We start from the raw sequence: 52,379 nt of genomic DNA, 5'->3' as shown, positions 1-52,379 counted from the left end.
CATCTGCTGCGCTAAGTGATACTAGCGTGCCAGGATCAACCGCACCACTTGCTACACTCGCAGTAGGAATTTCCGCTTGTGGTTTAATGGTATAGCTTAGGGTAAGTACGCTACTGTTAATCCAGCCCGGTCTTACTGCAATTGCTTTGATCGTTACTGCTTCTGTAATAGAGATCGGAGCAGTATAAAGCGTGCTGCTTGCACTTGGCGTACTACCGTCAATTGTATAGTAGATACTTGCGCCATCTGCTGCGCTAAGTGATACTAGCGTGCCAGGATCAACCGCACCACTTGCTACACTCGCAGTAGGAATTTCCGCTTGTGGTTTAATGGTATAGCTTAGGGTAAGTACGCTACTGTTAATCCAGCCGGGCCTTACAGCGATAGCTTTGATCGTTACTGCTTCTGTAATGGAGATCGGAGCAGTATAAAGCGTGCTGCTTGCACTAGGCGTACTACCGTCAGTCGTATAGTAGATACTTGTGCCAGCTGCCGCGCTAAGTGATACAAGCGTACCAGCATCAACCGCACCACTTACAATATCAGCAGCAGGAATCGCTGCGCTCGGCGTACTTACTACTGGTGGTACAATCTGAGGCTCTTCTTCCTCAGGAACCTCGACCATAAGATCTTTTCGAGCAGAAATTCCGCTATTATGCTCGGACACTACAATGTAAATAAGTTGATTGTTTTTTATTGATGAGGTATCGGCTATGACAGCCATGCTATTCGTGTCGATATAAGCGGGAACTGAAGCGTTGACACCTATTTGTAATGAAGATAGGATTTTACTTGTTACAACCTGACCGTATTGATTAAATAATTTAAATGGGAGCTTGATTGATCTTGAATGAGGAATTCTGTCTGAATTATAGTCAAATTCAATTTTTACCACTTTCTCAGGAGTTACCGTTACTTTAGCAGTTTTCTCACCTTCTTGACTATTCTCAAGGCCAGATAACTGAACAATGTAATCTCCTTCTGCCATGCTTTCATTAAAGGTAAACGTAGCCTGCTTATCATCATTCCAGACAAGAGACCAGTTAGTTGATGATTCTTTGGGTACTGTAAGTGATAAAATAGCCTTGCTTGTATCAACGCTATTATTTAGTTTCACTACCAATGTTTTTGGATCAATGGCTTGGAATGAACTAATAGATATTAAAACTGATAATTTATATTGCTTGTCCGCTTCATATGTAGCTAAAACGAGCTCAGATCTTGTTGCGTTTGATGTGCCGCCAAATTCACCGTTTTCGCCACTCGTTAGTATCTTCTTTTCCACGGCTAAGGCTACATAGCCTTTAGCCCAATCATCAACAGATGGGTCATTCATGCCAGGTGTGGCTTGAGCGTCCTTTTCCCACCCCAAACCACGAACTAAAAAGGTTGCGAGTTCTTGCTTTGTCACTTCACCCGTGGGATTGTATCTCCCGTCTCCAACACCATCTGTAATTCCCGCTGATTTCAATGCATGGATGTAAGGAGCAGCCCAGTAATTTTCTGGTACATCGTCAAAACTGGATGTATCAGGAGATGTGTCCATATCCAAACCGAAAATCACTGCTGCAACCTTAGCGAATTGAGCCCGGTTCATTTTGTCATTAGGACCAAAGACCCCTTCACTAAGACCATTAAATACACCAGCTTCTATTAGCTCGTCAAACTTAGCTTTCGTCGCTGCATCTAGATCTTTTAAGTCTTCAAAGTCAGCTGAGGTCTTTGCAGATGCGGTTTTGCTATCTGTAAAGAAGACGGTGCTATTAATGCATAATAACATTATTAAAAATATACTGATAAATTTACGACGCATGATGCTTCCCCCTTAAATAAATAGTAAATTCCAGAAAATAGTATAACAAATAAATAGAATATGTTGTTTAAAGAAATCTTTAACTACAGAAGTACTAACTAATAAATTTATTAATATTAGGCTTCAGTTCTTAACTCACTGTAATATTCTTTTCTAATACTTAATCATCACTATCCTTTATGGTAGTACCTATCATTAAAGTGCGTACTACTTTTTTATTTGCCGCCCATTTATACTAACCATACGTTAAACGAAAGGAGAACATAATATGAACATAGCTAAAACGTATGATCACGGTGTTGCATGGGAGGAAGGGAGCGGCATATCCCAAGGGTATTCGATTAACGGCACGATTTATGTTTCGGGTCAATTTTCCCACGATATGCAGAGTAATTTTGTCGGTGCGGGGGATATCGAGGCGCAGACCAAACAGACACTTGAAAATCTAGATCGTGTACTTGCTGGATTCGGGGTAACGAAGTCAAACCTCGCTTATGTAGAGATTTACCTGACGGACGTGAAGGAGCATTTCGAGCCTTGCATCGCATTATTTAGAGAATATATGGGTCAGCACCGGCCAGCAGGCAGTCTCATTGGTGTGTCAGAGCTAGCGTTTCCTGAGCAATTAGTCGAAATAAGCGCTGTCGCTCATAAAGCTTAATGAATGCATCCATGCAGCAGCTCCTAGGATGAGTGGCCACTCAGGGTATGGAGTTAATGGTAAAACTCGTCGACCGCATCCCTGTTCTGTATAGGGAAGCGGTCGATGCATGACCACGTTATTCTCTTGGGATACGTTTATAGTTCGACTCTCCAGTTGCTCATCATCTTGGCAACTTCCGGATCTCGGTACGATAAGAATAGACTCTCTCCCGTATCGAGATTGGAAATCTTCTTCATATCGTCCACACTTAGGTGAAAGTCAAAAATATCGAAATTCTCGATGATTCGCTCTTTGCGTACCGATTTTGGAATGACAACAATTTCTCGCTGAACAAGCCAGCGCAGCACGATTTGAGCGACAGATTTATTGTGTTTTTCTGCTATGGTGGTCAACAATTCGTTGCTAAACATATTGCCTTGTCCTTCAGCGAACGGCGCCCACGATTGGTGTTGCACGCCTTGCTCTTTCAAAAAAGCAGTGCTCTCTGTCTGCTGGTAGAACGGGTGCGTTTCAATTTGGTTAACGGCGGGTGCGATTTCATTATGCATGATGAGGTCCATTAGACGATCTGGCAAAAAATTGCTGACTCCGATGGCCTTGATTTTGCCTTCACGGTACAGCTCTTCCATCGCGCGCCAGGTGCCGTAGTAATCGCCGAATGGCTGGTGGATCAGGTAGAGGTCGAGATAGTCGAGCTGCAGCTTCTTCAGGGACTTTGCAAAGGCAAGCTTGGTACTCTCGTAGCCAGCATCCTGAACCCAAATCTTGGTCGTAATAAACAGCTCTTCACGGGGTATACCGCTACGCTTGATTGCACGTCCGACCGCTTCTTCGTTCAGATAACCAGCAGCGGTATCGATAAGTCGGTAACCGACCGACAGTGCTTCATATACCGCGTTCTCGCACTCTTTTGCATCGGGAATTTGGTAGACACCGAGGCCTAGTATTGGCATCTTCACGCCGTTGTTCAATGTTACAGTTTGCATTGAAATTCCTCCTATTGATCATATGGATAGTTGCAACCATGCTATCTCGGAAATTGGGAACTAAAGAGGGATTTCCGATTACGGCTTAGTTGCATTACAATAAGCTTAGTACCTTCGTGTTACACGAAGGCAAGAGGCTATTATACTTTTTTCTCTGAGGAGGATGCCACATGCATACGGTCAAAGAAGCCGCTCAGATCACGGGACTCACTGAGCACGCCGTGCGGTTTTATACGGATAAAGGCCTGGTGCCCAGCGTAAAGCGCAATGAGCATAATATTCGATTGTTCGACCAAGAATCGATCAACTGGTTGCATGGTATTAAATGTCTCAAGCAATCTGGGATGCCGATTGATGTCATTAAAATGTACAACGATTTATGTCTCAAGGGGGATTCTACCATTCCGCAACGCTACACACTTATGATGGAGCATAAGGAAGCTGCGCTCGCTAAGCTCGAAGAAGCCAAACGGCACGTTGAACATTTGGAAGAGAAGACAGCTCTATACCAAGCCATTCTGGAGCACCGCTCTCCAGACACAACTAATCCCGCCAATTGGGATAGAATTCAGCATATGCATGGTGACGTGTTTTATAAGGCTTCGCAAACATAGCATGAAATGGTGAAGAGAGAATCGTTATAATTCTCTCTTTTTTGTGCTAAAAAACATTAAAATAAAGCGATTGACCCTGGACTTTACTCCAATGATATAATTTCACTGAAAAGGAGGAGGAGTATATAAAAATTAAGGTTTTTCATATAAGGAGAGAATCATGATGACGAATAAAAAAATTGTTCATGTTGAATATGCCATTGCCTTTGCATTTTTAATTTTTATTTATATGAGTTTCGACTTTCCGATTTGGTTATTTTTTGTTCTTTTGTTCGTTCCTGATCTCACCATGCTCGGTTATGCGATGAATAAAAAAGTAGGCGCGATTGTTTATAATCTTGGACACACGTTTATTTTTCCTCTGCTTTTAGCATTAGGGCACTTATATTTCAAAAACGAGTATCTACTTTTAGTGTCGATCATCTGGATAGCTCATATTTGTATGGATAGAGCGATAGGTGCTGGTTTGAAATATCAAGATTCTTCATTTACCAATACGCATATACAGAGGCTTTAAAGAATACAAAGTTTCAAGGCACATCAGACAAGACTCTTCAAATAACGCTATCAAATTTCTACCAGAATCTGCACCATGACTGGAGAAGCATGATCGAATGACGATAAAAGTATAAATGCTTAAGCCTTTTACCTTATCTTATGATTGAGCTGATTGTGCTGTCGGTTTAAGCAAGCTGCGAGGATGGTCTAATAACGAGCTCGTTCACATCAACTCCATCAGGTTGCTCGATGGCATATGCTATAGAACGAGCGATGGCGGAGGCTGGAAGCGCAACGCGGCGATATTCCTTCATGAGTTGCCTTGCTCCATCATCTGTGATACTATCGGCAAGCTCGGACTCCGTAACGCCCGGCGACACAAGAGTTGCACGAATGTGGCTTCCGACCTCTTGCCGTAATCCTTCGGTAATCGCCCGAACGGCGAATTTGGTAGCACAGTAAATCGATGCGGTCGGTGACACCTCATAGGCACCGATTGATGCGACATTGACAAATTGACCGAATCCTTGTTCCTTCATAATCGGCAGACCAGCAGCAATACCATGGAGAACGCCACGGATATTTACATCAATCATGCGATTCCATTCATCAATTTTTAATGCTTCTAGCGGCGAGAGTGGCATGACACCAGCATTATTTACGATGACATCGACTCGGCCAAAATGACTCTGTGCCAAACGGACAATCGCCTTCATTTGCTCAAGCTCCGTCACGTCGAGCTGTTGATAAACAATGGAGCCTCCCGTTGCTTGTATAGCGGATGCCAGTTTCTCTAGTCGATCTAAGCGTCTAGCACCGATGACGACAAGAGCCCCCTTTTCTGCGAGCAGCCTTGCTGTCGCTTCTCCGATCCCACTGCTTGCTCCTGTAATGACAACAACTTTACCTTTAAGTGTAGACATTATTGCTCGCCCCCTTCTTTACTTTCTAAGTAAAGCACCATACCTGCATGGTACAGCACTCCATCAATAAAATCCCCGTCAGCCGTAAAGCCTGTATCATCCACATATTCGATATGATTGCCTTCAATAGTATATTTGCCTTGGTAAGCACTCTTGCGGTTGCCCCTAGCTTCGTCGTACCGCCCGTTCGGCAGCAGCTCATGCCGGATATAACCGTCCGCGGTAACCCACATGCCGACATAAGGATGTGAATTTGCATATTCAGTGTTCATGTTATTCTCTCCTTCAATGTTCGTATGGTGTATGGCTCTTATAACTGCAACTCCATTATGAACTGGTTCGAAGGCAGGGAGGTAGCCGGAAAGCACACAATACTTGCCTAATCCTCCAAAAGGCAATAAAATTTACTTATTCATTCAAAGATTAGGGAGGCGCACGGAATGTATGAAAGGTCTGTGAAACGAGAGAGAGAGCTGGCAGAAGTGATTGAGCGGTTCACAAAACAAGACGGCACACATGAGACGTTAATTCCCGGCTTGCGTTTCATTCGTTCTTCTGAGGCATCGGAGCCGGTCTATTCGGTATATGAACCCTCATTGTGCGTTATAGCCCAAGGCGCCAAGGTTGTCATGCTAGGGAAAGAGAGCTATCGGTATGACCCAAGCTGCTATTTGACCGCCTCCGTACATTTGCCTATTACGGGACAGATTGTAGAGGCTACGCCGGAAATGCCGTACTTAAGTCTTCAATTGCAGCTCGATATGAATCAAATAGTTGAGATGAATGAGTTGATCTATGCCACTAATACAGTCGAGAGGACTAAGGGTGAATTTGGGCGTGGATTGTATATTGATCGATTGAACGATACGCTTCAAGATGCCATACTACGGCTTGTTCGATTGCTCGATACTCCAGAAGATATTCCTGTGCTAGCCCCATACTTAATTCGGGAGATTGTTTATCGGGTTCTGCAAAACGAGCAGGGGGCTGCGCTCAGACAATTTGCTTTGATAGGCAGCCATGCCCAACGAATTGCAAAGGTGATTCAGCGGATCAACCGTGATTTTGCGATGCCCTTGCGTATTCATGAACTAGCTAAGGAGGCCAGCATGAGCGCCTCGTCCTTGTACTCTTACTTCAAGGAAGTAACCGCAATGAGCCCGATTCAGTATCAGAAGCAGCTTAGGCTGCAGGAAGCACGACGTATGCTCTATTCGACAGCAATGGAGGTAGCTGACGCTGCGTTTCAGGTCGGTTATGAAAGTCCGTCACATTTTAGTCGCGAATATTCGCGGATGTTTGGCCATCCGCCAGTCAAGGATATTAGACGTTTGCATGACGCGCTGCAAACTGGAAAGATATCCTCTTAGATCAAGAGCAGCCGGATTATCGATTAGCGTAGCAATACCTTTATCAAGAATAGTTCTCCATCATTTGCACCAAATAGCGCCGAAAATCCTCAACATAGGCTTTAGGCGCTACAATTTTTAGCTGAGTGCCGAAGCCTGCTAAAAATTGAAATCCCGTATCATTTTGAGGGACATCTATGGTCGCTTTTAATAATCCAGAGCTATGCTCCTCAATGCTCTTTCGACCATATCTTTCGATCACTTGATCCTTGATGCTAGGCGATATCCATGCAGTAACCGCGACGAGCTGCGGGAGATAACTTGCTTCATGTCCTTGTTCTGACCAATCGTCTCTAGGCTGAAACGTTCTTTCACCCATGGCGATCTGTTCAATTCGAGATAATTTGAAGGTTCGATATCCCTGTCGATGTAAACAGAAGCCTTTTAAGTACCAGCTTGATTCGCTAAAATGAAGCTCATACGGCTCGACCATTCTATTCGTTGGAGCCCCGTTTTTATCGGTATAATTGAACGAAACGATTCTTTTCATAACTATCGATTCTTGACATGTTTTTAAGGTTTCAAGTATCTCGGATCGACCCTGCCAATCATAAAATGACAGTTGTATGGAACGTTGTAGAGACAATGGGCTGACCATGGCCTCTATTTTTTTTATCGTTTGCTCGACCTCCTCGGTAAGGAGAATTTGTTCCAATCCGCCAAGCGCCGTTAATATATTCTCTAAATCGGAGTTGCTTAATAGACGCTTATCAACCTTATATTCCTTCATTATGCCGTAACCGCCATTTACCCCGTTAACAGAGTAAATGGGAATGTTGGATAAACTCAACGTTTCCATATCGCGAAGGATCGTTCTTTTAGACACATTGAATAGTTGTGTGAATTCGCTAGTAGAAACAAGCTCTTTTTTTAGCAATATCATAATAATTGCAATGAGTCTCTCGACCTTGTTCATATCAATTTCTACCTCTTTTTTTATGAGTATAATAAATGGTGCCATATAGGTGTCACCTTTTCTAAATTATACTACATGTATAACAAGAAGGAGGTTTTAATCATGTCCGCTATAATCTATTTAAATTTTGATGGTGTCGCAGAACATGCGATTGAATTTTACGGAGAGGCTTTGCAAGCAAATGCAATTAAAAAAGTGAAATTTGGAGATATCCCACAGGATCCCAATTATCCTCTGCCAGAAAATGAGCTAGCTATGATCATGGAGTCGTCAATCGAGTTCGATGGCGGGAAAATCATGATGTCGGATGTGCTTCCTTCTATGAAGAGTGTAACTGGCGAGTTGATGAAAGGAAACAACGTATGGATTAGTGTAATGAATGAGGATAAACAGAAACTGGAGATGTACTTTAATCGCTTGTCTGTAGGTGGCCATGTGATCATGCCGTTATCGAATGTCCCTTGGTCTTCGTGCTTTGGGATGCTGGTTGATAAGTTCGGGGTTTCCTGGAAGTTTAACAGTGATGCAGATCAGTTTCTTGATAGCGTCATTTCGAGCAAATCATAATACATTAGAAAAAGTGGCCTTGAATTAAGGCCCTTTTTCCATTTTTTCTAGAAAGGATGAGCTATTTCATTTATGGAAGATGTGAAGGTCATTCCAGTAAAAACGAGAGACGAGCTAAGGACTTGGCTACAGAACAATTGTCACACTGAAAGATCTTGCTGGGTTTTGGTTAGTATGGCGCCTAGCCCTGATAGGGTGTTATATTTGGACGCAGTCGAAGAAGCTCTGTGCTTTGGATGGATTGATGGCATCAAAAAGAAAATTACTAATACAGAGCTGGCTCAAAGACTATCTCCAAGAAGTAAGAAAAGCTCATGGACTGAATTAAATAAAGAGCGTGTCCGTCGTCTAGAAAAGTTGGGGCTTATGAGAAGCGAAGGGAGAATGGTTCTCCCAGATATGGACCCTAGTTCCTTCAAAATAGATAAAGCTATAGAGCAACGGATCATGGAGGAAAAGCAATTATATGATCATTTCATCGCATTGCCAGATCTCTATAAGAGAGTTAGGATCGACAACATACAAAGCGTAAAGAATCAACCAGAGTTGTTCGAAAGCAGACTAAATAAGTTCCTAACATATACGCGAGAAAACAAAATGTATGGTCAATGGAATGATCATGGACGTCTACTGAACGATTAAGCAAAAGCTGCGAAGCCATTAGGGCTTCGCGTTGCTAATGAGTTGATCATGCCCAAGTAGTAATCGTATCTACTGGTAATCGGTAGGAGGGATAACCTTGTTTGCTTGCTTTACCAATCGAAAGCAGCATGACCGGCTGGAATCTTTCCTTGTCCAGTTGAAAGACCTCTGCAATTCGATCCTTGTCATAGCCCGCCATTGGATTCGTGTCATAGCCATGGGCACGAGCTACAAGCATCAGTTGCATAGACACAAGACCGGAATCCAGCATGTTTATATCGCGCAAGGCGGCTGGAGTCAGGCTTGCATAATAAGGTCTTGCTTGCTGCAGCTGAAGTTCCTTAACTTCCTGAGGCATGTAGCCGAGTTCTACTGCCTTACTAAAAATTTCGTCCATATATTCAATGTTGTTGGCGTCGTAAAAAACTGCAATAACAGCAGAAGAAGTCAGGACTTGTGTCTGATTGAAGGATGCCAGTTGTGCAAGCTTTTCTTTGCCTTCGGGACTGTCAATCACAAGGAAACGCCAAGGCTGCATGTTAATGGCAGAAGGTGCGCGGGTAGCTTTAGCTAAAATTTCTGTCATTTCCTCTCGACTGATCTTAACTTCGGGGTCGTAAACCTTAACGGAACGACGTTCCAGTACAATGTTGTTAAAGTCGTTTGTTTTCTGTTAATTGCTTGTAAGATTGCTCATGCCTATTTCTCTCCTTTTACGGTTAAATTCGGAAATGATGTTGCTCACCATTACGTTAAAGATGGTAAACTATAAAGTGTACTTTATAGCAAGCACTAAAAAGGGGGGCATGAGGTGAGGATAAGTGAAGTAGCAAAAAGTACTGATCTTCCGATTTCAACGATCCGGTATTATGAGCAAATAGGCATTATTACCGATGAATATGTATTGAGGGATCAAAATAATTATCGGGTGTATGCGTCAGACATCATTCATCATCTAAGTGTTGTAAAACATTGTTTAGCAGTTGGTTTCTCGATACAGGATATCCGATCCATGATTGCTCAAAACGGAATGACGAAGAATGAACATGTGAGCCTGATCCAAGCAAAAATCGCGGAAATTGAAGCCGCTCAAAAAAAGTTAGATGAATCCAAACAAAACCTGTATAACCTTCTCCGGTTGGATATTACTTGTGAAGAGGGATTTGGGAAATGTTAATCGTATTATGTACAGGAGATTGAGGATGTGATGAAGATATTCTCTATCTCCTGTACTGCTATCAAAGTCAAAATGTTTTTTTGAAATTACAACATTTGCAATCATAAGGTTGATTGTAAAATAGCTATAGCGAGTGATATACTACACGATAGGAGGGTAAAAATGTAAATTCATACAGGAGAAACTCCAGTAACCTTTGTTAACTCATATCAATGGGTATACATGGGGTCTTGGTCACTCGCCGTTGGTACCAGAAAAACCATAATGGTACCACTAGTATAATTTTATTGAGAAGAAATGAGGTGAAGTTATGCGTGAGCGCATATTGCGAACTGCTCAAGAGTTAATCAACCGACAAGGACTTAAATTCACAATGGCTGTTTTAGCTGCAGAGCTTGGAACGAGTAAACGGACATTCTATGAATATTTTGAATCGAAGGAGCAGCTGATTAGTGTAATGGTTGATGAGGTTGTCGCTGAAATCAAGGAGTCACAACAAGCGATCTATCACAATAAAAGCTTAACTAATGCACAAAAGCTTGAACTAGCATTGACCCTCCTTCCGAAGGGGATACATTTCAATGACCGCCGTCTAATGGCAGACCTGAAACGGTTTTTCCCCGATGAATGGAAAAAGATCGAGCAATTACTACATGAGGAGTGGGGGGCAATTGCAGCAATTATAGCCGCAGGCATCGATACTGGCGAATTTCGCAACGTACATATTGCTACAGTTGTTCAAATGATGAAAGGTGCATCGTTTGCTTTGTTTGACCCAGACTTTTTGACACATACAGACAACTCGCTCGTTGAAGGTGTACGGGCAATGGGCGAAGTGTTTTTGAAAGGTCTGAGTGCAGAGTCTGAGTGACCCCCATTGAGGAAAGTGAAAATTGGAGGCTTATGATGGATACGTGGAAAAAAGCATTAATGGCATTGTTCTTAATTACCGATGTTGGGTTCATACTGTATTGGGGCATAACCGCATTGAAATTAATTCCACCTGAATATTTATATCAGGACTATTCGAACCCCTTGCTGGTTTCCTGGAACTGGTCTTTTTTTGCAATAGATATCTTCATATCAATGACAGGGTTTTATAGCTTTTACTTGTTAAAAAAGGGGCAAACCTCTTGGATTGTGTGGTCTATTATTTCACTGGTTTTAACATTCAGTTCAGGCTTGATGGCTATTTCCTTCTGGTCCATCCGCTTGGATTTCGATCCTATGTGGTGGACTCCGAACTTATTTCTTTTGATTTATCCGTTATGTTTTATCCCTCGACTGTTGAGAGAGCTGCAGGGCACATCACATACATAAATTGATTGCTGTTACTTTTGAAGATGAAAGAAGAAAGATGAAAGATGCAAGATGAAGGATGCATGATGGTCAAACCTCCTTATGTAGGAAAGCCGTTGAAATTTTACGCGTGTAAAATCTCAACGGCTTAAGTCTGGCCCAGTCTTATTCTTTTGTTACTAATTTAAGAGGCGCAGCAATAAGCTTTTCTACCTCTTTACCATCGATAACATCCTTTGCTGCTTGCACAGCTAACTGGCCAATTAAAGCTGGCTGCTGAGCAATCGTTCCTGTTAGCTTACCCTCTTCGATTGACTTCAATGCGTCATCGTTTCCGTCAAAGCCTATAATGGGAATGTTCTTTCCAGAGCTTTGAATCGCTTCAATAGCGCCGAGTGCCATCTCATCGTTATGTGCAAAAACGGCTTGAACACCAGGATTACCCTGCAATAAGTTTTCCATTACCGTCAATCCGTTGGATCGATCGAAGTTTGCGGTTTGTTTAGCAATAACATCTAGCTGAGTGTCTGCAATTTCGTGGAACCCTTTTCCTCGTTCCCGAGTTGCTGAAGCACCAGGTGAGCCTTCCAGCTCAATTACCTTCGCACCTTCTCCGACTTTTTCTACAATATATTCAGCTGCCATTGAGCCACCGGCAACATTATCTGAAGCGACAAGCGTAGCGACTTCACCGTTGTCTGCAGAGCGATCGAGTGTAACGACAGGTATGTTTAACCCATTTGCTGATTGGACCGCAGTGGATATAGCAGCGGAATCAACGGGATTAATAAGTAAAGCTGTTACGCCTTGCTGCATTAAATCCTCAACATCATTGCTTTGCTTAGCAGAGTCGTTTTGAGCGTCGATGACGATGACTTCAACCCCTTGATTTTTAGCTTCAGCCATAACCCCATCCTTAACAGCAACAAAGAATGGATTATTAAGCGTAGAAATTGATAATCCCAGCTTAATGTTTTGCTCCCCCGTTGCGTTCCCTCCGCCATCTGACTTGGACCACTCTGGTGCATCCGTTGTACAAGCTGATAGCAGCATTAATGTTACTAGTAATACAATCGTTGTTATTTTTCTCATGATAAGTTACTCCTTTTTGTATTGGTCTAGGCTTTTTTACGATCTAGTAAAACGGCAATGGCAATAACAATCCCCTTAACGACCATCTGATAAAAAGATGATACGCCAAGTAAATTTAGACCGTTATTTAATATGGCTATAATTAAAGCACCAATGAGTGTACCAACAATTCGACCACGTCCTCCCGTTAGGCTTGTCCCCCCTAATACGACTGCTGCAATCGCATCTAGCTCATATGAGGTACCAGCTGTCGGCTGTGCGGAGTTAAGCCTTGATGTTAAGATTGCACCGGCCAGAGCTGACAGTAATCCGATTAATGCATAGATCATGATCTTAATTCGGTCTACTTTAATACCAGAAATAATGGACGCTTTTTCATTTCCACCAATAGCGTACGTTTTACGGCCAAATGGTGTCTTATGAAGAATGATCCACAATATAGCAAACACGATGAGCATCGTAATAGCAGGTACCGGAATGCCAAAGAGATAACCACGTCCTAGAAATTGAAATGCTGCTTGATTTCCGAGGCCTGTTATAGGATTACCGTTGGTGTATACGAGTGTTAATCCTCTAAAGATGGTCATTGTCGCTAACGTTGCGATAAAGGGAGCCATTCGTCCTTTCGTAATTAATAATCCGTTAATTCCACCTAGAATCCCGCCTAATAAGCAACCCAATATGATGGCGATAATCGGATCCCAACCTGAGACCATAAAATTAGCCATCACAGCACTAGATAGGGCAAGAATAGAGCCGACAGATAGATCAATCCCACCTGTTAATATGACGAAGGTCATCCCAAATGCAATTAATGCGTTTATCGATACTTGTCTAAGTAGGTTTAGGATATTGAGGGGCTCAATAAAGCTCGGATTTAAGATGGTTACGATAACGATTAATATAATTAACCCCAGTAGCGGACCAAGCTTTTGCGTGATGTTACCGATTCCAAACCCTTTACGTAAACCTTCATCCTTTGTTGTCATCTCATTACTGTCCTCCTGTAGCTAGCGTCATAATCTGTTCCTGTGTTGCCTCTTCTTTCGAAAGTTCGCCACTAATTTTGCCCTCATGAACAACATAGATTCGGTCACTCATCCCAAGCACCTCAGGTAATTCAGAGGAAACCATAATAATCGCGACTCCTCGTTCAGCTAATTCATTCATTAGCTGGTAAATCTCTCTCTTTGCACCAACGTCAACACCACGCGTTGGTTCATCTAAGATGAGCACGCTAAGTCCGATACCGATCCATTTGGCTATAACGACCTTTTGCTGATTTCCTCCTGATAAATTTCGCACAATCGTGGATGAGGATTGGGTTTTTATATGCAGACGTTTAATAAGCAGCTCAACAAATTCTTGCTCCTTCTTATTATTAATGAGCCCTTTCGGAGCAAAGCTATAGAGGTTGGTTAAGACCATATTGTCCTTCACGGAGAAATCCAGCACTAAGCCTTCATCCTTACGATCTTCCGTAACGAAGCCAATCCCAGCCTTCATCGCATCATTGGGGTTATGAATAACGGTTTTCTTTCCCTTAACCAAAATCTCGCCCTGATCTAAGGAATCTAGCCCAAACAAGGTTCTCATGATTTCCGTTCGTCCGGAGCCCATTAAGCCAGAAAAGCCAACAATCTCACCGGCACGCACCTTGAAATTAACATCAGTAAACTGCCCTTTTTTTGAAGCCTGCTTTACCTCTAGCACGATGTCGCCTGGTTTTGCTTCATGAGAAGGGAATCGATCTGTTAATTCACGCCCGACCATTTTTCGGACGACATCATCAAAGTTTGTTTCGGAAATCGGCTTCGTATCTACGGTTTTTCCATCTCGCATAACGGTGATCCGATCACAAATCGTAAAAATTTCCTCCATGCGATGTGAAATATAAACGATAGATACCCCATCCTTTTTAAGGGATGCGATCACCTCGAAGAGCTTTTGAATTTCACGTTCTGTTAATGCGGCTGTAGGCTCGTCCATGACGATCACTTTGGCATTGGTCATAAGTGCTTTAGCAATCTCAATCATTTGCTTTTCGCCTACAGAGCGTAAGCCAGCTTCTTGGTGTAACGGAATCGTGACTGAAAGCTTCTTAAACTGCTCGGATGCTTTTTTGCTCATTTCCTTCATATCAAGTAAGCCTATTCCCGTAGATAGCTCTTTACCAATAAACAGGTTATCTAGTACAGACATATCACGCCATATATTTAATTCCTGATGAATAAAGGCGATGCCAAACTTTTCCGCTTCTCGTGGATTGTCAAAGTACGTTTCTTTTCCATCGATGATGATGGTTCCTTGATCGCGCTTATGTAACCCAATCAAAATATTCATCAAGGTAGACTTGCCGGCTCCGTTTTCCCCCATTAACGCATGAACTTCCCCATCTTTCAGTTCAAAATCAACGCCAGTTAGAACACGATTCGCACCGAATGACTTATAAATATCATTCATTTTAATGTACATTGTGTGTGAGCCTCCTTATTGTCCAAAATTCACACCGGCTTGTAGGATGCAATTTGCATACGGTGTTGCTTCACCTGTTCGAATGATCACTTTTACATCATGCGTTAATTGTTTAAACTCCTCGTGGCTAACCTCAACCACTTCAATGTCATTACATTGCTTAAGCATAAATTGAGAAACCGGACGATTCTGATCGGCAAGCTCTTTGGCGAGAATAACCTTCTCAATGACCATATCCTCGAATATTACCTTCACAACCTCTTCATAGCTTGGCAGGCCAAAACGAAGGGCCAAATCAATCTTTTCTATATGCTCAGGAATAGGTAAGCCAATATCCGCAATCACGATCCTATCCGTATGCCCTAAGTCCGCTAATATCTTGGAAATGTGACTATTCAATATGCCATGCTTCTTCATCTTTAAAGCTTCTCCTCTACTTCCGCTCGTGAAGGCATGCCACCTTGAGCGCCGAATTTCGTTACAGATAGTGACGCAGCACGATTAGCAAACTTCAACGCAGAGTCGATAGGATTACCTTCAGCTAAGGATACGGCTAAGGCTGCATTAAATGTGTCGCCAGCACCTGTTGTGTCCACCGCGTCAACTTTATAGGTAGGTACAAGCACTTCATGCTCTCCATTAAAGTAACGAACGCCCTTACTACCTTCGGTTATAAAGAGCTTGTTTGGATATAGCTGTAATGCTTGGCTTGTATTAATTTGAGGAAATAAAATAGCACATTCATGCTCATTAGGTGTAAGATACTGAGCCTGCTCAATGATTTTCTGGGATATGCTGCGAGCGGGTGCAGGATTCAGTAATAGTGGGACATTGTACTTAGCGCAAATATCACTAACATAATCGACCGTTTCTTCTGGGATTTCCTGCTGTATCAAGACGATATGTGCAGTTTTTATTGGCTCTAATGATTTATCAATTAGTGCAGTCGTTACGTTGTCATTAGCGCCCTTCACAACGATAATACTGTTATCACCTTCGGCTAATATAATATGGGCCGTTCCACTATCAACTTCAGAGGATCGTTCGATATAAGAGATATCTACAGCATTTTGCTTAAAGTTCTCTAAGATCGTATCACCATAAAAGTCAGTTCCGACGCAACCGATCATCGTTACTTGTGCACCTAGTCTTGCAGCAGCGATGGCTTGATTGGCACCTTTGCCACCAGGTACGATTGAAAATTTATCTCCAAGCACCGTTTCTCCAGCCTGCGGTCGTTTCGTTGAGGTTACGACTAAGTCCATTGCACAGCTACCGATCACACATACCTTTACCAATTCCATCAACCTTTCATGAGTTCCGACAATCTTGTGAGTATCATTTGTAAATATGATGATGAATATACAGTTTCAGACTTTTGCTTCACAACAAAAAAACCGTTGAAGCTTTACGTGTGTAAAATTTCAACGGTTTCATCTATAGAGGCATAGGATAGTGTGTGTAGAGGCAGTTATGGAGTTGCTAAGGAATATTTATTAATCGTCATTACTCATGGTTCTAATCAGCATGCTAGTTAGCGATTAGAACCATTTTTCTGTATAGTTTCGGATCAAGATTGCTTCTGGTTTTGTACTCCCCATTCGCACAGCCCTTCCAATACAGGTAATAAGGATTCAGCCTTTTCAGTGAGATAATACTCAACCTTTGGTGGGATATTAGGGTATTCAACCCGTCTAACCATCTCGTCTTTTTCCAGCTCTTTGAGCTGAGAGCTCAGCATCTTATATGTAATCGCTCCTATTTGCCTTTTTAGTTCATTAAAGCGAACGGGCTGATTTTCGGCTAAAAGGTAAATAATGACCATCTTCCACTTTCCTCCGATGACCGATAACGTATAGCCAAAAGGTGTATCCTGAATATTTTTCACCTTGCCTTTATACTCAACCATACTCATCGTAACACTATCCTTTCTAATCGTATCTAGCTTTAACAAGCGTACTGTTCCATGATCTACCTATAGTCTATCATAGCAATTCTTTAAGGTAAGGAGAACAAAAAAGTAACTCAAAAAACAATGAACATAGATGACTGTAAATATATTGACAATACCCCAATAATAGGTGAAGATGTGCCTATTAAAGTTTTACTGTTGAATAACCGTCCAATGAAGTTGCCCAAGCTCGGATGGGCAGCTTTTTTGTTTGGGAAAGGAGGAGTTTATGTACAGAATTGCGATATGTGATGACGATGAGAAGGAGAGAGACAAGGTCAGAAATATGCTGGTCACACTATCAGTCAAAAGTGGAAACGAGTTCGAGGTTGCAGAATTTGCTTCCGGCGAGCAATTGATTGCACATTACGAGAGGGAGGAAGCTCCTTTTCATATTCTCATCCTAGACATTGAAATGAAAGGCATAAACGGCATTGACACGGCGCGCACTCTGCGTAAAATGAAGCGGCACCACGAACAGATCATATATTTGACGAGCTATGCCGAGTACATGATGGATAGCTTTGATGTGATTACATTCCAATACTTGATGAAGCCCATGGAACCGGAAGTATTCGAGAGCAAGATGCTGAAGCTGTTCCGATACTTTGAAGAGCGAGACCAGAACTTATTGATTATTAAATCAGCCTACGAGGACATTGTACTACAGACCGACGATATTATTGCTATTGAAGCGGCCAAAAGCTTAACGGTAAAAAGCCAGCTGAAATTTACGACGATACATGCTGTCTATTATGGACGAGGATTGATCTCACACTATGCGACGGCATTAAAGAATAGCAAATTTCTTCAGATACACCGTTCAATTCTAATTAATTTGCTTCACGTACATAAATTTTCGGGAAGCAACGTGGTCATGACTAACGGATTAGAGCTACCAATTGGTCGATCTAAGGTCAAGGAAGTCAAGGACGTCTGTACAAAATTTATGGTGATGAGGGCGGAATGAACATGGATCCATTTATTGTGCTATTAAATGTAGTTATTCCGTTAGTCATGACCGTGCAGGTTAACTTTTATTTTAACTCCGTCTTCGGTAAAGAGAAAAGCAAACCGACGAAGTGGCTGTATATCTTGGCATTCCTTATTGCCAATGTAATGTTTCTGAATGTGCCGCTACCTTTGCTTGGCTTTAATTTATTAATGATGGCGGCGATTTTTTGTCTGTCACTCGGATATGAATCAGAGCTGCGAATGAGAGTCGTGTTTTCCGTGCTCTATATTGTGCTGCTAACGCTCGTCCACTCCATTAGCGTATATGTACTTGATCCATCACTAACTGATATACCTAAGTATACATACACCGCCAATGAAGGCGATCAACTGCTGTTTGGCACAAGATTATTGCTAAGCTATATCCTAATGTTTGCAGTGGTACAGGTTATTCGAATGTTGGCTAAACGTAGAAACTATCCATTGAGTTTACGCTATCATATTCTGTTCCTTAGCGTACCGCTAATTAGTACCTATCAGGTGAATGTGCTAACGATGTACAGCGAAAAGAATCTGCATTACTATCTCGCTGTTAGTGGCCTTATTGTATTGAATATTTTGGTCGTATATATTCTTGATACGATTATGGCTAGGTTTCAGCTTATGCATCAAAATGCACAGCTCCAGCAGCAGATGGACTATCAAGAAGCCAATTATGAAAAGACGGTGCACAGCTTTAAGAAGATTAAAAGTATCATTCATGATACGAACCAGCAGCTATTATTTATCGATGAATGCATGAAGCAAGGGAAAACAGCTGAAGCGAGCGAGCATATCCGCGTCACGCTAAACAAGGTTGAAGATGCATATGACCGGATCAATACGGGTAACCTCGCCATCGACGCCTTATTGACCAACGCCTTAAACATTGGGCAGGCTAACGGAATTAAGATAATCACTGAGCTTCGTCTTTTCGATCGAGAGCTTCCTATCGAGCGTTATGACTTATGCGTCGTGCTAGGTAATTTGCTGGATAATGCCATTGAGGCATCAAAAAAGATAAAACTAGCAGATGACCGGCAAATGGTTGTGAACATCCGTTCCAGCGAGTCTGCGCTTTTTATTCTGATTCGTAATCACGTGGAGCGAGAGGTAAACGATTTGCAAAGCAAAAAAGTGAACCCGGAATTTCATGGCTTCGGGCTAACCAATATTAAGCGAATCTGCGAAAAATATGGCGGGCATATGACAATTGAAACTAAAGCGAATCTATTCGAAAACATGGTCGTCCTGCCGTTTCCCGACACTAACAATTCCCGTACGTAATGCATTTCGGGGATTGTTTTTTTCGTTTCGGGTCAATTTGACATTATCTATGCTCCATTTCCCTTATGATAAAGTCATTCCAGAATGACCAATAGAAAGAGGGAGAGAACGAATGAAAAGTTGGAAACGAACTGGTGTTGCGTTGGTGGCAGCATTGCTGCTTGTGGCACCTATGTCCGAGGGAGCGGTAAGAGCCGAACAGGGCGAGATGGCAAGAGTCCACGCAACAGGGGACTCGATAGCAAGGGACAATCAGCCTTCATCGTCATTGAATGAAAAAGGCACGACGACACTAGAGTGGACTACGACAGAAGCACGACTCATCGCGGAGACACTTATCGATGGTTATGGCGCAAGCGGCGTCCAATACGCGATTCGCAAGGATGGGGAAGTTGTGCTGTCGGGAGGACTTGGACTTGATGAAACGGGTAGCAAGGTACCCATTGCAAGTAGCGTCATGTTTGCTATTGGCTCAGTCAGTAAAATGTACGTGACTGCTGCAACGATGATGCTGGCGGACGCTGGCAAGGTGGATATAGATGCAAAGCTAACAGAATACATTCCAGATTTCACAATGGCCGATGAAAGGTACAAGCAAATTACACCACGCATGCTTATGAACCACTCGGCAGGACTTTATGGAAGCCATTATAGAAATAGCATGCTGTTTGCAGACAACAGTACGGAGAACCGAGATACCTTGCTCGAAAATTTGCGTGGCCAACGATTGAAGTCGGAGCCGGGTGAATATTCCGTCTATGCCAACGACGGATTTCAGTTGCTGGAGATTTTGGTGGAGCGGGTTAGTGGAATGAGCTACAGTGAGTTTCTAGCAACATATGTTAGTAGACCACTCGGGCTAACCTCGACGAAAACACCATTAGATAGGTTTGACCGCAGTCAAATCTACCCAATCCGTCTACCAGGCATCGAAGGAGTATTGCCAGTTGAAAATGCGAACGTTCTCGGAACTGGAGGCATTTACTCGACAGCCGAAGAAGTGACTCTATTCTCGGAGGTATTGACGGGTCAACGACCTGATCTCCTGTCAAAAGCATCAGCGCTCGCTATGCAGAAGCCAGAATACCGTAATGGGGTTTGGGTGGAAGGCAGCTCGAACGTCTTTGGCTATGGGCTCGGTTGGGATTCAGTTGATCTGGCTCCTTTTGATGCATACGGCATACAGGCAGTGACCAAAGGCGGTGATACGACTTTATATCATTCGGCTTACATTGCTTTGCCCGAGAAAAACGTTTCTATTGCACTCCTGACAGCGGGTGGATCATCGATGTTTAACACGGCCGCAGCATCCAATATGTTGTTGACTTATCTAAAGGAAGTGGGTGAGATTTCAAGTATACAACCGCTCACAGCCTTCGATACTCCCGTTAAGCAACAGATGCCTGATCATCTGAAAGCCTACGCTGGCTTATATGGAAGAGTAGATGCCACGCTCAACATTGCAATCGAGGACAGTGAAATGAAGCTTCCGGATATGCTCGGTGGCTTTATACCGGAGCAGAGCTACGTGTATACCGGCGATCAAGCCTTTACGGGAGAGGATGGACGCACGATGATCAGCTTTGACGAGCAGAGCAACGGACACACCTACGTTCGTGTTCGGAGCATAATAGAGTTTCCAGGTATCGGTCATGCGTCTATTGATTACTACGAGCTGCAGAGGTTAGAGGACAACAAGCTGGACGATAGTACGAAGCTGGCGTGGAAAGAGCGTAATGGAAAAACGTACTATACCGTAAATGAGAAGATTAATTCATTGTTCTATTTATCGCTTCAAGTTTTATCTAAAACGATTCAGCTTGACGAGGCAGGCAGCTATGCGAACGCAGCCTTGATTACAGATGATAACCATGCGGAGAACATTGTAGAAATTCCTGTAATGAATGGACGTGATGCCTTTGATCTGGACTTCTACGAAGAGGAGGGTGTTGAGTACTTGCAAGCGGGCGGTTGGACCTACATTAGTGAGCGTGCCATTATGCCGCTCTACAAAGGAAAAACGTCCATTGCAACGATTCAGACATCAGGCCACGCACGGTGGTTCCACATTGATGAAGGAGTTGGCGGCCGCACGATTACGGTTGATTACCCAGAATCAAGTGGTTTCGTCATCTACGATGCGAGTGGAATGCCACTACATGTTTCAACGATTAGCGGTAGCCATACCGCCGTTTTGCCAGAGAACGGCTTAATCGTCTTCGGCGGCGAAGCGGGTGATGTATTCAAGATTACACTAGAGCGCAAGGAGTAAACAGAAAGAAGGTCTATCTCAAAGATGGACCTTCTTTTCTTAGTAATGGGTGTTTAGTTTATCTTATGACTCCATATTGATCCAAACTGTTTTTGAAGCGTTGTCCCAAGTGACGGTTCCGTCCAGCGTCTCTACAAGGAAGCGCAACGGAAGCATCGTCGAATTACCGATCATAATTGCAGGTGCTTCAAGCTGCACGGTTTTACCGTTTACGATAGCCTTCGCGCTATCAATCCGCAATTCCACTGTCAGATTTGTCTTCTTCACAGTCACCTTTCGCGCTGCTCCGTCCCATCGTACGGTCGCGCCGCTTTGCTCTAGAATGCCTCGCACAGGTACGTACGTATAACCGTTACGCACGACAGCTGCTTGTGGCATGGTAGGGAATTGTCCATTTACAGCTACAGAGACCGCCTTCTTCTGCGGCGTATATGCGGTGATTTTGCGTAGAGAAACATGATAAACGGTGTAATCCGGTCCGATGACGAGCTCATCGTTGTTCTGATAGCTTACACTGCCGATCTTTGCACCGTTGCTAGTTAGCACTGTTGCACGAGTGGCTCCATCCTTTAAGCGCTCTAGCAAAACATGTCCATTATCGATTGCATATTCCAGATGGTATGTTCCTTCGGATAATCTCTTACCAGTATGTCGGTCGACGCGGTATATCTTTGATTGAATATTGCCGCCTTCAAAGTACAACACCTTTCCGTCCTGGCTAATTCCCCTAAGATTTACAATCGAACCCGTGTTAAATTTTGATTCCCATGCGACAGAACCGTCTGCATTCAGCGCAATGAAACGTCCCGTGCTATACACTCCGTTGTTTTCATAAATGACATTCAGATAAGTCTTTCCATCAGGATCTGTAATGCCAAAGTCTTGCCCTGAATAAAAGCTTGAGTCTTTCTTAACCTGATAACTCCATAGCTTTTTACCGTCGCTAAGCCGGTAGGCAACGGTCTGATCATCGAAGGTATTCATTACAATTTGCCCATTCTTTCGATCAATTGTAACGTAGTCGGCGCTTATTCTCTCGGGAACTGACCAAATTGTTTTTCCAGTTTGTGGTGATAAAGCAGTCAGTTGATAGGACTCCTCATCCAGCCAGGAGCACATTTGTGACATGCTGCAGGTCGTCCAGGTCAAGATCATATCGTCATTGATAATGACAGGTTCGTGATAGCCAATCGGAATATTCGTTTGCTTATAAAGCTCTTGGTGGGTTACCAGCTCCCATGCCTTCTTTCCACCATGCTTGACCGCTATTAATTTGTTCTTGTCGCTTACGTACAATCGTTCATTGTCTAGGGAAAACCTCTCTAGATATTCAACTCCAATTGAGTTTAGAAGAAATTTGCTCTTCGTTTTTCCTGTTTTCTTATCAATCGTAATAATCGTTTCACTTCGATGGTCCTGACCATCGGTATAAACCGATGCAAGGATCGCATTGTCCGTGATCTCATAGGTGTAGGCATGAAGGTCATTTCGCTTCCACAGTACTTTTCCGGATGGACCTACCATTCCGAATTCAAGAACATCTCTTTGATTCATCTCATGCTTAGCATAGAGGAGAGATCCATCCCCGTTAGCCTCGACAATCGATATTGTTGCATCGTAATCCGACTTGCCGGATGAAATTGACCAAGCTGCTTTATAGCCGTCTACCGATTTTGCAGCAGCCGATGCGTCTCCCCCTCCAAACGTAAGCATAGCAGCTACGATCGCTGTAACCATGCCAAGCTTTGCCCATATGGACATGGACATGCCTGACGCTCTTCTACTTTCCAATGCTAGTTTCCCCTCTCTCATGTTAGTGTTAGTGCAAGGTTCGGCACTGATTATAATAGAGTATCATAGGAATTTAATTTGCAGAAGTAAATGCATGTCAATCAACGGTATCAAAGGTCTCATCTAGTAGGATTTTCTTGGTCCTACCTTAGATTGTAATAATGACATTACCCTTTTTACGTTCAGTCTCAACATATTGGTGGGCGTCAGGCAGGTGCTCCAATGGATATCGACGATCGATTACTGCGTTTAGCGTTCCATTGCTTGCAAGCTCCATGAGAAACGTCAAATTCGCTTTGTTTTGCATTAGACCGGCTGTTGCAAAAACAGCCTTTTTTCCTTTAAACAAAGAAGTCCACAGCATCTGCAATACGATAGAAAGCTTGGGCTCGGTCGTCAGATATATTCCTTTGCTTGCAAGTACAGGTTTGCATGCGGAGAAGGAGCGTTTTCCTACAGCATCAAAAATGACATCATAGGTTTTATCCATCCTCGTGAAATCCTCCTGGGTATAATCAATAGTGAAATCTGCTCCTGCATTTCTGACCAGACCTACGTTACCTGCAGAGCAAACACCAGTAACTTCGGCGCCGTAGTATTTGGCTAATTGCACGGCGTAGATGCCGACCGCCCCCGAGGCACCGTTAATTAGCACCTTTTGTCCTTTCCGCAGCTTTGCCTTGTCTCTTAGAAACGTTAATGCGGTGGCCCCTCCGTCACAAATGCCTACGGCTTCTTCAAAGGTGATGTTGTCTGGTATAACCGCAAGAGGGCTATCTTCAGAAAGACAGATATATTCAGCATAAGCTCCGAAGTTTTTAACGCTCATACCCAATACACGATCCCCAGCTTCAATATGCTTTACTTCTGAGCCGATCGCTTCGACCACTCCGGCAAATTCACAACCTCCAATTGCAAATTTCGGTTTGGATAGTCCGTATATTAATTTAATCATGAACGGATCTCCCTTACGAAAAGCACAGTCCGATGGCCCTACTGCGGCTGCTCGCAGACGGATGAGTATTTCCTTACTTCCAGGCGATGGCTTTGCGATTTCTTGAAGGACAATCACTTCCGGTGAACCATATGAATGTTGTACCATAGCTTTCATGAATATAGCCTCCTATTATTAATTTTTCATCGTAAACAAACAATAATAATCTATTGTGATCCACTGTATTGATCCTTTACAAAAGGCTCCATGTAGGAAGATAATGGTGAAAACGGTAGAGAAGGAGCTGAAGAAAAATTTCACTGAAAAACATTTTCTACAAATATCTAACTGAACTCACTTCCCTAAACAAGGATGAACAGCAAGCCATTGTGGATGAGATTTATATAGAAGAATTCAAAAAAGGGACCGTTCTTTTTCAACAAGGCGATTCACCGACAGCTTGTTATTTTGTCCTGAAAGGATGCGTAAGACAGTATTCGATTGATGTAGAGGGACGGGAGGTCACCTCCAATTTCTATACTGAAGAGCAGGCGATCGCTGTTTTTGATCACAAACCAGATAAGATTTCTAACTACACATTCATATGCGTGGAAGATTCGGTGATGGTCGTTGGCGACTTGAATACGGAAAAGGACATGTATAACAAGCATCCTCAGTTGGAGTCGATGACCCGCAAGATGATTGAGGCAGACTTTGCTAAGATACAAGAGGAATTCGCTGCATTTATTGCTGCATCGCCCGAAGAACGCTTCAGATTGCTGCAATTGAAACGTCCAACTCTCATCGACCGTGTACCCCAACATCAACTGGCCAGTTATCTTGGCATGACTCCGGAATCACTAAGCAGAATTAAGAAGAGAATCAACCAGCTCAATAGCTGATCTAATACAATAACCTTGGAACACACTAGAATAACCTTCATCCTTCAGTCATGATAATATTGTAACTAGGGGAATGTTAACGCGCATTGACTTAAGTCAAGATCATACAAACTTGAAAAGGGAGTGGAGGACTAATCATTTACAAAGCAGCTCCTTACATATTTATAATTGGTATCTTTCTCGTTGTTTTGGATGGTCTTTGGATCGTGGATACATATGATGACTATGATACTTACCCGAGGGAAGCCTTTATCTTTTTGATTATCGGGTTATGCTTGTCGATTATCGCTTATATGATCATCCAGCTTAATAGAAAGCATGCTGCCCACAGTGAAAATAATATAATGACTGACCAAGCAAGAAGGGAAAACAATCAACATTTCATTAATAGGTTGTGGGAGAAACGAGAGAAAGTGGGAAACAAACTAGTTGTTATTCTCTTTGTTGTTCTCGTGATTATAGCTATCTTTGATTTTGGACTAGCAACAAGCTTGCTTCAGCCCATCATGTTCTTAGGAATGGTTGGAATATCGTTTGTTTATATTATGAAAGATGAAAATGAGGATATTAAAAAAGAGAAATTTCAGCCTAAAAGTGATAAGCTACAGAATTTTCTGCGTCTGATTGATTATAGAGAGCATCCTTTCAGCTTGGGGCTGATCTTGTTTGTTATCATTGTGCTGACGTTTCTAATGTCTAAGGAGTTCGGATTTGTGCTGAGTTTGGAGACCAGCGGTAATCCTATGTATGTCATGAGTTTACCATCTGCCGCTTTCATCTTATCAGGATTAATATTTGCCTGTGCGTTTATATATATCAATCAGCATTGTGATTTCCTCGGGATTCGCCAGACCGAGCAGGGGCAGTATAAACTATTCCAGATTCATTTTCTAGAAATTATTATATGCGGCGCATCTTTTTTAATCTGGATAGGAGTTCTAGTGATTGATGTAATCATAGGCTAGCAAGCATTGAAGGGCGGCTAAACAAATAGGAGAGGGGGGCGAGGCTTAGTGACTGAGGAAGAAGTGTTAATGGGCGGCAATGTTAATCACATTATCCGAAAGGAAAATACGGTGCTTCGACCGACTGGTTATTGGAGCCCGTCTGTGCATGGGTTGCTTAAGCATCTAGAGCAGCAAGGCTTTGAGGGTGCACCAAGATTTCTCGGCATCGACGACTCTGGTCGTGAAATTCTAACATTCATTGCTGGAGAAGTCACAGGGAACGATTACCCCGAGCTTGAATCCTACATGTGGTCGGATGACACACTTGTAGAATTAGCTCGTCTGTTGCGCCGTTTTCATGATGCTACTGAAGGATCTACGCTCTTAACGAAGGGGAAATGGCAGCTTAGTTATATCGATGAACGCGAGCACGAGGTAATATGTCATAACGATGCTGCGTTGTATAATGTGGTCTTTCAACAAGGGAGTCCTATAGCACTGATAGATTTTGACATGGCAGGACCTGGACCGCGAATGTGGGACATTGCCTATACCCTTTACACATCGGTTCCGCTGGCGAGCTTCGCACCTGACCATTCTTCGGATAAAACGGTACAGTATCGTAAGGATCTACATGCTACGGAGCGCCGTCGTCGAGTTCATTTATTTTTTGAAGCGTATGGAATACCCGTTCCTCATGAGCTGCGACAGTGGATTATACAACGACTGACTACGATGTGTGAAACATTGAAAGAAGGTGCATCAGAAGGAAATCTTGCCTTTCAAAAAATGATTGATGAAGGACACTTGGCTCATTATGAGAGCGAGATTGAATTCGTAACGGATCACTTCGAGGATTGGGTATAGAATAGAGTGCATGGGCATGAATCCAACCATAAAGGTATTTACCCACATAAATTATGACAAGGTAATCCATAAATAAAGAATGGTGGAGGAATGATCATGTCCGAGTTCGACCCACATAAATTAACAGTGAATCTTATGACACCAGCCACTTTCGCTCAGCCAGTGGAGGGAAGGAAATATACGCTAACGCATTCAGACATTACGGGCCAACTATTTTTAGATATAGGGTATATGTACAATATGCAGGTTGTTAATCCTCAAATGCGTGATGAAGTGCTGGCAGAGTGGAAGAAGGATGTAAATGGTCATTTAACATTAGCAGGAACAGCATATGTAGACGGAGGGGAATATAGCTCTTCCGCAGCGGGTATACGGTTTAAAATTTTCATGAAAGAAATGGATACTGCAATAAGTGGCATTGTCTATGGAGACCGACCATTCTACGCTCGTTATCCACTTCTTCTTGATGCCCCGATTTTTATCCATTACATGTCAAACTATCCTCAGTATCGTCAAGTGCTCTACTACGGTACACCGCGTCAGTATTTATCACAAATAAATGTTGTACATCGTTAAGTGTAATCACTAAAGGAGCGATCAGACGTATCTAATCACTCCTTTTCGTTGCTACCTACAGCTATTCCTGTCTATCAAACCTCTTAGTTATGATCCGTTTCTTGCGGTCTATCGATATCAAATTCGATATCATTAATAATCACTTTGTTTATCGTATCTAGCGGAATAGTCTTTGAAAAAGGAATAAACCTATCCGCATAGTAGTTACCATTCGTATCAGGACCACTATTACCTGACCAGCCTTCTAGCAGGTTGCCACGATCGAATACATCGTTCTTTTGCTGCAGTAACAACTCCTTCGTTCCTTCATTGAATAGCAACTCGATCTTATAATCATATTCCATCACATTCGTTTTGGAATCTATGGCTTCGAATGACAGTCCAAGCTCTGATAGATAAAGCTTTTTGAACTGATACTGATATCCATTCGTTGTATCTTCCGTAATATCCATATCAATACGATCTATAGTAGGTGACAGTGAAACTTCAATGGGGGTGTCTATTCCTCTAAGTGAAAATTGAAGAATGCCGTCGTGTTCGTATTGGTTGAGTTTAGATCTGCCTAAGAGGTATATTTTATAATATCTGATGTATGGTTCTCTATAATCTTCTAATTCCGAGATACCTTTGGCACTACCAACAGTTGGGGTTTCATAGTTACTATATCGATAGCTCTCGAAGCTTTCTTTACTGGACTCACTTAACGCCTCTACGGAAATAACAATATAACCCAAACTTGAATCGGTCACGATTTCATGGACTTTCAACTGATAGTCCTTGTTCGAGATCGTCTTTCCCACCGTAAGAACTTTTGCTTGCTGGATGCCTGTAATATAGCTAATGATAATTTTTATATCTTCTGCTTTCATTGCGTATGCCACACTGCCTGTTGTAATGACAAAGGCAGCTACAATCGCGCAGGCAGCCTTGGTGAACTTGCTCTTGAACGAAAATACATGTCGCTTCTTATCTCGTTGTATTTTACTCATGGTTAAACGCTTTATCCTGTCTAGATTAATCTCAGGAGTCCTTGTGTTGTAATCGGAATTCTCCATAACTATTACCTCCTCCTTCAAAACATTCGACGATTGTTCTCCTGCCTCTATAAATCTTCGACTTCACCGTAGACAAAGGAAGATTATACATCAGAGCAATATCTTCAAGTTTATAATTCCAGATATAATATGCATAGAGGATATCGTTATCTGGTGGCTTCAATGTAGCGATCAATTTCTTAATCGTTGCGACATTTTCTTTCTGAATCAGCGCATCGTCAGTTGTAGGGAAGTTATTTGCCATTGCAAGCTGATCATCGAGCGGCTGATCATGTTTCACATGTCTCCATTTATTTCGTGTCATGTTCCGCGCGATTTGTGCCAAGTACGGCTTTAAAGACTCGGTTTGTAGAATCTTATGCCTGCTTTTCCACACGGCATAAAAAACATCGGATACGACTTCTTCAACATCCTCAGCATGTAGTGATAATCCGCCAACTCTATAAACAACTGCAGCAATGTATTGACCGTATATAGTAATGAGCTCTTCTATTGCGGAGTCATCGTTTTCCTTAAGTCGTTGTATTAAGATGCTATCGCTCAACTTCATCCCTCCTCATCTACCTATACAAAGAATGTCAGAGAAAAGTTTCCATATCTACTTAAATTTATTTAAATGATATTTCAATCTTCAAACTTATGCCATTCCATATTTGTATAAAGTTGTTAAATTCGGACAACATATAGATGAAAATTTTGGAGGAGGCAGCTTAATGACTAATGATTCTCAACATGATAATGTTCAACGTGAAACATTAACGACGCGTCAAGGTCACCCCGTAATGGATAATCAGAACATTAAGACCGTCGGAAACCGAGGTCCAGCGACATTAGAAAATTACCACTTTATCGAAAAAATATCGCACTTTGATCGGGAGGAAATTCCTGAGCGAGTCGTTCATGCTCGTGGAACAGGGGCTTTTGGATATTTTGAAGCCTACGGCAAGGTCGGTGATGAGCCGGTGGAGAAATATACACGGGCAAAAGTATTTTCTGGTGCTGGAAAGCGAACACCGCTAATGGTAAGGTTCTCCACGGTAGCGGGGGCTAAGGATTCACCAGAAACAGCAAGGGATCCACGCGGCTTTGCTGTGAAGATGTATACAGAGGATGGGAATTGGGATCTCGTAGGGAATAATTTGAAGATTTTCTTCATTCGCGATGCGATGAAATTCCCTGATATGATTCACGCCTTTAAGGCTGACCCTGCCTCGAACGTGCCTAATCCACAGCGGATGTTCGACTTCGTTTCTCGTTCACCAGAAGCGACTCATATGATTACGATTCTCTTCTCACCATGGGGGATTCCTGCAACCTATCGTCATATGCAGGGTTCTGGTGTAAACACCTACAAGTGGGTTAACGATAAGGGCGAAGCGGTTCTCGTTAAGTACCACTGGGAGCCTAAGCAAGGGATTCGCAATTTAACGCAAGAAGAAGCCGAAGCGATACAGGCGAAAAATGTTGGCCATGCTACACAAGACTTATATGAAGCAATTGAACGAGGGGATTATCCAGAATGGGAGCTTTTCGTGCAAATGATGGAGGATGACTATCATCCGGAGCTTGATTTTGACCCGCTTGATGATACGAAGCTTTGGCCGGAGGATAAGTTTCCATGGCTGCCGGTAGGTCGCATGGTGCTTGATCGCAATCCAGTAGATTATCATGCGGAAATTGAGCAAGCTGCATTCGGTACAGGAGTTCTTGTTGATGGTATGGACTTCTCCGACGACAAAATGCTGCAGGGTCGTACCTTCTCTTACTCCGACACGCAGCGCTATCGTGTTGGCGCAAACTATCTGAAGCTGCCTGTAAATGCACCGAAGGTGCCCGTTCATACGAACCAGCAGCGCGGTCAAATGGATGTCCGTGACCCGAAAGAGTCAGGAGAGAATCCTCATATTAATTATGAACCGTCGATGATCGGTGGCTTTAAGGAAGCTAGCACCGAAGGTCGTGCTCCACATCACCCAATGTATCATGCGGCAACGATGAGTGCACCGATTGATCGTCCGAACAACTACGGTCAGGCAGGGAATACATATCGTGAATTTGAAGAGTGGGAGCGCGAGGAATTGATTAAAAACCTATCTGAAGCGCTGGCGGTGTGCGACCCACGTATTCAAGAGGCGATGATTGAACACTTCACGCAGGCCGATCAAGATTATGGGCGACGAGTGAAGGAAGGTATTGCACAGAAAATGAAAGAGATTGAACATATGAAAACAGAAGGTAACGTTCCAGGCCGTGAATCAGGTATTTCGAAATACGGTCAAGGTACAATTGATGCGAATCAAGCTGTAAAGGACGCGGTTAAGAAAAGCCACGAAGCAGACCCATATTAAAAGCAAAGCTATACTTATAGAGAAGGTTACCCTAAGGCTTCAGATGGAGCAGGACGGGGTAGCCTTCTTTTTTGCTTTAGCATATTTTGCATGATTTCAAGTCATACTAACGAAAACTTAAGGATGGTGCTGGTATTATGTCAAGCCAATTTCAGCCAGGGCAAGTCGTGTATGTCATTATACGAAACCCTCATGTTCAAGGTGTAGCTAATGTTCAAGAGGCAGCAGTCGTGATGGATCCTAACTCTCCCGGTAGCCTTTCGCTATTTATGTACGAAACGTATTATCCATTAAACGAAGAGGTTGCTGTATATCAAACAGCGAGTGAAGCAGAAGAAGCCTATAGGGAGGCTTTTGGATACACTGACGTGGAGGGTTTATATGGTTAAGCCTTTCGTTCCTCAGCTAGTTTATGTCGAGCCAAGAGCGCTGGAATATCCTTTAGGCAAAGAATTGATTCAAAAATTTGAATCGATGGGCATTGAAATTAGGGAGACAACGTCTCATAACCAAATAAGAAACCTACCTGGAGACAATGATTTTCAAAAGTATAGAATTGCGAAGTCTACGTTAGTCGTTGGGGTTAGGAAAACGATAAAGTTCGATACGTCGAAGCCTTCTGCAGAGTATGCGATTCCATTTGCAACGGGGTGTATGGGGCATTGTCATTATTGCTACTTACAAACGACGATGGGCAGTAAGCCGTATATTCGCACCTATGTCAATCTCGATGATATTTTTGATGCAGCGAATCAATATATGAAGGAAAGAGCTCCGGAGATTACAAGGTTTGAAGCATCCTGTACATCGGATATCGTAGGCATTGATCACTTAACGCATTCTCTAAAGAAGGCTATTGAGTTTTTTGGTGAGTCTGAATACGGCAGATTGCGGTTTGTCACTAAATTCGAGCATGTGGATCATTTGCTTGATGCCAAGCATAATGGTCGAACCCGATTTCGCTTTAGTATGAATGACGAATATATTATTAAAAATTTTGAACCGGGAACGTCCAGACAATTGGAGAGAATGGAGGCGGCTAGGAAGGTGGGGGATGCTGGATATCCATTAGGTTTCATTATCGCTCCAATTTATCTACATGAAGGCTGGAAAGAAGGCTATAAAGACATGTTTGAAAGACTAGAAGCCAATCTTTCCGAGGCCAGCAAGAAAGACCTCACCTTTGAATTAATTCAGCATCGATTTACGAAGCCTGCGAAGAATGTGATTGAAAAGAACTATCCGATGACCAAGCTGGAGCTCGATGAAACGAAGAGAAAGTGGAAATGGGGACGATACGGCATCGGGAAATATGTATATACAGACCAAGAGCAGCAGGATATTAAAGAAACGCTTGGCAGATACATTAATCATTACTTTCCTCAAGCAAAGATTGAGTACTTCACATAAAGGAATGCTATGCCACTATAGACACTTATGAAAGCATTATGCTAAAAAAAGAGTCTTGTTTACAAGATAAAGCTGTCTGTCAGAGTATCACATCTCCACTGACTACAATATAATGTGTCAACAAGTGTAATGAGGTGATGATCCTATGGCAGTAGTAAAAGCCAGGAGTCAAGATATAAGCATGTTGGCGAGATTGCTTCGAGCGGAGGCTGAAGCCGAGGGAGAACAGGGAATGCTCCACGTTGGAACGGTGGGCATTAACCGAATAAGAGTAAATTGCTCCGACTTTAAAGATATTCGGACCATTCCTCAAATGATTTACCAGCCACATGCGTTCGAGGCGCTGCAGCATGGTATGTTCTATCAAGGTGCAAGAGAGCGGGAACGCCGTTTAGCGCAGCGTGCAGTCAATGGGGAGCGGAGCTGGCCAGCCAAATTCTCGCTGTGGTATTTCCGTCCAGGATCATATGATAATCCCGGACCATGCCCGTCAACATGGTACGATCAGCCGTTTGTAGGACGATGGAAGAAGCATTGTTTCTATGAACCAACGGCAGAAGAATGTGAAAATGTATACAACACGTATTAATACTGCGTGTATATTCAAATGTAAAAGTATATTAAATGCGCCAGCCCCCTTATATGCAAATAAGGGGGCTGGTGTTTTTGTCATGAGATTTATTTGAAAATACCAAATGGTTTACCAAGCGGAAGGAACTTGCGTCCAAAGTGAACATTTAATACAGACGCGCCGCAGCCGTATAGGGACATCAACGCAATACCGAGTTCAGCATATGCGGCAAGGGTATGGAAGACATGAGGTGCGATTCCAAAAGCGTCTAACGTTAAACCTATAAACAGTAAATCTATAAGTACGAATATAATAAACAGTACTTTATGTGTTTCCATAGCGCCAATTGTCATGAATAGAGTAAAAATTAGATAACCTAGAAATGCAAATCCAAGCTGTTTTCCGTCGATATCTGCAGCTAGTAGCGGCCCAAAAGCACCGAGCTTCATTAACCAGCTGCTAGCGACGCCGAGCCAGAAGAAACCATAGGCAGCGAAGGCGGTCATACCGAATGTATTATTGTGCTTAGCGTCTTGAATCGCTGCAAAAATCTGTGCTAGTGCTCCAAGGAATATCGCCCAAGGGATAACAAAGCTGAGCCCTGTTGTCAGACCAAGTTTTTGTGAGGATGCTACTAGCGTGACGATTGCTAGCCCAAACAGACCAATCCCACTTGGATCTGCTGTAATGATTTGTACCGATTGTTTTGTGTGTGTTGTCATAGATGCCTCCACTTACGATGTAATTGTTGATATAAATCAGCAATCGTCATCATACCACAGTTACAGCTATAACGGGTTGATTTTAATAGGAATGTCAGTGGCATTATCCGAATAGATGTTCCATTTCAGGAAAGAATAGCAGTAATCCAAATGAGATAAATGATCATTAGAATACTGTCAACCAACATATAACTATTCAGAGGGAGCATACATATGCAGGACGAAGAAATCATACTTGAAATTCAAAGAACGTCTACTCGAATTAAGACGATGGATGATTTAGATAAGATCGTTCAGGCTGTTGGCGATCGCGAGATCGTATTGCTGGGTGAGGCTTCGCATGGGACCTCCGAGTTTTATACACTGAGAGCAGAAATTACGAAAAGACTTATACAGGAGAAGGGATTTTCCTTTATTGCGGTTGAAGGAGATTGGCCGTCTTGCTTTACATTGAACCGATACATCAAGCATAAAGCAGATGCGCCTTCGAATGCACGGGAAGCACTGAAGGATTTTAATAGATGGCCGACATGGATGTGGGCTAATGAAGAGGTAGTCGATTTAACCCAGTGGCTTCATGAATATAATAAAAATAAGAAAGATAAAGACCAAATTGGATTTTACGGCATTGACGTCTATAGTCTATGGGAGTCGATGGAAGAAATTATACGTCATCTAACAGAAATCGATTCTCCTGATTTGGCAATAGCACAGAAAGCCTTCGAATGCTTCGAGCCGCATGGACGTGAACCACAGGCCTACGGAGTTTCCGCTAGCTTTCTATCGGAGGGCTGTGAGGAGGAAGGCGTTAATTTGTTGCTTACGCTTCAGGAGAAGAGAAAAGCAAGCGGGTCTCAGGATGAGTTATCGTTAAATGATGAGATCAACGCGTTAGTTGCGGTAAACGCTGAGCGCTATTATCAATCGATGGTTCGCGGCGGACCTGATTCTTGGAACATCCGCGATCGGCATATGGTTGAGGCATTATCTCGAATTAAGGCGTTTCACGGTCCGCATGCGAAGGCTATCGTATGGGAGCACAACACACATATCGGTGATGCTAGAGCTACAGATATGGCAGCTGATGGAATGGTCAATGTTGGACAACTGGTTCGAGAGAAGTTTGGTCAGGAGCAGGTATACGCAGTAGGCTTTGGGACGTATCAAGGAACGGTCATCGCTTCTGATAAGTGGGGTGGTGACATTGAAGTTATGAAGGTTCCACAAGCGATATCTGGCAGCTGGGAGGCTTTGCTGCACCAAGCTGGGGATCATGATAAAGTGATCATTTTTGATGAAGAAAGTAAGGTTCTTCACCAACCGCTTGGACATCGGGCAATTGGTGTGGTTTATCATCCTCATTATGAGCGTGGAAATTATGTACCCTCCATACTTCCAAGCCGATATGATGCATTTATCTATGTAGACCAGTCGCGAGCTCTGAAGCCACTTAAGCTGCCTGTAATGTATTACTGATATCATAATGAAAATGCCAGCAGGAGATGAGACTCCCCTGCTGGCATTTTCATTTTCAATAAAATATGCAAATATCCCCATAATTAGATTTACCTAGTGTAAAATAAAGTGAGCGTTGATCTAATCACTTTGCTAGCTTGGGGGGATATCAATGAATGTATGGATTCGCATAGTTGAATTAGTGCTTGGAATCATTTTCCTAGGAGCAGGCTTAAATGGATACGTTGTGTTATTTGGGTTTGAAGCATTTGCTCCAACTAGTCCAGCTGCAATGGAGTTTTTAGGTGAGGGTTACTTCTTAGCGTTGGAAAAAGGAGTAGAGATCATAGCTGGAGTCTTATTAATCATACGCCGCTTTGTACCACTAACTTTAATCGTCTTAGCAAGCATCATCGTAAATATATTAGCCTTTCATCTATTTGTAGATTCCGATTTACTAGCTTTAGCGATACTGGTTACGATATTGGAAGGAATTTTAGTTTGGTTCTATCGCGATCGTTTTAAGGGACTAATGGAGAGTAGAACGAACATCAATAAATAATATACCTAACTATGTATAAGAGCACTACCTCAAAGGTCGTGCTCTTATATATTTCCAGCTAGATGACGCTCACTTTATTTCTTCTTTGATCTCTTCTGAGTTGATTTTGTAAGATCTGCGATCTCTTGAGCAAACTCTTCCTGCACTTCGTTTGGAGCAATTTTTTGATTACTTGGTGTTTGAGGCAAAGAACTCTTGTTTTTACTATGTCCCTGGTTATTATTTCTTCCCATATTCAACACTCCAATCTATGTGGTTGTCTATATTTTGTAACGATGACGCCTTATTTATTACCGAGACAAGCTAACATTATTTTCATTTGACATTATAGATAAAGGGTTTATTATATTTGTATATTCAAAAAATCAAATATACAAATATACGGTTGCATGGAGATGAGTTGGATTGTTAAAATTGGGGAGATTCAATGATTACTCGATGGAAAAGCTTCGTAGGGATTTGATTTCAGGGTGTATTGTTGGGGTTATTGCCATTCCGCTAGGAATGGCTTTTGCAATCGCATCAGGTGTGAAGCCAGAGTATGGTATCTATACTTCCATTATTGCAGGTATTTTAGTATCCATTTTTGGTGGTTCGAAATATCAAATTGCAGGACCTACGGGTGCATTTATTCCAATTTTATTAGGGATCGTCATTAGCTATGGATATGAGAATCTGTTGATTGCAGGATTTTTAGCCGGCATAATCTTGTTTCTTATGGGGTTATTTAGACTAGGAGGGCTGATCAGATTTATTCCGCGGCCCGTCACAATCGGCTTTACAACAGGAATTGCCGTTACGATCTTTTCAGGACAAATCAGTAACTTTTTAGGACTTACTGGTCTGGAGAATCATGAGTATTTTATAGACAAGATGAAGGAAATCTTCATTCATTTGGATACTATTAATATGTACAGTATCCTTGTAGCTGTTATCGGCCTCATTCTTATTATCGTAACGAATAAATTTCTGCCTAAAATTCCGGGAGCGCTTGTCGGGTTGATTGGATCGAGTATTGTAGCAGCAATATTCTTTCCTGATCAATTAGCTACGATAGGCTCATCCTACGGCGAAATTCCACATCAATTACCAAGCCTACAGTTTCCTGAGATCACGTGGGAACGGATTAAGCTGCTCATTGGCCCTGCATTAGTGATAGCTATGCTAGGCAGTATAGAGTCATTATTGTCTGCTGTAGTAGCAGATGAATTAACAGGGTCAAAGCATAACAGTAACCGTGAATTAATGGGTCAAGGTATTGCTAATATAGTCTCGCCCTTATTCGGAGGCATACCTGCGACAGGAGCCGTTGCTCGTACGGCAACGAATGTTAAGAGTGGGGCAGCATCGCCTGTATCTGGTATCGTTCAAGGTTTAGTTGTGTTAGTTGTTCTGCTATTGTTAGCACCCTATGCATCAAATATCCCTTTAGCTAGTATGGCACCGATTCTTATGGTCGTCGCGTGGAATATGAGTGAAATGAAGAAATTTGCTCAAATATTAAAAACTAAGACATGGGATGCCATCATCCTTGTAATTATATTTTTATTAACGATATTCGTTGATTTGACGACCGCTGTTGGTGTTGGTCTATTACTCTCAATGATGATCTTTGTTAAAAGAATGAGTGAGCTGCATGTTGTATCTAAAGTAATTCCAGAAGATACGAATCATCGTCTGGTAACAGCGCAGAGCTTAAGTGAAGAAGAGGATGATTATGCGCAGATCAATATTTGCAACATCGATGGACCGCTGTTTTTTGGTTCTGCACAGGTATTCGAAAAAGCAATACAAGAGGTTGTTCACCCTAACACAAAGATACTAATTTTACGTTTAAGTAAGGTGCCTTATATGGACACGAGCGGTGAAACTAGTCTCTCGCATATCGTACAATCGATTAAATCGAGCGGAGGAATGGTGCTAGTATCAGGTTTACAGGATCAACCGAGAGAAGTCTTGAAAAAAACAGGATTATATGATGAAATTGGAGAAAGTCAATTTTATGCACATACGGTCGATGCTATAAACGTTGCTCTAAGTAAACTGAGCTTAAACGAAGATAGAAAAGCAGTAAAAGGAGAAGATGATGAATTTAGAGTTACAAAAGTTTAAAGCCGATTTCTTCAAAGCACTTGCTCATCCTTTACGTATAAGAATATTGGAGCTGCTTGCTGAGGGAGAAAAAAATGTAAATGAGCTTCAAACATTGATAGGCTCTGAAGGCTCAGCTGTTTCGCAGCAATTAAGCATATTGAGAAGTAAAAATATAGTATTCAGTAAAAAAGACGGAAACCGTGTGCTCTATTCATTACGAGATCCCATGATTATTGATCTACTGGACATCGCGCGACAAATTTTCAACAATCATTTAATTGAGACGATTTCTATGTTAGATAAATTCAATGATGATGGTGAAGCAAGTGGGAGCTAAGCTTGATGAATAAGCAGCTGGACATATTAAACGCGAAGCGGAGAAGATGCCTTCTCTGCTTTTTTACGTAGGGCAATTTTAAATACCTTCGTTAACATGATACGATGAACTTATCGTGGGCAGTAACGGAGTGGGAGTGATTACAACTCGAGCTTACTTCGAGATTACATAATAGAGAGGATGAAAATCATAGTGGCAAACACAGATAAATTTGAAATGATTGCGCAAATGTATGACACTCCAGAAAGAATTCAGATCGCTAAAGTAGCCTCAGACGCTATTCGTGGTTACGTCAAGGATGCCAAGGACAAGAAAGCGATTGATTTCGGATGTGGAACCGGTCTTGTAGGAATGAACTTGTTAGATGAATTTCATTCCGTGCTTTTTCTAGATACATCACTAAACATGATTGAGCAAGTGAAACAAAAAATAGCTGATTTAAACATCCAGAATGCGGATACGCTATGCTTTGATTTTGAGCAAGATGCTCTGGCTAATGTAAAAGCAGATTATATTTTCATGGCACAGGTTTTGCTTCATATTCCTGACGTTGAAGTCGTACTAGCTAGACTATTCGATGTTCTGAATGAAGGAGGGCATGTAATCATCGTAGACTTTAACAAAAACGAAAATGTCATGTCGGACCTCGTTCATAACGGCTTTGATCAAGCAGAGCTTACAAAAATGATGACTAAGATCGGATATAGCGATATTCAATCTGAAACGTTCTATAAGGGAAGTAATCTATTCATGGGTCAGGACGCAACGATGTTCGTACTTGATTCTCAAAAAGCATCAACTTAGTATCTCATCGTATTAGAATTAAGGATTACACCATCTAGAGGAGACACCGAAATGACTGTGGAAAAAAACAACAAGTTTATTATACTAGCTGTAGCAATAGGCATTATTCTTAATCCGTTAAATACAACGATGATTACAGTAGCCATACCAGCCATTCAACAGAGCTTTCAGCTGAGCTCAACAAATGTCTCATGGTATAAATAAGGTCAGCCATCAGGGCTGGCTTTTTTCATTTCATATGGCTTGGTGAGCAGTTGATAATAGGCGTTGAATGACTGTGGAAATGTTAACGAATATTTGATTATTTTACAAGGTATAGGAAGATAACATAAGCTATAATATAGTAAATGGATAATATTACATATAGTAAACTGATACAGTACGAACCTTAGGCCTATTATAAATGAAAGAGGAAGAGTATCTAATGATTGATAGGGAATTAATGCATCGAAATAAAGCATTGTTCATACTTATATGCGCCTTTTATAGTATACAAGTCATCATCAATATTTTCATTGAAGGACTGGAGAGTGTATTTCCTCCCGCTTTTCTTTTTATCGTATTTGGTAGCGTTCTAATACTTTTGATCCACAAGAAGATAAAACCGAAGATTACAATGTATGTAACGATAAGCTGTATGTATATTTACTTTTATTATTTACTTAGCGATTCACCGTATTTAGTTAATTATTTATTCATGTGGTTAGCTCTTCCTCTAAGTGCAATCTATCAAAGCATACGAGTCGTAGTGCTAGCAGGCATTGCTTCGATCATACTCACTCTTTACGCTTTTTTTCATCTTCATGAGCATATTTTTCCGAATGTCGGCAGAGAAGATCTTGTTTATTTGGTACTGTTTGCCGTGTTCATTGCGACCTTTATCATCGTCGCTATACGTAAATTGAGAGAAGCGAATGCCAAGCTGCAGCAATTAGCGTATCATGATGCGCTAACTGGAGCGGCTAATCGTTTACAGCTTAAGGATAGGTTTGATCAGCTAAAGCATAAACATGTCGATTCTATAGCCGCGTTATTCATTGATATGAATGACTTTAAAGAAATAAATGATACCTATGGGCATGAGGCTGGAGATCAGTTACTAGTGAACATCGTCTCAAGATTAGACGGTGTACTGCGAGACACAGATTTACTTTGTCGTCTAGGTGGAGATGAATTTGTAATTTTATGTGCAGATATTGACCATCCACAGCTAGAAAAGCTTTCAGAGCAAATTCAATCTGCATTGGAAAGACCAATGATATGTAATCATCATGTCATTAATGTTTCTGCAAGTATTGGATGGTACCACACGACAGAGGTTTCACATACGGACCTAGAGATGCTGATTAAAGAAGCAGATCGAGCAATGTACAGAGCTAAGGGTGTATCATGATCAGAATAGAGGTATACAACGTTTAAGGAAATAAATGGGGCGCTTACCTATGCGGTAGCGCTCTTTTTGTTGCTAGCAACGTAAGTTTTTATTATTTCTTGACCGGCGTCAATTTTATTTTTTTGATCATTCGATAAGATAGAGACAACCAAGAGGCGAACAGAATAGAGGAGGGAAGCAGAATGATGAAGGCCATTAACCGTTACACAAACAAGCTCACACTGCTGTCAGGGATGCTTATTGCGGTGGGCTTCATACTTATGGTCATGCAGCAGCAAGTGGGCTGGAGTAATGGATTTCTCATTGCTGCTACTGTCATCGGGGTTGCTCCCGTTGCAATGAAAGCATGGCAAGCCGTCAGACTGCGTACCTTTAGCATAGAATTGCTCGTTACGTTTGCCGTAGTCGGTGCGCTTTTCATTCGCGAATACGTGGAGTCCTCGATTGTAACCTTTCTGTTTTTATTTGGTGCTTATTTAGAGAATCGTACGCTGCAAAAAACGCGCTCATCTTTAAAGCAGCTCATCGATATGGCACCGCAAGAAGCTCTATTATTACATGAAGATGGCTCTCGTAAGCTTATCGGTGTCGAGGATGTGAAGGTAGGAGATCAGATTGTTGTTCTGCCAGGTGGGAAAATTCCAGTCGATGGAGTTATAGTGAAGGGTCGAGCCTCCATTAATGAGGCGGCAGTTACTGGTGAATCCGTTCCAGTCTACAAATCGGATGGTGATCGTGTATTTAGCGGAACTATTCTAGATACGGGTTATATCGAACTGATAGCCGAAAGGGTAGGCGATGACACGACGTTTGCCAAAATTATTGAGCTTATAGAGGAAGCGCAGGATTCACAATCGAAGACGGAACGCTTCTTAGATCGTTTTTCGAGCTATTATACCCCTGCCGTCACACTATTAGCGATACTAGTTTATATTCTGAAAAGCGACCTACATCTGGCCATCACCTTTTTAGTTATTGCGTGCCCCGGGGCACTTGTTATTGGCGCTCCTGTATCTAACGTGGCTGGTATCGGCAATGGTGCCAAAAACGGTGTGCTGATTAAGGGTGGAGAAGTAATGGAGAGGTTGGCGAAGGTCGATACATTAGTATTTGATAAAACCGGAACGCTAACGAAAGGCAAGCCTGAAGTAACCGATGTGCATACTTTCGGGGCTAAGACAGCTATAGAAGTTTTGGCATACGTAGCGAAAGCGGAAACGGTCTCGGAACATCATCTAGGTCAGACGATCGTCAAGACTGCGGTGAATCGTGGTGTAGATCTTAGCTCGTATCAGCTTACGGATAGTGAAGCCATTAAAGGACATGGCATAGTCGCCACGGTTAACAAGCATCATATCGTAGCGGGGAATAGAAAGCTTATGGATGCGCGGCAAATTGACATCGATGCGCATGCAGGCCAGTATGCAATCAGCCGGGAATTGTTAGGAAACACCGCGGTATTTGTAGCGATGAATGGCGTGCTTGAAGCCATCATATCGATAGCAGATCAAATCCGAGATGATGCGCATGAGGCATTAGCGATGATGAGAGCGAATGGCGTGAAGCGAATCATTATGCACACTGGCGATAACCGTCATACGGCAAAAGCTGTCGCTAATCAGCTGGGTATTGATGAGTTTTATGCCGAGCTGCTGCCGAGCGATAAGGTTGCTTATGTAAATAAGCTGAAAGAAGAGGGTGCTATTGTCGCCATGGCTGGTGATGGAGTCAATGATGCCCCCGCGATTGCTGCAGCAAATATAGGAATCGCGATGGGTGAGGGTGGGACGGATATATCTATGGAGACTGCTGATGTGGTGCTCATGGCGGATAAGTTTTCACAATATGCTCATGCCTATGTGTTATCTAAGAAAGCGATACGTAACATGCGTCAAAATATAGCGATTGCTTTAGCAGTTGTAGTGATCCTTCTGGTCGGTGTTCTTGGCGGGCATGTGCATTTGGCAAGCGGTATGTTCATACATGAAGGCAGCGTTCTTGTTGTTATATTGAACGCGATGAGATTAATCAGCTTCAAAGCAAGTAAAAGTAGGAGAGGAACTAGCCACAATCGGTAACTGCATTGCTGGGATGGAAGTAAGGTATAATGAGTTTACGGAAATTTTGAACGATACTAGGCAAAAAAATGCAACTATACACAACAAAGAAGATATTTATTAAGCCGTATTGCGTACGTAAACCGTTAGAACATATGCTCAACCTGAAGGAGGGTTCACCTGTATGGGAAAGGATGCTGGACAATCTGGACATAACTATAGGGATTGTATTCGATTAGTACCAATCTTTAATCACTTAGAGGATCAGGACATGGACCGCATCGTAGGATCTGCACAAACCAAGCAAATTAAAAAGGGCGAGATGCTATTCCGTGCTGGTGACAAGGATGATGTGCTATATATCATTCACACCGGAAAAGTAAGAGTTTACAGACTATCTGATACAGGCAAGGAGCAGCTTGTTCGTATACTGAATCCCGGTGACTTTACAGGGGAATTGGCGATATTCAGGCCAGGAGAAGTACATGAGAATTACGCCGAGGCGATGCAAAATACATCTATTTGCTTATTTAATCAAGCGGATTTGTTGGAATACCTAATAGAGTTTCCGCAAATTTCATTAAAGATTATTGCAGAGATGACTTCGAGGCTGAAGGAATCTGAAAAACAAACGGCACAGGTCTTTACGGAAAGTGTGGAATCCAGAATTATATCGTTTCTATTAGATTGTTTAGATAGCAATAGTGGGAACAGCCCAATCATTAAGTTGCCTATCTCAAAGAAGGATTTGGCATCCTACCTAGGGACGACACCAGAAACGATTAGCCGAAAGCTTGCTCATCTTGAGCAGGAGAATGTAATTGAACTGCTGCCTAAAAATAGCATTAAAATTTATGATTTAGATCAATTGCTGCTGTACGGTAAATAATACAGCCTAAAGGAGGAGATTAAAATGAAAAAAGCAGTTATGCAGCTTGAAGCGTTAACTTGTCCATCCTGTATTAAAAAGATTGAAGGGGCTCTCAGCAAAATGAGTGGAGTGGACGATGTTAAGTGTCTATTCAACGCGAGTAAAGCTAAAGTCGACTTTGATGATTCAAAGGTAACCGCTGATCAGCTGAAAGAAACAGTCGAAAAATTAGGCTATGAAGTGTTAACAATTAAGACAAACTAAGGTTTGCAGGGAATGACGAATTGGATAACATTATAAAAACGGCTTTAATCCCAATAGAACAAGGATTAAAGCCGTTTAATGTAACTACTTAGATCGTATCTTTACCGCCATCGACAATATAGGTTTGACCTGTAACGTAGGATGCCTCGTCTGAAGCTAAGAAGCAAACGACATTTGCAAGCTCGGAAGGCTCACCAATACGACGCATCGGAATAGCCTCCGAATATACTTTTAGCATATCATCGTCTACGTCTTTTAGAATACCCGTATTGACTACACCCGGAGAGATTCCATTAACGCGGATGTTTTCACGAGCATAATCGTGACCAGCCTGACGAGTCAGCATGAGCATCGCGCCTTTTGATGTTACATAGGCTGGAGAACCAGGCGTTGCATGACGAGATGAAATGGATACCGTATTGACGATGGAACCGCCACCATTTTGTCTCATATAAGGAACGGCATGCTTCATACCGAAGAATGGACCGTTGATGTTAATAGCCATGACACGATTCCACTGTTCCTCTGTATACTCTTCAATGTTGGCATAAGCACCAAGAATTCCAGCATTATTACATAGAATATCCAGCTTGCCAAATGTATTTACAGCCGTTTCAATTAAGCTTTTTACTTCTGCTTCTTTGGATACATCGACCTTAACAGCCTTTACCTTGTCACCAAAGGTTTTTTCAAGCTCAAAAATGCTATCTGTAATATCCCCAGCGACTACCGTTGCGCCTTCGTTGACAAACTTCTCAACAATACCATAACCAATACCTGATGCAGCGCCAGTTACAACGGCTACTTTGTTCTCTAGTCTCATCTCGAAAACCTCCTCAAAGGTGTATAGAATAATGTGTCTAAACAATGAACACCTTTAGGTTAGCATAGTATTCAAAAATTAAATGGACAACAGGGCTTGAAATGAGGTTTAACCAACACTTAAAGTAAAAGTGATGTTTATTTTTATTTGTACACCATGAGAGGAGGGGCCGATTACGTGAGCTATAAAATAGATAGAAGGATAAAAAAGACTAAAGCCGCTCTCAAGAAAGCATATATTATACTAATGGAGCAATTTACTGATCAGGAAATTACCGTTTCGATGATTGCGCAATATGCCGAACTAAATCGATCGACCTTCTATACGTATTATTCTAATAAAGAAGAACTACTAGAAGAAATTCTATGCGATGTATTGGAAGGCTTGAAGTCGGCTATTATGCTGCCATTCCATGTGAGTGAAACGATTAATGTAAATAAGCAAGCTCCGACAACGGTGTTAATCTTTGAATATATAGAAAGTAAAAAACGGGTATTTTATGCGTTGTATCATGGTCATGTGGAGTTTAAGACGAGGCTAGAACAATTATTTTTCGCTTTATTTTCGGAGGACATTAAGATGGAGATGCAATCTCCAATTGGCGAGGTAAATTATGATATGTTCCTGCGATATCAAACCAATGCTACGCTTGGCTTGATCTACTACTGGATTGAAAATAATTTTTCCTATTCCACTAAGTTTATGATGGACCAGCTTACTGTTTTCTCAAATACACAAATTATAAACCTAAGAAGGTTATAATATTAGAATGATGGACCGCCACTGTTAAACTTTGTGTGTTTAACAATGGCAGTCCATGTTATACGACGTGCGTTCAGGATATTCAACTATTCTACTTCAATCTCTTTAATCGTTTCTCCTGTAATAAGTTCAGGCTGGTAATAGGTTTTGGTCGGCAGATCCTTTTTACCCTGTAACGATTTAATAACCCAATCTGCGGCATCGCGCCCCATCTGCTCTTGCGGGTGCGTCAGCGTCGTCAGCTGTATATTGGCATTTTTCGCGATATAGGAATTGTCTTGACCAATAATTGATAAATCATCTGGGATAGAGATGCCTAGCTTTCGGCAAACATTTACGACTTCAAGCCCCACCTCGTCGTTGTAGCAGACAATCGCCGTCACATCATCTCGATTGTCGTTCAGATACACTTCCAGGTTAGCGGACAGGTCGGCTTTAGTGGCAGTATCGAAGGAGAGCACATGCTCCTGTTGAAACCTTAGTTTTGCCTCCCCTAAAGCTTTAATAAATCCCTTCATTCTATATTTCCCCTGTAGATCGTCCATTTTGGCAATGATACCGATCTGGGAATGACCCTTCGTAATGAGCTCCCGAGTTGCGAGATAACTAGACTGCACGTCATCCAAGCAGAAGAAAGGAACCTCCAGCTCTTCGTAATAAGCATTAATCATTACAAGCGGTACATCCTGCTCCTTAAAGGATAGGTAATAAGCGATGTTTGGATTGTAAACATTGCTTCGAGTTGGCTCTACGATTAGCCCGTCCACACCATACGACAGCATCATTTCCAAGGCCTTTTTCTCTTGTTCGATATCATTATTTGTGCTGGCTAGCAACAGAGAATAATTATCTTCATTCAATCGGCTTTCAATGCCGCGAATAATTGAAGGAAAGATGTAATCAGAGATATAAGTTGTAATGACCCCAATCGTCTTATTCATCGATCTTACACCGGCTTTGGAGCGGTAATGAGTGCTAACATACGTACCAGATCCCTTCTCGCTGCGTAGGAATCCTTCATTAGATAGCTCTAGAATTGCTTTTCTAACGGTTTGCCGGCTAACCTGATAGTTTTCCTGCAGCACGTACTCCGAAGGTATTCTATCACCGGGCTTGTATGTTCCCGAGAGGATATGGCTTTTTATATCATCAATAATAAGCTGATACTTTGGCTTCATCATTTCACTACTTTCATCATTGTTCAAGAAGTTGTACGTACATATTTTAGCACAAATTGTACAGGTTGCAAGTGCTGTCATGCTGAGCTATGCATGGGACCGTACATATTTATGCAATAAGCTCGAAAAAACAACAAATGAAGACAAGCTAACGAAGTGCAGCAATTATGTTAGTATAACTAAGGTATTGTATTGACAAATGTACGTACAGAAAATATACTAAGGCTGAAAAGATTATCTATTATAGAAAGCGCCTTCTTTCGGTTGAAATTCATAGGTTGTATAAGCGTAGCGAAGTCGATTTGAAGGTCGAGCTTATATGAATGACATAGGAAATGTAAAACGACAAATAGAGAGGGGATGTATATGATCATGAGTCATGTAGACTTGAAGGAAGCGATAACGAGAGGGGAAACCTCACTGGGCATCGAGTTTGGTTCTACACGAATCAAGGCAGTACTGATCGATCGTCGATTCGAAACGATTGCATCAGGCAGCTTCGAATGGGAGAACCAGTTGAAGGACGGGTATTGGACATACAGCCAGGAGGAGATTATTACAGGCCTGCAAACCGCTTATCGCGCTATGAAGCAGGAAGTACAGGAGCGATATGGAGTAAAACTTCAAACCGTTGGCTCGATTGGTTTCTCTGCTATGATGCACGGCTATATGGCATTCGATCAATCTGGAGAGCTGCTTGTTCCGTTCCGTACGTGGCGTAATGCAACGACTGGCGAGGCGGCAAGAAAGCTAACGGAGCTATTCCAGTTTAACATCCCTGAGCGCTGGAGTATTGCACATTTGTACCAAGCGATCTTAAACCAAGAGGAGCATGTGCCTCGTATTGATTATTTAACGACGCTTGCTGGATACATTCACTGGCTGCTAACAGGTAGTAAAGTCATCGGAATCGGCGATGCTGCTGGCATCTTCCCAATCGATGAGGCTACTCATCATTACAATGCGGCAATGATGAAGCAATTTGACGAGTTAACTGCGGCCAATGCGTATCCATGGAAGCTTGAGCAGCTTCTTCCGAAGGTGCTTCTCTCTGGCGAGCACGCAGGTGAGCTAAGCGCTGAAGGAGCAGCTATTCTAGATCCTGCGGGTGATCTACAGCCAGGTATTGCACTTTGTCCTCCGGAGGGTGATGCAGGAACGGGTATGGTTGCCACCAATAGCGTTAGAAAGCGCACGGGCAATATTTCCGTAGGGACTTCCGTGTTTGCGATGATCGTACTAGAGAAAGATTTATCGACGGTGTACCCAGAGATTGATATGGTGACAACACCTGACGGTAGTCCAGTAGCTATGGTACATGCCAACAACTGCTCAAGTGATCTTAATGCATGGATGGGACTGTTCCGCGAGTTCTCCGAGGCGATGGGCTATGGTGCAGATTCCAATAAATTGTTCAGTGTACTGCTGAACAAGGCATTAGAAGCTGACCCGGATGGAGGCGGATTGCTTAGCTACGGCTATCTATCCGGTGAAAATATAACGGGAATTGACCAGGGGCGTCCGTTGTTCGTACGCTCGCCTGAAAGCAGCTTTAATCTAGCTAACTTTATGCGTACTCATATCCTGACAGCCTTCGGAGCACTGAAGCTTGGCATGGATATTTTGACCGAGAAGGAAAAGGTAGCGATTGATAGTATATTGGCTCATGGCGGGTTATTCAAGACTCCTGTAGTGGGACAAAAAATATTAGCAGGTGCGCTTAATATTCCAATCACCGTCATGTCTACAGCCGGTGAGGGCGGGGCATGGGGAATGGCAATTCTCGCTTCTTATATGGTAAACAAGGATCAAGGAGAAAGCTTAGATCATTTCCTTGAGCAGAAGGTATTCAAGGATGCAGAGGGACAAGAGATTACCCCAGATGTCGTCGATGTTGAAGGCTTCCAAGTATTTATGGAACGTTACGTAGCAGGTCTTGCTATTGAACAGGCGGCAGTAGATCATCTGCTAGAGAACGGGAGGAAATAACGTTGTTAGAACAATTAAAAGAAGAAGTATATGAGGCTAACCTCGAATTGCCCAAGCACGGGCTAGTTAAATTCACTTGGGGCAACGCGAGCGCTGTTGATCGTGAAAGCGGCTTGTTTGTCATTAAGCCAAGTGGAGTGAGCTATGAGACGATGAAGCCAAGTGATATGGTCGTTGTTGACTTTGACGGTAATGTCGTTGAGGGGGACATGAGACCATCCTCCGATACAGCTACGCATGCGGTGTTGTATAAGCACTATCCGCAAATCGGCGGTATTGTACATACTCATTCGACATGGGCAACGATCTGGGCGCAAGCAGGGCTAGATGTACCTGTGATGGGCACGACGCATGCGGACACCTTCTACGGCGCAGTGCCTTGCGCACGCTTTTTGAAGCAAGAGGAGATTGACCGCGGATATGAAGCGGAGACAGGGCATGTCATTATCGAGACCTTCGAGCAGCGTGGTTTAGATGTGATGGCGATTCCAGCAATCTTGCTTCAAGGCCATGCGCCATTCACTTGGGGCAAGGATGTAAAGTCTGCGGTAGTGAACAGTGTTGTGCTGGAGGAAGTGTGCAAGATGAATCTATATGCACGACAATTGAACAACTTCGCGAAAGAACTGCCACAGGGTATTTTGGATAAGCATTATTTGCGGAAGCACGGGAAAGACGCCTATTACGGCCAAAAATAATAGAGGTTATTCAAAAAGTTCAACTTTGATCACGAAGCAAGTACTGAATGGTTATTCGGCATCGAATATTGAATTCAGCCGAGCTTTCCGATGCTCACGTACCAATAACGTACGCTGCGCTTCTCAAGCTCTAGCTTCTTTCAATCTTCTCGGTGCTGAAAGCCGAACTTTTTGAACCTTTATTGAAGTGGTCGTTCAAAAAACCATCAATCATAGAAAAGAGGATGATTCATATGTCAACAGCTAAACAATTTTGGTTTGTCGTAGGTTCGCAGCATTTGTATGGGGAAGAAGCACTTGCAGAGGTTAAGGCGCATGCACAGACAATGACGGATGCATTGAATAATAGCGGTGTGCTTCCTTATCCACTTGTACTGCAGGATCTAGCGGTAAGTGCAGATAAGATTACAAGCATTATGAAAGAGGTTAACTATCGTGACGAGGTAGCGGGTGTCATTACGTGGATGCATACTTTCTCACCTGCAAAAATGTGGATTCGTGGTACGAAGCTGCTGCAAAAGCCTTTGCTTCACCTTGCAACACAGTACAATGAAAGCATTCCTTGGGCAACGATTGACATGGACTTTATGAACCTGAACCAAGCTGCTCATGGTGATCGTGAGTATGGCTTCATCAATGCCCGCTTGAATAAGCAAAATAAAATCGTTGTCGGCTACTGGGAGCGTCCAGAAGTGCAGAAGCAAATTGCAGACTGGATGGATGTAGCGGTTGCTTACAACGAAGGCTTCAATATTAAAGTTGCTCGTTTCGGTGATAACATGCGTAACGTTGGTGTTACCGAGGGAGATAAAGTAGAAGCGCAAATCCAGTTTGGCTGGACGGTCGACTACTATGGTATCGGGGATCTTGTTCAGTACGTGAATGCCGTTACAGAGCAGGAAATCGACGCTTTGATGGCTGAATATGCTGAGCTATACGAGTTTGATTATGGCACAAACAGCAAGGAAGCTTGGGAAGCTAGTGTAAGAATTCAAGCTAGCTACGAGATTGCGCTTAAACGCTTCCTTGATGAAAAGGGCTATAATGCCTTTACTACAAACTTTGAGGATTTGCATGGCATGAAGCAGCTGCCTGGTCTAGCTGTACAACGTTTAATGGCACAGGGCTATGGCTTTGCTGGTGAGGGTGACTGGAAAACTGCTGCACTTGATCGTTTGATGAAGGTGATGAGCCGCAATCAAAACACAGGCTTCATGGAGGATTACACTTACGAGATGGCTCCTGGACAGGAAGCTATCCTGCAATCTCATATGCTTGAGGTGGACCCATCCTTGGCAAGCAACAAGCCGAAGATTATTGTTTCACCGCTTGGAATTGGCGATCGTGAAGATCCAGCTCGTCTTGTATTCGACGGCAAAGCTGGCGAAGGCGTTGTAGTATCGATGGCTGACTTCGGTACGCATTACAAGCTGCTTATTAATGAAGTGTCTGCATTCGAGCCGACAACTCCAGCTCCTAATCTACCAGTTGCACGTGTGCTATGGACAGTTAAGCCAAACTTCCAGGACGGCGTGAAGGCTTGGATCGAGAATGGTGGCGGTCACCATACTGTCGTTTCCTTGAATCTAACGACAGACCAGATCGTAACCTATGCTAAGCTGGTTAACCTGGAATACGTCGTTATTAAATAACACGTCCTTCAAGCTTGAAGGCAGAACAATAGATAACAAACATCGCTCTTATATATAAAATGAAATAAAACCGTTTCTCCTTAAGGGGTGCCTAGTGCACCTCCTTTTGCAGAAACGGTTTTTTCTATCTTCTAATACTCTCCCTTAATGACAAAGAATGAGCCCCGAATAGTTCCGGCTAACTTAGACTTCATCTTGGCAAATTTGAACTTTTTCTCCTCTAGCTCCTTCGGAATATCCATTCCTTCAGAAAGCTTAAAGCCAACCGCGCGCTTAGGTTTAGGACCATCCAACGTATATAACACATTAAGCGCTAGACCATCCTCGTAAAAGACATACGTAAACCTAATGTTTTCTACCTGAAAGGTGGATGTTTCTAAAGGCTTGGCAGCGAACTCTATTTTACGCTCCTCTTGCAAAATGCAATTCACATAATCGAGGGCTTCCTTGCTTTCGCTAGCCGGTACGACGGCAAATTCATGCTTGTATTTGTTCATAAAGTAGCGGGCTTCATTAGCGCGTAAGCCAGCAAGCGCTTCTGCTACGGGAGATGATTCTAGACCAACGGTAGATACATTCTTAAAATCAACAAGATATGACATCGACAATCCACTCTCCAATCTTATTTCCTAACAACAGGAATCCACATCTCGCCGTACAATACGCCATCTCGCTCACCCATCTGAACGGCTGTATTAGGTCCGCCAACGTATGCAACATTCGTTGCTTCAGGCAACACTTGACCAAAAGCCTTGCCGGTCAGCAAATGATTCAATTCATCAGCCGTATTCGCTTCTCCTTTAACAACGACATATTCCCCTTTAGGAAACTGAATAACTCTAGTCGCTTCAGGCAACGTTACATCTGACAAAACACCTGCATAATGCATCATTTTGTTATTCACTGCCTCGTTTACGACAAAGATGTACTCATTCGCAGCTACAGCCTTTAGCTTATCAAGCGTTCCGTCTTGTTTAATGGTCTCCCAGAAGTCTGACTTTTCCTTGTTGATGCCTGCATAGTCTGTGTAGTCGCTCTTAAGCTCAACCCCAATTCCAAGTACTGTAAAGCTCTCTTTTTCCTCTAACGTATAGTTTGCCATCGATAATCCCTTCCTTTTTCTTAAATTGGTTTCATGTAGTTATTTTCTTTTGTTAGGTTTATAATAGCGTTAAATCATGTCAAAAAGTGATACTGTTTAGGAGGCTCGATGAAAAAAGTTGAACGAATTAATACGATTATGCGTTACGTCAACAACCGTGCCCACTTTACGATTTCCGAAATTATGCAAGAATTCAATATCTCCCGTTCAACAGCGATTAGAGATATTAAAGAAATTGAAGCCATGGGGATGCCGCTAGTTGCGGAGGTTGGAAGAGATGGCGGTTATTTTGTTATGAATAACACGCTTCTGCCTACCGTTCGCTTTACAGATAATGAAGTTAAAGCTCTTTTTATTGCTTTTATGGCTACGCGTAATCAACAGCTTCCTTATCTACAGAATCGCCATTCGATTGCAGAGAAGCTGCTCGGGCTCATCTCACAGCATCAGCAGGATGATCTTGTGATACTAAACAGCGTGCTACTTTTTAGCAGCACAAACCCGCACAATCCTGACTTGCTTGATCTGTCAGATTTTCCTCACCCGATGCTAGAAAAGCTAATTCAAACGCTTCTATTGGATCGTTCTTTAATGCTTTCTATTCAAGAAGGGGAAGTGGTTAACACCTATCCGACCT

Annotated in this window: 57 protein-coding genes (1 of these 57 running past the window's edge); 35 read left to right on the top strand and 22 right to left on the bottom strand. The window is 42.6% G+C overall.

Translation table 11 applies throughout. From position 1 onward, the window contains the following. On the bottom strand, positions 1-1,813 hold a 1,813-nt coding region (locus M3180_RS09165), incomplete at its 3' end, for a chitobiase/beta-hexosaminidase C-terminal domain-containing protein (protein WP_251667082.1). A 268-nt stretch (positions 1,814-2,081) separates the two neighbouring features. Between M3180_RS09165 and M3180_RS09160 the strand changes: the two genes are divergently transcribed. Continuing rightward, entirely contained in the window at positions 2,082-2,474 is a 393-nt protein-coding gene (locus tag M3180_RS09160; RefSeq protein ID WP_251667081.1) for a RidA family protein, read from the top strand. A gap of 137 nt (positions 2,475-2,611) precedes the next feature. Here the strand turns inward: M3180_RS09160 and M3180_RS09155 are convergent, their stop codons facing one another. Further along, the gene (locus tag M3180_RS09155; RefSeq protein WP_251667080.1) at positions 2,612-3,463 is read right to left on the bottom strand and encodes an aldo/keto reductase; all 852 of its coding nucleotides are present in this window, start codon (positions 3,461-3,463) and stop codon (positions 2,612-2,614) included. A gap of 170 nt (positions 3,464-3,633) precedes the next feature. Between M3180_RS09155 and M3180_RS09150 the strand changes: the two genes are divergently transcribed. Together M3180_RS09150 and M3180_RS09145 are read left to right on the top strand one after the other, a co-directional pair. Beyond that, positions 3,634-4,077, top strand: a complete 444-nt coding sequence (locus tag M3180_RS09150) for a MerR family transcriptional regulator (RefSeq protein ID WP_251667079.1) — start codon at positions 3,634-3,636, stop codon at positions 4,075-4,077. Positions 4,078-4,237: 160 nt separating this feature from the next. Further along, a complete protein-coding gene (locus M3180_RS09145) occupies positions 4,238-4,594 on the top strand; it encodes a DUF4260 domain-containing protein (RefSeq protein ID WP_432806918.1) in 357 nt (118 codons plus the stop codon). Positions 4,595-4,760: 166 nt separating this feature from the next. On the opposite strand, the gene M3180_RS09140 is transcribed toward M3180_RS09145, so the two are convergent. Beyond that, positions 4,761-5,498, bottom strand: coding sequence for an SDR family oxidoreductase (locus M3180_RS09140; RefSeq protein ID WP_251667078.1), 738 nt, complete (start codon positions 5,496-5,498; stop codon positions 4,761-4,763). Beyond that, positions 5,498-5,770: an Atu4866 domain-containing protein gene (locus tag M3180_RS09135; RefSeq protein ID WP_251667077.1), complete on the bottom strand. Its 273-nt coding sequence runs from the start codon at positions 5,768-5,770 to the stop codon at positions 5,498-5,500. The genes M3180_RS09140 and M3180_RS09135 overlap by 1 nt, the downstream gene beginning before the upstream one ends. Before the next feature lie 168 nt (positions 5,771-5,938). On the opposite strand from M3180_RS09135, the gene M3180_RS09130 reads away from it, so the two are divergent. Beyond that, a complete protein-coding gene (locus M3180_RS09130; RefSeq protein ID WP_251667076.1) occupies positions 5,939-6,868 on the top strand; it encodes an AraC family transcriptional regulator in 930 nt (309 codons plus the stop codon). Positions 6,869-6,911: 43 nt separating this feature from the next. On the opposite strand, the gene M3180_RS09125 is transcribed toward M3180_RS09130, so the two are convergent. Further along, positions 6,912-7,823 (bottom strand): helix-turn-helix transcriptional regulator, encoded by a 912-nt coding sequence (locus M3180_RS09125; protein ID WP_251667094.1) that lies wholly within the window; start codon positions 7,821-7,823, stop codon positions 6,912-6,914. 102 nt (positions 7,824-7,925) lie between these two features. Here M3180_RS09125 and M3180_RS09120 point away from each other — a divergent pair, with 102 nt between their 5' ends. Then, the gene (locus M3180_RS09120; RefSeq protein WP_251667075.1) at positions 7,926-8,390 is read left to right on the top strand and encodes a VOC family protein; all 465 of its coding nucleotides are present in this window, start codon (positions 7,926-7,928) and stop codon (positions 8,388-8,390) included. Positions 8,391-8,462: 72 nt separating this feature from the next. Beyond that, the gene (locus M3180_RS09115) at positions 8,463-9,032 is read left to right on the top strand and encodes a YdeI/OmpD-associated family protein (RefSeq protein ID WP_251667074.1); all 570 of its coding nucleotides are present in this window, start codon (positions 8,463-8,465) and stop codon (positions 9,030-9,032) included. Positions 9,033-9,078: 46 nt separating this feature from the next. Here M3180_RS09115 and M3180_RS09110 read toward each other — a convergent pair whose 3' ends face one another. After that, positions 9,079-9,681, bottom strand: coding sequence for a nitroreductase family protein (locus M3180_RS09110; protein ID WP_251667093.1), 603 nt, complete (start codon positions 9,679-9,681; stop codon positions 9,079-9,081). Between the two features lie 162 nt (positions 9,682-9,843). Between M3180_RS09110 and M3180_RS09105 the strand changes: the two genes are divergently transcribed. The 3 genes from M3180_RS09105 to M3180_RS09095 all read left to right on the top strand — a co-directional run bounded on the left by M3180_RS09105 (position 9,844) and on the right by M3180_RS09095 (position 11,529). Beyond that, complete coding sequence (locus tag M3180_RS09105) at positions 9,844-10,209, top strand: MerR family transcriptional regulator (protein ID WP_251667073.1); 366 nt, start codon at positions 9,844-9,846, stop codon at positions 10,207-10,209. Between the two features lie 310 nt (positions 10,210-10,519). Beyond that, positions 10,520-11,080 (top strand): TetR/AcrR family transcriptional regulator, encoded by a 561-nt coding sequence (locus tag M3180_RS09100; RefSeq protein ID WP_251667072.1) that lies wholly within the window; start codon positions 10,520-10,522, stop codon positions 11,078-11,080. 35 nt (positions 11,081-11,115) lie between these two features. Further along, the gene (locus tag M3180_RS09095; protein WP_251667071.1) at positions 11,116-11,529 is read left to right on the top strand and encodes a DUF5360 family protein; all 414 of its coding nucleotides are present in this window, start codon (positions 11,116-11,118) and stop codon (positions 11,527-11,529) included. Between the two features lie 144 nt (positions 11,530-11,673). On the opposite strand, the gene rbsB is transcribed toward M3180_RS09095, so the two are convergent. The 6 genes from rbsB to M3180_RS09065 form a co-directional block, all read right to left on the bottom strand. After that, positions 11,674-12,600 (bottom strand): ribose ABC transporter substrate-binding protein RbsB, encoded by a 927-nt coding sequence (gene rbsB / locus M3180_RS09090; RefSeq protein WP_251667070.1) that lies wholly within the window; start codon positions 12,598-12,600, stop codon positions 11,674-11,676. Between the two features lie 26 nt (positions 12,601-12,626). After that, positions 12,627-13,589: an ABC transporter permease subunit gene (locus tag M3180_RS09085; RefSeq protein ID WP_251667069.1), complete on the bottom strand. Its 963-nt coding sequence runs from the start codon at positions 13,587-13,589 to the stop codon at positions 12,627-12,629. Positions 13,590-13,593: 4 nt separating this feature from the next. Further along, entirely contained in the window at positions 13,594-15,075 is a 1,482-nt protein-coding gene (locus M3180_RS09080) for a sugar ABC transporter ATP-binding protein (RefSeq protein WP_251667068.1), read from the bottom strand. 15 nt (positions 15,076-15,090) lie between these two features. After that, positions 15,091-15,492 carry a D-ribose pyranase gene (gene rbsD, locus M3180_RS09075; protein ID WP_251667067.1) on the bottom strand — a complete coding sequence of 134 codons (402 nt, stop codon included), beginning with the start codon at positions 15,490-15,492 and terminating at the stop codon, positions 15,091-15,093. Between the two features lie 2 nt (positions 15,493-15,494). Then, entirely contained in the window at positions 15,495-16,373 is an 879-nt protein-coding gene (gene rbsK / locus M3180_RS09070; RefSeq protein WP_251667092.1) for a ribokinase, read from the bottom strand. Positions 16,374-16,645: 272 nt separating this feature from the next. Beyond that, positions 16,646-16,990, bottom strand: coding sequence for a winged helix-turn-helix transcriptional regulator (locus M3180_RS09065; protein ID WP_251667066.1), 345 nt, complete (start codon positions 16,988-16,990; stop codon positions 16,646-16,648). Between the two features lie 265 nt (positions 16,991-17,255). Between M3180_RS09065 and M3180_RS09060 the strand changes: the two genes are divergently transcribed. The 3 genes from M3180_RS09060 (at position 17,256) to M3180_RS09050 (ending at position 21,578) form a co-directional block, all read left to right on the top strand. After that, positions 17,256-17,996 (top strand): LytR/AlgR family response regulator transcription factor, encoded by a 741-nt coding sequence (locus tag M3180_RS09060; protein ID WP_251667065.1) that lies wholly within the window; start codon positions 17,256-17,258, stop codon positions 17,994-17,996. Positions 17,997-17,998: 2 nt separating this feature from the next. Next, a complete protein-coding gene (locus tag M3180_RS09055; RefSeq protein ID WP_251667064.1) occupies positions 17,999-19,306 on the top strand; it encodes a sensor histidine kinase in 1,308 nt (435 codons plus the stop codon). Positions 19,307-19,418: 112 nt separating this feature from the next. Next, positions 19,419-21,578: a serine hydrolase domain-containing protein gene (locus M3180_RS09050; RefSeq protein WP_251667063.1), complete on the top strand. Its 2,160-nt coding sequence runs from the start codon at positions 19,419-19,421 to the stop codon at positions 21,576-21,578. 63 nt (positions 21,579-21,641) lie between these two features. Here the strand turns inward: M3180_RS09050 and M3180_RS09045 are convergent, their stop codons facing one another. Next, a complete protein-coding gene (locus tag M3180_RS09045) occupies positions 21,642-23,369 on the bottom strand; it encodes a stalk domain-containing protein (RefSeq protein WP_251667062.1) in 1,728 nt (575 codons plus the stop codon). Positions 23,370-23,517: 148 nt separating this feature from the next. Further along, complete coding sequence (locus tag M3180_RS09040) at positions 23,518-24,480, bottom strand: NAD(P)-dependent alcohol dehydrogenase (protein WP_251667061.1); 963 nt, start codon at positions 24,478-24,480, stop codon at positions 23,518-23,520. A 143-nt stretch (positions 24,481-24,623) separates the two neighbouring features. Between M3180_RS09040 and M3180_RS09035 the strand changes: the two genes are divergently transcribed. The 4 genes from M3180_RS09035 to M3180_RS09020 all read left to right on the top strand — a co-directional run bounded on the left by M3180_RS09035 (position 24,624) and on the right by M3180_RS09020 (position 27,595). After that, positions 24,624-25,205, top strand: a complete 582-nt coding sequence (locus M3180_RS09035; RefSeq protein WP_251667091.1) for a Crp/Fnr family transcriptional regulator — start codon at positions 24,624-24,626, stop codon at positions 25,203-25,205. A 206-nt stretch (positions 25,206-25,411) separates the two neighbouring features. Next, positions 25,412-26,170, top strand: coding sequence for a hypothetical protein (locus M3180_RS09030; protein ID WP_251667060.1), 759 nt, complete (start codon positions 25,412-25,414; stop codon positions 26,168-26,170). 48 nt (positions 26,171-26,218) lie between these two features. Beyond that, positions 26,219-27,019 (top strand): phosphotransferase, encoded by an 801-nt coding sequence (locus tag M3180_RS09025; RefSeq protein WP_251667059.1) that lies wholly within the window; start codon positions 26,219-26,221, stop codon positions 27,017-27,019. Between the two features lie 96 nt (positions 27,020-27,115). After that, positions 27,116-27,595 (top strand): staygreen family protein, encoded by a 480-nt coding sequence (locus M3180_RS09020; protein WP_251667058.1) that lies wholly within the window; start codon positions 27,116-27,118, stop codon positions 27,593-27,595. 83 nt (positions 27,596-27,678) lie between these two features. Here M3180_RS09020 and M3180_RS09015 read toward each other — a convergent pair whose 3' ends face one another. Together M3180_RS09015 and M3180_RS09010 are read right to left on the bottom strand one after the other, a co-directional pair. Then, positions 27,679-28,584, bottom strand: a complete 906-nt coding sequence (locus M3180_RS09015; protein ID WP_251667057.1) for a DUF4179 domain-containing protein — start codon at positions 28,582-28,584, stop codon at positions 27,679-27,681. Between the two features lie 31 nt (positions 28,585-28,615). Then, positions 28,616-29,194 (bottom strand): RNA polymerase sigma factor, encoded by a 579-nt coding sequence (locus M3180_RS09010; RefSeq protein ID WP_251667056.1) that lies wholly within the window; start codon positions 29,192-29,194, stop codon positions 28,616-28,618. 169 nt (positions 29,195-29,363) lie between these two features. Here M3180_RS09010 and M3180_RS09005 point away from each other — a divergent pair, with 169 nt between their 5' ends. The 4 genes from M3180_RS09005 to M3180_RS08990 all read left to right on the top strand — a co-directional run bounded on the left by M3180_RS09005 (position 29,364) and on the right by M3180_RS08990 (position 32,997). Further along, a complete protein-coding gene (locus M3180_RS09005; RefSeq protein ID WP_251667055.1) occupies positions 29,364-30,998 on the top strand; it encodes a catalase in 1,635 nt (544 codons plus the stop codon). Between the two features lie 137 nt (positions 30,999-31,135). Next, positions 31,136-31,387 (top strand): transcriptional regulator SplA domain-containing protein, encoded by a 252-nt coding sequence (locus M3180_RS09000; RefSeq protein WP_251667054.1) that lies wholly within the window; start codon positions 31,136-31,138, stop codon positions 31,385-31,387. After that, positions 31,380-32,408, top strand: a complete 1,029-nt coding sequence (gene splB / locus M3180_RS08995; protein WP_251667053.1) for a spore photoproduct lyase — start codon at positions 31,380-31,382, stop codon at positions 32,406-32,408. Before M3180_RS09000 ends, splB begins: the two co-directional genes overlap by 8 nt. A gap of 145 nt (positions 32,409-32,553) precedes the next feature. Beyond that, positions 32,554-32,997: a cell wall hydrolase gene (locus tag M3180_RS08990; RefSeq protein WP_251667052.1), complete on the top strand. Its 444-nt coding sequence runs from the start codon at positions 32,554-32,556 to the stop codon at positions 32,995-32,997. An 89-nt stretch (positions 32,998-33,086) separates the two neighbouring features. Here M3180_RS08990 and M3180_RS08985 read toward each other — a convergent pair whose 3' ends face one another. Continuing rightward, positions 33,087-33,713, bottom strand: coding sequence for an acetate uptake transporter (locus M3180_RS08985; protein WP_432806915.1), 627 nt, complete (start codon positions 33,711-33,713; stop codon positions 33,087-33,089). 201 nt (positions 33,714-33,914) lie between these two features. Between M3180_RS08985 and M3180_RS08980 the strand changes: the two genes are divergently transcribed. Both M3180_RS08980 and M3180_RS08975 read left to right on the top strand, forming a co-directional pair. Beyond that, complete coding sequence (locus M3180_RS08980; protein ID WP_251667050.1) at positions 33,915-35,177, top strand: erythromycin esterase family protein; 1,263 nt, start codon at positions 33,915-33,917, stop codon at positions 35,175-35,177. Positions 35,178-35,328: 151 nt separating this feature from the next. Then, positions 35,329-35,718: a hypothetical protein gene (locus M3180_RS08975; protein ID WP_251667049.1), complete on the top strand. Its 390-nt coding sequence runs from the start codon at positions 35,329-35,331 to the stop codon at positions 35,716-35,718. Positions 35,719-35,792: 74 nt separating this feature from the next. Here the strand turns inward: M3180_RS08975 and M3180_RS08970 are convergent, their stop codons facing one another. Next, positions 35,793-35,951 (bottom strand): YfhD family protein, encoded by a 159-nt coding sequence (locus M3180_RS08970; protein WP_251667048.1) that lies wholly within the window; start codon positions 35,949-35,951, stop codon positions 35,793-35,795. Between the two features lie 172 nt (positions 35,952-36,123). Here M3180_RS08970 and M3180_RS08965 point away from each other — a divergent pair, with 172 nt between their 5' ends. The 8 genes from M3180_RS08965 to M3180_RS08930 all read left to right on the top strand — a co-directional run bounded on the left by M3180_RS08965 (position 36,124) and on the right by M3180_RS08930 (position 43,538). Next, a complete protein-coding gene (locus M3180_RS08965) occupies positions 36,124-37,830 on the top strand; it encodes a SulP family inorganic anion transporter (RefSeq protein ID WP_285855669.1) in 1,707 nt (568 codons plus the stop codon). After that, entirely contained in the window at positions 37,805-38,149 is a 345-nt protein-coding gene (locus tag M3180_RS08960) for an ArsR/SmtB family transcription factor (RefSeq protein WP_251667047.1), read from the top strand. Before M3180_RS08965 ends, M3180_RS08960 begins: the two co-directional genes overlap by 26 nt. Before the next feature lie 192 nt (positions 38,150-38,341). Next, positions 38,342-38,953 (top strand): class I SAM-dependent methyltransferase, encoded by a 612-nt coding sequence (locus M3180_RS08955; RefSeq protein WP_251667046.1) that lies wholly within the window; start codon positions 38,342-38,344, stop codon positions 38,951-38,953. Positions 38,954-39,004: 51 nt separating this feature from the next. Continuing rightward, positions 39,005-39,157, top strand: coding sequence for a hypothetical protein (locus M3180_RS08950; RefSeq protein WP_251667045.1), 153 nt, complete (start codon positions 39,005-39,007; stop codon positions 39,155-39,157). A gap of 220 nt (positions 39,158-39,377) precedes the next feature. Beyond that, entirely contained in the window at positions 39,378-40,346 is a 969-nt protein-coding gene (locus tag M3180_RS08945; protein WP_251667044.1) for a GGDEF domain-containing protein, read from the top strand. A gap of 182 nt (positions 40,347-40,528) precedes the next feature. Next, entirely contained in the window at positions 40,529-42,424 is a 1,896-nt protein-coding gene (locus tag M3180_RS08940) for a heavy metal translocating P-type ATPase (RefSeq protein WP_251667043.1), read from the top strand. 163 nt (positions 42,425-42,587) lie between these two features. Next, entirely contained in the window at positions 42,588-43,292 is a 705-nt protein-coding gene (locus M3180_RS08935) for a Crp/Fnr family transcriptional regulator (RefSeq protein WP_251667042.1), read from the top strand. Between the two features lie 24 nt (positions 43,293-43,316). Continuing rightward, positions 43,317-43,538 carry a heavy-metal-associated domain-containing protein gene (locus M3180_RS08930; protein WP_251667041.1) on the top strand — a complete coding sequence of 74 codons (222 nt, stop codon included), beginning with the start codon at positions 43,317-43,319 and terminating at the stop codon, positions 43,536-43,538. Between the two features lie 88 nt (positions 43,539-43,626). On the opposite strand, the gene M3180_RS08925 is transcribed toward M3180_RS08930, so the two are convergent. After that, positions 43,627-44,361, bottom strand: coding sequence for an SDR family NAD(P)-dependent oxidoreductase (locus M3180_RS08925; RefSeq protein ID WP_251667040.1), 735 nt, complete (start codon positions 44,359-44,361; stop codon positions 43,627-43,629). Positions 44,362-44,538: 177 nt separating this feature from the next. Between M3180_RS08925 and M3180_RS08920 the strand changes: the two genes are divergently transcribed. Then, on the top strand, positions 44,539-45,123 hold the full coding sequence (locus M3180_RS08920; protein ID WP_251667039.1) for a TetR/AcrR family transcriptional regulator: 585 nt from the start codon (positions 44,539-44,541) through the stop codon (positions 45,121-45,123). Between the two features lie 86 nt (positions 45,124-45,209). Here the strand turns inward: M3180_RS08920 and M3180_RS08915 are convergent, their stop codons facing one another. Then, positions 45,210-46,301 (bottom strand): GntR family transcriptional regulator, encoded by a 1,092-nt coding sequence (locus M3180_RS08915; RefSeq protein ID WP_251667089.1) that lies wholly within the window; start codon positions 46,299-46,301, stop codon positions 45,210-45,212. Between the two features lie 372 nt (positions 46,302-46,673). Here M3180_RS08915 and M3180_RS08910 point away from each other — a divergent pair, with 372 nt between their 5' ends. The 3 genes from M3180_RS08910 (at position 46,674) to araA (ending at position 50,640) form a co-directional block, all read left to right on the top strand. Continuing rightward, entirely contained in the window at positions 46,674-48,290 is a 1,617-nt protein-coding gene (locus M3180_RS08910) for a xylulokinase (protein WP_251667038.1), read from the top strand. A 2-nt stretch (positions 48,291-48,292) separates the two neighbouring features. Then, the gene (locus M3180_RS08905; protein WP_251667037.1) at positions 48,293-48,988 is read left to right on the top strand and encodes an L-ribulose-5-phosphate 4-epimerase; all 696 of its coding nucleotides are present in this window, start codon (positions 48,293-48,295) and stop codon (positions 48,986-48,988) included. A 233-nt stretch (positions 48,989-49,221) separates the two neighbouring features. Then, positions 49,222-50,640: an L-arabinose isomerase gene (gene araA, locus M3180_RS08900; protein WP_251667036.1), complete on the top strand. Its 1,419-nt coding sequence runs from the start codon at positions 49,222-49,224 to the stop codon at positions 50,638-50,640. 131 nt (positions 50,641-50,771) lie between these two features. Here araA and M3180_RS08895 read toward each other — a convergent pair whose 3' ends face one another. Together M3180_RS08895 and M3180_RS08890 are read right to left on the bottom strand one after the other, a co-directional pair. Then, a complete protein-coding gene (locus M3180_RS08895) occupies positions 50,772-51,242 on the bottom strand; it encodes a DUF8821 family protein (protein WP_251667035.1) in 471 nt (156 codons plus the stop codon). Between the two features lie 20 nt (positions 51,243-51,262). After that, complete coding sequence (locus tag M3180_RS08890) at positions 51,263-51,742, bottom strand: GyrI-like domain-containing protein (RefSeq protein ID WP_251667034.1); 480 nt, start codon at positions 51,740-51,742, stop codon at positions 51,263-51,265. Positions 51,743-51,850: 108 nt separating this feature from the next. Between M3180_RS08890 and M3180_RS08885 the strand changes: the two genes are divergently transcribed. Next, a protein-coding gene (locus M3180_RS08885) for a helix-turn-helix transcriptional regulator (protein WP_251667033.1) crosses the window boundary here: on the top strand, positions 51,851-52,379 show its 5' portion. Its footprint extends 434 nt past the window's final position; only the first 529 of its 963 coding nucleotides appear in the window; the start codon lies at positions 51,851-51,853; its stop codon lies beyond the right edge, outside the window.

It is taken from the genome of Paenibacillus camelliae (assembly GCF_023715345.1).
GTDB lineage: Bacteria > Bacillota > Bacilli > Paenibacillales > Paenibacillaceae > Pristimantibacillus > Pristimantibacillus camelliae.
The sequence above is the reverse complement of the archived record's forward strand: the minus strand, read 5'-3'. Positions and strand labels throughout refer to the sequence as shown.

Bases quoted from the DNA above. Each gene is read 5' to 3' on its own strand.
- M3180_RS08935 (WP_251667042.1), top strand. From the start codon at position 42,588: ATGGGAAAGGATGCTGGACAATCTGGACATAACTATAGGGATTGTATT.
- rbsB (WP_251667070.1), bottom strand. From the start codon at position 12,600: ATGAGAAAAATAACAACGATTGTATTACTAGTAACATTAATGCTGCTA.
- M3180_RS08945 (WP_251667044.1), top strand. From the start codon at position 39,378: ATGATTGATAGGGAATTAATGCATCGAAATAAAGCATTGTTCATACTT.
- M3180_RS08975 (WP_251667049.1), top strand. From the start codon at position 35,329: ATGAATGTATGGATTCGCATAGTTGAATTAGTGCTTGGAATCATTTTC.
- M3180_RS08970 (WP_251667048.1), bottom strand. From the start codon at position 35,951: ATGGGAAGAAATAATAACCAGGGACATAGTAAAAACAAGAGTTCTTTG.
- M3180_RS09065 (WP_251667066.1), bottom strand. From the start codon at position 16,990: ATGAGTATGGTTGAGTATAAAGGCAAGGTGAAAAATATTCAGGATACA.
- M3180_RS08925 (WP_251667040.1), bottom strand. From the start codon at position 44,361: ATGAGACTAGAGAACAAAGTAGCCGTTGTAACTGGCGCTGCATCAGGT.
- M3180_RS09000 (WP_251667054.1), top strand. From the start codon at position 31,136: ATGTCAAGCCAATTTCAGCCAGGGCAAGTCGTGTATGTCATTATACGA.
- M3180_RS09040 (WP_251667061.1), bottom strand. From the start codon at position 24,480: ATGAAAGCTATGGTACAACATTCATATGGTTCACCGGAAGTGATTGTC.
- M3180_RS08910 (WP_251667038.1), top strand. From the start codon at position 46,674: ATGAGTCATGTAGACTTGAAGGAAGCGATAACGAGAGGGGAAACCTCA.
- M3180_RS09135 (WP_251667077.1), bottom strand. From the start codon at position 5,770: ATGAACACTGAATATGCAAATTCACATCCTTATGTCGGCATGTGGGTT.
- M3180_RS09145 (WP_432806918.1), top strand. From the start codon at position 4,238: ATGATGACGAATAAAAAAATTGTTCATGTTGAATATGCCATTGCCTTT.
- M3180_RS09130 (WP_251667076.1), top strand. From the start codon at position 5,939: ATGTATGAAAGGTCTGTGAAACGAGAGAGAGAGCTGGCAGAAGTGATT.
- M3180_RS09150 (WP_251667079.1), top strand. From the start codon at position 3,634: ATGCATACGGTCAAAGAAGCCGCTCAGATCACGGGACTCACTGAGCAC.
- M3180_RS09100 (WP_251667072.1), top strand. From the start codon at position 10,520: ATGCGTGAGCGCATATTGCGAACTGCTCAAGAGTTAATCAACCGACAA.
- M3180_RS09005 (WP_251667055.1), top strand. From the start codon at position 29,364: ATGACTAATGATTCTCAACATGATAATGTTCAACGTGAAACATTAACG.
- M3180_RS09085 (WP_251667069.1), bottom strand. From the start codon at position 13,589: ATGACAACAAAGGATGAAGGTTTACGTAAAGGGTTTGGAATCGGTAAC.
- M3180_RS09060 (WP_251667065.1), top strand. From the start codon at position 17,256: ATGTACAGAATTGCGATATGTGATGACGATGAGAAGGAGAGAGACAAG.
- splB (WP_251667053.1), top strand. From the start codon at position 31,380: ATGGTTAAGCCTTTCGTTCCTCAGCTAGTTTATGTCGAGCCAAGAGCG.
- M3180_RS09125 (WP_251667094.1), bottom strand. From the start codon at position 7,823: ATGAACAAGGTCGAGAGACTCATTGCAATTATTATGATATTGCTAAAA.
- M3180_RS08890 (WP_251667034.1), bottom strand. From the start codon at position 51,742: ATGGCAAACTATACGTTAGAGGAAAAAGAGAGCTTTACAGTACTTGGA.
- M3180_RS09140 (WP_251667078.1), bottom strand. From the start codon at position 5,498: ATGTCTACACTTAAAGGTAAAGTTGTTGTCATTACAGGAGCAAGCAGT.
- M3180_RS08940 (WP_251667043.1), top strand. From the start codon at position 40,529: ATGATGAAGGCCATTAACCGTTACACAAACAAGCTCACACTGCTGTCA.
- M3180_RS08930 (WP_251667041.1), top strand. From the start codon at position 43,317: ATGAAAAAAGCAGTTATGCAGCTTGAAGCGTTAACTTGTCCATCCTGT.
- rbsD (WP_251667067.1), bottom strand. From the start codon at position 15,492: ATGAAGAAGCATGGCATATTGAATAGTCACATTTCCAAGATATTAGCG.
- M3180_RS09015 (WP_251667057.1), bottom strand. From the start codon at position 28,584: ATGAGTAAAATACAACGAGATAAGAAGCGACATGTATTTTCGTTCAAG.
- M3180_RS09050 (WP_251667063.1), top strand. From the start codon at position 19,419: ATGAAAAGTTGGAAACGAACTGGTGTTGCGTTGGTGGCAGCATTGCTG.
- M3180_RS08915 (WP_251667089.1), bottom strand. From the start codon at position 46,301: ATGAAGCCAAAGTATCAGCTTATTATTGATGATATAAAAAGCCATATC.
- M3180_RS09055 (WP_251667064.1), top strand. From the start codon at position 17,999: ATGGATCCATTTATTGTGCTATTAAATGTAGTTATTCCGTTAGTCATG.
- M3180_RS09115 (WP_251667074.1), top strand. From the start codon at position 8,463: ATGGAAGATGTGAAGGTCATTCCAGTAAAAACGAGAGACGAGCTAAGG.
- M3180_RS09095 (WP_251667071.1), top strand. From the start codon at position 11,116: ATGGATACGTGGAAAAAAGCATTAATGGCATTGTTCTTAATTACCGAT.
- M3180_RS09080 (WP_251667068.1), bottom strand. From the start codon at position 15,075: ATGTACATTAAAATGAATGATATTTATAAGTCATTCGGTGCGAATCGT.
- M3180_RS08895 (WP_251667035.1), bottom strand. From the start codon at position 51,242: ATGTCATATCTTGTTGATTTTAAGAATGTATCTACCGTTGGTCTAGAA.
- M3180_RS09155 (WP_251667080.1), bottom strand. From the start codon at position 3,463: ATGCAAACTGTAACATTGAACAACGGCGTGAAGATGCCAATACTAGGC.
- M3180_RS09160 (WP_251667081.1), top strand. From the start codon at position 2,082: ATGAACATAGCTAAAACGTATGATCACGGTGTTGCATGGGAGGAAGGG.
- M3180_RS08980 (WP_251667050.1), top strand. From the start codon at position 33,915: ATGCAGGACGAAGAAATCATACTTGAAATTCAAAGAACGTCTACTCGA.
- araA (WP_251667036.1), top strand. From the start codon at position 49,222: ATGTCAACAGCTAAACAATTTTGGTTTGTCGTAGGTTCGCAGCATTTG.
- M3180_RS08990 (WP_251667052.1), top strand. From the start codon at position 32,554: ATGGCAGTAGTAAAAGCCAGGAGTCAAGATATAAGCATGTTGGCGAGA.
- M3180_RS08960 (WP_251667047.1), top strand. From the start codon at position 37,805: ATGAATTTAGAGTTACAAAAGTTTAAAGCCGATTTCTTCAAAGCACTT.
- M3180_RS09120 (WP_251667075.1), top strand. From the start codon at position 7,926: ATGTCCGCTATAATCTATTTAAATTTTGATGGTGTCGCAGAACATGCG.
- M3180_RS09020 (WP_251667058.1), top strand. From the start codon at position 27,116: ATGTCCGAGTTCGACCCACATAAATTAACAGTGAATCTTATGACACCA.
- M3180_RS08950 (WP_251667045.1), top strand. From the start codon at position 39,005: ATGACTGTGGAAAAAAACAACAAGTTTATTATACTAGCTGTAGCAATA.